Below are 53,734 nucleotides of genomic sequence, written 5' to 3' on the forward strand. Positions count from 1 at the left end.
GTAGTTTGTCTGACGCTTACGAACCTTCCAGGATTGACGAGGATCGTTAAGTGACTCGAGACACTCCAGAAGCTTGTTCAGGGACTTGGACATAGCGGGGCTCCGAAAAGCTTCCTTTATGCCTAATTTCCTTGGGTGGTTTCAAGCGATTGCCCTGGGAGATCGGCGATAAGTCCGGCGAAGGCACTACGCTCAATAATATCTCTCAGATATTCAAGGCTCGCGGCGACTATGAATCTGCACTGACTTACCTTCATCAGGCTCTCAACATAAGATTGGAGATTGGTGATAAGTCCGGCGAAGGTAATACTCTCAACAATATCTCTAAAATATTCGCTGCTCGCGGCGACTATAAAAGTGCATTGACATACCTACATCAATCTCTCGACATAAGACAGAAGATCGGTGATAAATCAGGTGAAGGTACGACACTTAACGATATAGCAACTATTGCTCATACTCACGGCGATTTTGGAACTGCACTGAGATACCTAAAACAGGCTCTCGACATAGCGCTGGAGATCGGCGATGCTGCTGGAACGTGTTTGACGACTATTAATATCGGTCATAGTCAGTGGCAAAGTAATCAAAACGATGAGGCGCATAAAAGTTGGGCTCATGCTTATCAAATCGCCAAGAAGATAGGGCACGCGCAAGCCCTAAAGACGCTGACCAGTATAGCTGAACAACTGAAATTACCTAATGGTGTAGAGAGCTGGAAAACAATTGGGAAAAGTAAATAGCTCCGGGAGGATAATTACCTCAAGGAGCAAACCTAATGCCTACTCCTTTGCTAGACTCAACACTTTACTAACAAGACCAGTAGACAAACGATAATTAGCTTTCTGCAACTGATAAATTAGTGGCTTTACACTTTCAATCAACCCCAATTGTTTTGCTTGAAGCAACACTCCAAGCATACCCACCACTGAAATTTCATAGTAGTCCGCAATCTTCCGACCACGCGCTTCATCCATTAGCACACCGCACTCCAAGCTCTGGGCGAGCGCTAAAGCTTGCACTTCACCATCGTCCAAAGACTGACTCAGTTCTTCAACAAAACTATTCTCTAAAACAGGATGCAGTTCCGCTGACGCTTTGATAAACGATGTTAGCAGTTGAGCATCATCTCTTGCTTGATGATGAGTGACTTCAAGGTAAACCGTTTCAGGCACATGCACTTCAGAAAATATCTCATGCAGTAGTTCAAGTTGCTCTAGTTTGGCAAGAGCAATCAACGGCCCTGCATCAGCGACAATAATCGAACGTTTCATGTATTGAAGTAGTCCAGCTCTGCATCTAGCTCTTCTGGGTCATAGTTTACAACCGAGATACCTAAGCGGCTTAAGTGCTCTGTAAAAGCAACAAGTGACATACCAGCAAGCTTAGCTGCTTTACCTATACTCATACCGCCCGACTGGAATAAATGCTCGGCTAACGCAATATAGACACCATGTTGAACGATCTTATCGTTAAAAGGAACACCCACAAATAACGGGTGGCCGTGCCGTGTCACTAGTGACAATTCGCCCTTCTCAGCCGCTTGGCTTAACTCACCGGTTCGTTCTCGTAAGTCTCGTATTGTGAAAGATTGCATAAGTAGCACCTTTAAAGTGTGTACTTAAATGGTAGCACAATAATGTCTATCAGATCTATCATGCTCACACTATGAAACAACGCTGACGAACCTAGCAGAACTACTTGAATTACCAAGTGATGCAGAGAATCAGGACAGGTAAATAGTTCAGGTGGCTCACATTCAATACCACCATCACCTCTGATCAAAATCCACCACCACCTCGTCCGACACCGGATGCGCCTGACAAGCTAATATATACCCCGCTTCCACCTCATGCGGTTCCAGCCCATGATTAATATCCATATCCACCTGCCCACTCACTAGCTTGGCTTTACAGGTAGAACACACTCCTGCCTTACAAGAATAAGGTAGCTCCATACCATGATGCATACCCGCATCCAGAATATTTTCACCCACCGTCGCCAGATCAAACATCAACGAGCGCCCATCCGCTACCACGGTTACCTTACTGGTTTTAGCCTCGCCATAGGTATCAATTCGCTGCTGTGCTTTTTCCAATATTTTCTCGCTATCTTCAGCCGAGTTAGCAAACAGCTCGTAATGAATCCGGTCATCACTAAAACCCACTCCACGAAAACCACGCGACACTTCCGACATCATACTCTCGGGCCCGCAGATAAACACCTCATCCGTGGTGAGCAGATTAGTCAGCTTGGCTTTGTGCAGCTGTGTGCCCTTTTCATTATCAATCCGGCCATTCAACACATCAGCCCCCTGATCTTCCTGATTCATAATATTGATCCAGTTAAATCGGGGGAGATACTGATTTTTAATAAAGCCCAGCTCCTCTTTAAACATCACAGAATTAGTTCTGCGGTTGCCATAAATCAAGGTCACACGACTCCCCGGCTCATCATGCAAGACGGTTTTGATAATCGACAGAATCGGCGTAATGCCGCTACCCACCGCAATACACATATAATTCTTCGCTTGCTGTGGATCTGTTTCGGTGTAAAAACTCCCTTGCGGTGGCATCACCTCAATGGTATTACCCACCTTGAAATGGTCGTTAGCATAATTAGAGAACGCCCCGCCTTTAACCCGTTTAATTCCCACCCGCATATGACCGTCTGACACTCCGGAACAAATCGAATAAGAACGACGTATATCCTTACCCTCAATCTCAGCCTTAAGCGTCAGGAATTGCCCCTGCTTAAAGCGAAACGTTTGTTTTAGCGCATCCGGCACCTCGAAGGTGACACGGATCGCGGTGTCAGTTTCAGGTTGCACATCTGAAATCGTTAAGGGATAAAAACGGGTATCCGACATGCTGTCGTCCTATAGGTTAAATTTGTTTAAAGTAATCAAACGCTTCGTGGCAATCATTGCACTGAAACAATGCTTTACAAGCGGTAGAGCCGAATTCGCTGAGCCGTTTGGTATCTGACGAACTACAGTGCGGACATTCGACCCCGAACTCTGGCGTTAAGCCTGATGCATTGCCACAAGCAGACTGCGTAGGCGGCGCAATACCATACTCGCGTAATTTGCGGCGACCCTCGGGAGACAACCAATCCGTCGTCCAGGCCGGCGCCAATTTTGTCTTCACTTCATAATCGTTAAAGCCCGCTCTGGCCAGCTCGGATTCAATATCATCCTGCATGGTGCTAATGGCTGGACAACCAGAATAAGTGGGAGTAATCCATACGGTGACTTTGCCATATTCATCTTTGTGTAAATCACATAGCACACCAAGATCCCAGAGACTCAGCGCCGGTACTTCAGGATCATTCACCACATCCAGCATGTCCCATAACTCGGGCACTTGCGATTGCTGGCGGTGCTGTAAACGCTCCGCCCATGCATTCGAAACAACTGGAATATCGCTAATCGATGACGTCACGCCGACCTACCAAGTCACGCCGGGGTGAGCGCGGTGTAAAAACTGCATTTCAGTTAATAAATGACCGAGGTTTTCCGTGTGATAACCGGTTCGGCCACCGCGTACCACCCAACTGTCTTCAGGCACAGTCAGTGTCGCTTCAGTTAAAATAGCAGTGACTTTTTCCAACCATTGTGGACGCAAGGCTGCACTGTCCACCGCAATACCGGCTTCAATTAGTTGCTGTTCCAAGGCATCGACATCGAACATTTCATGGGTGTAGCCCCATAAATTATCAACCGCATTTTGCATACGCTGGTGGCTTTCTGCGGTGCCATCCCCCAAACGCAGCGTCCATTCATGACTGCGACGCAAGTGATAACGGGTTTCCTTCACCGCTTTGGCGGCAACCGCGGCTAAGGTTTCATCCTTCGACTGCAGCTGCTGTTGCAAAAATAGCGTATTAAACACATCCACAAACAACTGGCGCGCCATGGTGTGAGCAAAATCCACACGCGGCAACTCGTTAATCAGCAGATTGGTGTATTGACGCTCATCACGAAGATAAGCAAAGTCATCTTCCGTACGGCCCTCACCTTCCAGCTCTGCCGCATACGTAAAATACATTCGCGCACGACCTAAAAAATCCAGCGCTACATTTTGCAAAGCCAGATCTTCTTCAAGAAATGGGCCGTTACTACACCACTCTGATATCCGGTGACTCAATATGATCGAGTCATCTCCCAGACGCGTCACGTACTGCATGGTTGCTTGTTTTAAATCTGTCTCAGTCATCTCACGCCTCACATATTGTCCACTGCTTTTGGCAGCTCGTAATACATAGCATGGCGATACGGCTTGTCATCTGACGGATCAAAAAAGCTATCGCTGTCATCTTCCTGAGAGGCGCAAATATCACTGGAGCGCACCACCCAAATACTCACCCCTTCACTCCTGCGCGTATAAACATCACGGGCATATTCCAGTGCTTGCTCATGGTCTTCGGCGTGCAAACTGCCAACATGCTTGTGGTCAAGGCCGCGACGTGAGCGGAGAAATACTTCATATAAATCTAATTCTTGTGTCGCCATGGTTGTCTCCTATGCGGCCTGTTGCTTGGCGGATCTTTTCTTATCACGATAGGCATGCATGGCTTCGCGCACCCACTCGCCTTCTTCATGTGCCCGAACATGGTGCTCAATGCGCTGGCGATTGGCATGACCATTACCATTAATCACGTTATAGAATTCATCCCAGTCGATTTCGCCAAAGTCATAATGACCGCGTTCCTCGTTCCATTTCAGGTCTTTATCCGGGTGTTCCAGCCCCAGCACTTCAATCTGTTTCACCGTTTGATCCACAAATTTCTGACGTAAGTCATCATTGGTTTCACGTTTAATTTTCCATTTCATAGAACGCGCCGAGTGTGCTGACTCCGAATCATGCGGGCCAAACATCATGAGTGCAGGCCAGTAAAAACGATTCAGAGAGTCCTGTGCCATTGCCTTTTGCGCTGCAGAACCTCGCGATAAGGTAACCATAATTTCGTAACCCTGACGCTGATGGAAACTCTCTTCCTTACAGATCCGAATCATGGCACGAGCATAAGGCCCATAAGATGTGCGCTGTAGTGACACCTGATTCACAATTGCCGCGCCATCAACCAGCCAGCCAATCGCGCCCATATCGCCCCAGGTCTGCGCGGGGTAATTAAAGATCGAGGCATACTTCGCTGTACCGGTTTGCAGTGCTTCGATTAACTCATTGCGACTAATGCCCAGCGTTTCCACCGCGCTGTACAAATACAATCCGTGCCCACCTTCATCCTGTACTTTTGATAGCAAAATCCCTTTGCGCCTCAAAGACGGTGCACGGGTAATCCAGTTACCCTCTGGTTGCATACCGATAATCTCAGAATGACCGTGTTGGGAGATCTGACGGATCAGATTTTTGCGATAGTCATCCGGCATCCAATCTTTCGGCTCGATTTTTTCCCCGGCCTCTATCTTGCGCATAAAATTTTCTTCAGGCGTCATATCTCTATCCTCATTTCACTGCATTGCCTTACGACTAAACACATTTATCTGCTAGCTGCACCTATCCGAAGCTAATCCGCTACCAACGTCAACACATCATAATTAGCCACCACATCACCATGCTGATTCACGATGGTGGTATCCCAGCGCACTTCGCCATATTCTTCTGTCTCACGATTCACTTTTTGTTTGCAGGTAAACTGTACCTGCAACTCATCACCGGCATACACGGGCGACGCAAACCGCAGATTATCCATGCCATAGTTGGCTAGTACCGGCCCTTCATCCGGCCAGACAAACAAACCTGCCGCCATCGATACCAAGAAATAACCATGTGCTACCCGATCTTCAAAAAACGGATTACGCCGGGCTGCATCTTTATCCATGTGGGCATAAAATTTATCGCCGGAAAGCTCGGCAAAGGCTTCAATATCGTCCAATGTGATGGTGCGTTTTTCGGTGATAATCGCATCACCAATTGCCAATTCATTAAAGGTTTTTCTGAACGGGTGAATGCCATCAGTATTGCGCTCAGCACCCTGCATCCATGCACTGGTAATCGCGGTCAACATGTCAGGAGAACCCTGAATCGCCGTGCGTTGCATATAGTGTTTCACTCCCCGGATACCGCCCATTTCCTCAGAGCCACCGGCACGACCGGGGCCACCGTGAATCAGGTGTGCCAAGGGTGAACCGTGACCGGTTGATTCTTTGGCGCACTTTTCATCCAGCACCACCATGCGACCATGATGTGGCGCAGCGCCCAATACTAAGATTCTGGCAATATCAGGGTCAGCGGTTATTACCGAACCCACCAAGCTCCCTTTGCCCATTGCCGCCAGCTCAATCGCCTCCTGATCATCCTCGTAAGGGACCAAGGTGCTAACCGGGCCAAAGGCTTCAATATCATGCACACAAGAACCGATTGGTTCGTGGCAGGCCATCAAAATCGGCGACATAAATGCACCGGTCTCGGCAGAAGCGCCAACTACATCAACCTCATCCATACTGCCGTAGACAATCTCGTTATCTGCGGCCAGTTTGCGTACCTGATCCAACACATCACTACGCTGATCCATGCCGGCAAGTGCGCCCATGCGTACCCCTTCCTGATCCGGGTCGCCCACCATGGTTTTCGCCAAGCGCGACGACAAGGCTTCAGCAACGGCTTCCATGCGGTCTTTTGGTACGATAGCGCGGCGAATCGCAGTACATTTCTGACCGGCTTTCACCGTCATTTCGCGCGCAACTTCTTTGATATATAAATCGAATTCCGCAGAGCCGGGCTGCACATCACGCCCCAGAATCGAGCAATTCAGTGAGTCAGCTTCCATGAAAAAGCGCGTGTTGTTTTGCACAATCGCTTCGGACTGTTTCAGCTTCAGCCCCGTCCACGCAGAACCAGTAAAACTCACTGCATCCTGATAAGTCATATGATCCAAGAGATCACCGGTAGCACCGCAAATTAACTGCAGCGCACCCTCTGGTAAAATACCGGACTCGATAATATGGCGAACCATCAATTCAGTGAGATAAGCGGTTTGGCTGGCGGGTTTTACAATCGTGGGAACACCGGCTAAGAAAGTCGGCGCTAATTTTTCTAGCATGCCCCAGCAAGGGAAATTAAAGGCATTGATCTGCACCGCAACACCTTCAATCGGCGTGTAAATGTGCTGTGCGGTAAAACTACCATTTCGTGAAATCTGTTCCTGCGCACCATCCAGCATTACATTGCTGTTCGGCATCTCGCGGCGGCCTTTGCCGGAGAAAATAAATAAGGTGCTGATCCCACCTTCGATATCTACCCATGAATCGGTTCGGGTTGCGCCAGTGGCTTTTGATAACTCGTAGAAAAGCTCTTTGCGCTCCATCAAATACTTGGCGAGCTCTTTAAGCATGAGCGCGCGCTGGTGGAAAGTGTATTTACGCATTGCGGGGCCACCAACTTTACGGGCGTAGTCCAGCATGCTTTTGAAATCCAAACCATCGCTGGTGATTTCGGCAACGTCAGCACCCGTGATTGCATGGCGCAGCATCAATCCTGATTGGGATGACTGATACCACTCGCCTTCAGCGTAGTTTTGTAATTTCAATGTTCGTTCCTCACAACAACATTATTATGATACACATTCTATAGAAAAAACTAAAAATCTGTATCTTATTAAAATAACACGCAGCAAGGCAGTCTGCTAGTCTTTGTGACTAGCCATACGTTAATTAATGTGTAGTGGGTCTGAGAATATAGGATTTGATCTACTACAAAACGATCAGCGAATACAAATAAGGAAAATTTAGAAGTGGGCTTATCCCAAATTGAGATCAATGATGTTTAACGTCATTGAGAGGTGATAAATCAATCATTAGTTTGGAAAAAATTAATGCTATCTCTTCCTTTGAAAAATCCCTCTCTAATAAGTTTTTCAACAAATCTTCCTGCCTTGGTTGCCCAAAGGAAAGTCTGTACAACGCAAGTAACTTAAGAGCATATTGTAGCCTCTCAACATCCTGGCTCAGAGGCATAAGAGGCACAAAACGTTCTATCTTTGCTTTTCCCTCAGGGTAATGCCAGTAAGGAATCAAATCGCTTTCACGTGAACTAGACGTTTGCTTGTCTGCCCAACGAAACAACTTATTCCACCGGTACCGTCTTCGTAATTTTCTTGTTGTCGTTTCTGGATGACTCGCTATGTATTGCTCCGCAATACGCCTTCGAACTAATAATGATTTGTAGCGGTTAACCCGCCCCTCGCGCTGTTCAATATCAATTGGGTTGCTAGGCAGATTCCAATGCACAATACGCAAGCAATACCAGTGGAAATCAAGACCCTCTTGACCTATCGAAGTAGAATTCAACACAAAAGGATAAAATGGAGAGTTAAAAGCATCGCGAACATTACTAATACGCTTTGTACCTTTTTCATCGGATAATTTTTGGTTCCCCAATGGTAGTGCATAGTGGCAACGCAGCTTAGAGCGCCGACCACTTGCTTCAACCTGCGAGCGTACCTCGCGGAACTGACAATCTATGGTTGTATCAGAAAGACTTAATACTTCACTTAACTGCCGTATTGCATCATCCATGCTCTGGCCAGAACCTTTTAATAAGTGTGCATATTCCTCAATAACCGCTTGAAAATCTCCGTCTGCGGCATAGCGAATAACCGACTTGAAATATTTTTTATTGTTATGCCGTTTAGTAATGACTAACTCAGTCATACGGTTATTAAACAAGGTAATTGCTGCTTCTCCTACCTCTCCAGCCGCTACTCTAATTTCTTCAATATCATTCTGATAAAGGCTCTTCAATGCTCTCACTGTGACAACAGACGGACTAGATATTGAAAGATAAGCAAGATAGCGGGCTAAATCTTTGGGCATTTTCCCTAAGCGAAGGAGATTATCGTTCCAGTTCCTCAAAAATTGCTCGTAGCTAGCCTGCTTGCCTTTACGCCCATCTTGTTTTCTTCGTTGTATCACTCGTCGGTAGTCATCGAGCCACTGACAGACTTCATTCTTATAGCCACATTCGTAGTCTAGGAGAAATGGAGCATAAGCATACCAACGCTCACTTTTCACATCAGAAGTTTCATACGCACTGAGGTGCTTGAGCTTATCTCTAAAAAAAGACTCCCTTTCATTTACCAGCTCATCCAAACTCGCCCACCTACCAGCCGAAGACAACTCACACATGACCCTGGATGGATAGATAAATGACCAACCGACCAGGCTTGAGTCGGCCGAAAAATTGAAACCAGGTGTATGTGATTTCTTGCTTTTATAATAGTCTTGCGATTGTTTGCTGTGCGCTACCAAACGCCTTTCAGCTTCATATGAAATTAAGCCGCTCAATGCCCTGGGTACAATAGCCCATGATGAAAATAACAGGGTTTTACTGAAATCTTCCTGCCCTTCAAAACTACCCTGTAATGGGTAATGCGGGAGGGATGGTGGCACCCAAAGCAACTCCTCGCTAGCCGTTTTAAATTTATTCTGGGGAAACAGTTTTTTGACTAACGAACGTGTTTTAGCATGAGGTGCTTCATCAAGTTTTAAACGATAACTACTGATAGCTTTTCTGGGCAGCCATCCTTGATGTGAACGCCGTATATCACCTCTTAGCTTACTGCGATGAACATCAAGTTGTCTTCTTAACTGATAACCCGTCAGGAATGATAAAGCCCAAGGTGCTGCTTTATGAAACTCCATCACTTGATGAGTGGAGCGAGAGCTACTTTCTTCAGCAAGTGACTTAGCTAGTTGCGCTAAGGCTTTAAACAGTGTGATTTCACCACTTGAAAACTCATCAATGCACTGATCTACTTGAGTGCTAAATACCTCCTCATAAGACCCACTAATCTGGCTGCGTTCTGTACGACTAATATATTGCCTTAGTACGCCCTCTACCTGTGCTTTTGACAGGTCACATAGGTCATCAAGCACCATATTGTTCTGTCGTAGTTTCAGTAACTGTTGCTGAAGTACTTTTCTATGCTGCTCATATTCTTGCAGGCTTTCTGCATTATCATGACTAAGAAACCTGAGTAACAAGTTCAATTCAGCCGCATGGGCTTCACCATTCTCATCATCTTGATTGTGTGAAAAAGCCTTAAAAGGTGTTGCTGAAAGTAATAACACCTTTGATGCCTGCTTATTCTTAAACACTTGCTGAGCAATCAGCGCTTCCTCAGCGCCACTTTGTGTAGCAAGCAAGGATTTAAAGCGTTGAAATTCATCCAGAATAAATAAGTCTGCCGATAAATGCTTTGCACATGCTCTGGCCATGAGTAAGCGTAAGTAGGTTTTGAAATGAGTAGAATTACTGATAGCAGACGAGCTCTGTGAGTAAGCTAACAGTGCTTCTAAAGCTGTTTTATAGCCATCGCCAATGCCGTATTTAGCTCTCTCAATGACATCCAGAGTTTTAGATAAGCGCTCATGAAATGCCGTTGCAACTTCAGGTAAAATTATTTTTGAATCAGGAAATGCAATGCGTTGCTCCTCCCAGTTTTTCACTCCATCGCTTAAAAAATCACTTAATGTTTCTGAGTACTCTGACAGCTTTGAATGATCAATTAGCGCAAAATAAATAATTAACCGTTCTCGCCAGTTTCCATAGCCTTGTGTTAAGTTGAACGATGTCGAAGGTGTTAATGAACATAGTTCTAAATATTTTCCATTCTTATCTGGCTGAACTTCGGCTACAGCAATCTCAAGTAAACGACTATAACGCGGCTCCAGAACATACTTCTCCTGCGCTTCATCTTTAAAAACAGCTAGTTTCTTGCGATTTTCATTGGCTAGCGTCAAGTTAGAGCAAATATAGGTGACTCTCAAAGGGCTGAATGGCGTATTCCCTGACTGACAAGAGTAACGCTCAATTCTCTCTTTCAATAGCTCGGCAATCACTCCTTTGGCGACAATCGTTTTTCCGAGCCCCACCTCATCTGCAACTAACATACGTTCATTATTTTCGCCAGACTGAAACCGAGTAAGCACACTTGCAACAGTAGCCCTCTGGAAATCTTTCAGACCCGCCAACACCTCATCTAAATGCTCAATAACCTCAGTTATTTCGTCTGTCATTTACTCGGCACCTCTTTCTCAAAATGAGACCAAAGTGTTGCAAAATCATCTGGGAGAGAAATGCCAGCTCGCCTGAACTCAGTCACCATTACCTGAATACGCTTTAACAAATATGGATGCTCGGCAGCGGCCCACAAAAGTTGCTCATAAACCGGACTATTACTAAAAAAGCTCCCATCAGTATTATTGTTTGAGAAATTCATCTTTTCGAAAGCAAGCCATTGAGATTTGTCAGGCTGACTTTGTAATAACAAACTAATATAGTTGAGAATTTTATCTTCACCATCGACTATCTTTTTTAGTACCTCTTGCTGACGGTTATCACCACCTTCTATATCGAGATCAGTTTCGATCATAACCATCTCAACCAGATCTTCCTCACCAGTAACTTGAACAGTCACCTTAACCGGTACAAAAGCAGATACTTCGGACACGGCAACGTCTGACCAGAACATTTTGTCGATTAGTGGCAGTGGTTTTCCAAAGGCTAGTTGTGAGACTTGAATCTCAACATTATGATGATCATGCAAAACAAAACCATCAACACTTAAGTGAAGATCATACTTGTCGTCTTCCGACCTTAGGATCGCCTCTTGTTGCCAATCAGAATTGATTAAGTCAAATACGATTTCACGCATTTGATTAGTGGCTGGGTGCCTTACATCAACAGCTTCAGACTGAGGTTTATATCTGACAAAAAGCCCGTTTTCATCCTCTTCAACACCCACCCATTGTTCCATTAGAACATCAGGGCCAACTTTGCGATTATCACCAGAAAGTCTCAGCATGGCCTCTGTGTTGAGCGGCATTTGATTATCGCACCCCAGTGCAGCATTTGTGGCATTTGCCGAACCAATGTGCCAACACACCCGTGATGCCTTGCGAGAAACAATCAACTTTGCATGTAAATTATAAGGCTTTCCCGCTACTGCTGAATCATCTGGTTCTAATTCACCAGCATCCGCATTAACCATGTTTTCATTAATCGCATAACACTTCCATCCTGAAAGCTCTTTATCACTAAGCGCATTCAGTTCTTCAGCACGACTAAATAAATATCGCTCTCCCTTAGGTGCATAACTTTGAAGATCATCCAATGCCGCTTTAGACAAGAAAGGTGAGGTAACCAGTAGCTGATCATTTGTATAGGAAGGAAACTTCAGAGGTGAATGTTCACTATCACCTATAAATATCTCAGGAGTACTATCAAATCCCGAGGGAGTTTCCCAGTGAATACGAGGTAACTCGCGAAGAAACTCACGTCGAGGTTCAAAGTCCGTACTCGACTCAAGTAAATTTTCAATCCAAGTTAACCAATATGTATTAGCGGCTTCCTGATTAGGCTTCTTTTTAAGCTCACCGGCCAAACTCACCGCAACATCCCAACTACGATCCATCGTCAGGTTTCTTGACAGAATAATAAAGCGGTACTTAACAGCAGGTTTAATATTTTTTTCCAGAGCTGTATATCTAATCAACCAAAGTTTGGGGTGGAATGAAGAGAATGCTTTGTCAGGAACAATTGGATATAAGCACGGCTCTAGTAAGGTGAATAACTGATTAAATGCAATGGGCTGAGCAATGTTACCTTTTTGATAAAACACCTTTAGCCGTTTATTTAATCTACTGATCGCCTCTAACAGTGCTAGCTTTTCACCTCTTAAATCTCCCTCCAATGTATTCCCGAAACACAAGGCAATTGGCACTGCCAACAGAGTATCTAAGTCCACGCTATAACTGGTTGCAATGGCTGCATCTAACTCGTACCCTTCAGGAGCTTGCAATTGTTCACCATAATCTAAGCGGTTCTTGTCAGGTGATAACATTAGCTAACCCCTCAGATAAATCTTTTAGGATTACTTTTGCAGTACTCCATCGAAAATCTAATCGCTCAACACCAATCCAATTCTCATAAGGTGCATTATTTTTCAATTTACTGAGCTTACCTTTGTTTTTATGAGATTGTTGGCTAACAATTTTTTGGATGTCTTCCGCTGCATGATGATTTGAAGAAGCCAGAAATGTAGCTGCAAATTCGCGGATAAATAACTGTGTATGTGGCTTTATATTACGAGGCTTTCCATCGACTCTTACCGTCAGCCAACCATTCACCGAATTAGTGTTAAAAACATCTCTGGCACGCGCTTTTTTTGCCCATCCCTTATATCCCTCTGATAAATCCATCACTTGTAATTCATCACCATTAGCCTGAGCAAGCAGGAGGTTAAGCACAATATGAGGACCTTCCATAGCTAAACTAAAGTCACTAGCCAGCTTGAGGTTATGTTTGCAGGCTTCAGAAACGGTCTGTTCATGAAGCATTTTTTCAACTAGTTCATCAAACTCCATTTCATACGGAGCTACATCACCATGTATGAGTTCACTAGCGAATATTTGTGCAAATATACTATCTTCTAAACCTATCGTTTCAGTCATTTTTGCGGTTAAGAATTTCGCCTCAACTGCACTTAATTGCATTTGTAATTTCGACTCATTCCGCCAAACAGGGTCGTTATCAGGCAGTTCAATCAAGGCACTTTCAGTGTGATCAGTAGCATCGTCCTGATGATCATAAGACAACCTTTCTTCATTACTTTGTAATGCACGCGCCACCTCAGCCAAGCTAGCGGTGGTATTAGCAATATGAAATTTTCTTAAGCCTCCCCAATAGATAGTTGAGGGTAATTGTTTAACACCACCTGATGCGATCGATGTTCGTCCGATGATGCCCAGTTCATCGATAGAACAACATTCAACAAGTTGGCGTGTTAGCTCATTCTCCTGCGTTTTAAGATACTGTTGTAATGGTTGCTTCTTGCGTTTGGCTGATGGGAGTTGTTGGTACTCTCTTAGTAAGCGCGGAACAAATATGAAATACTTTGCCCGTGTTTGGATTGTGGATATACCGGGGAAAAGCAAATCAGCAAATGCATCACGGATCTGACCAATGCCTAATTCATCAAGCGTGCCTTTGTCTGCCATCATCGCCAGAGCTTGTTTAACTTTACCTCTGTCTTCTGACGAAAAATCAATCCATCCGAGTTGACTAACCATTTACTTCCTTTTAAATGCAGTGGTCAAACTCTGGACATCATATCATTTCTTTCCCGTGATTCGACACGGAAATACTCTCTCTGTGATGTAGCCAAATAATGTGAAACATGTCACTAATATGGCGATACCGCCTAAGCAGTAAACGTGATTATGAAGTGAGTGAGCAGTAACTGAATCATCTACAATGGCGGTATATCTAATCCAACTTCGCGTCGGACTCGCCTGTAGATATCTGTCACGGGCAACTCTAAGTCGATAGACTCCAACAGAATATTATCCTCAGCACCAAAGATTTCAATCTGCCAATTGGTTCTTCGACGATACACTCGAACGAATGGAGTGTCTTGAGATACTACGACGTATTCTAAGAGAGATTTAATCTGGGTGTAGCTTGATAGCTTTTCATTCAAATCAATGCGATGCGTCGACTTTGAAAGCACTTCGGCAATCAGCAATGGGTTAGTGCGGTAATAAGCATTCTCATCATCGTCAGCATCACAGGCAGCCATAATATCGGGATAATAACTGAAAGGCTGCAAATCAAGCGTACTTCCAACAACCTTCATATCTGATTGCCAGACTCGGCAATGTGCCGGTAGGTGTATGTTGATACGGGCATAAAAATCACCCGCAATCGTGTTATGTGTCTCACTTGCACCTGCCATGGCGTAAATCTCACCACCTACATATTCACTGCGAAACTCTACATCCTGCTCTCCTTCAAGGTACTCTGTAAAAGAAGCGTTCAAATGTTGTAATACTGATACCATAACGTTCAGTCCTAGTTTGCTCTATTCACCCATCATAACCAAATAGGACATAAACACCAACAGCGGTAGGTGTGGGCAAATTAAGGAGTGTTCACCGTCAGGTTTTGCAAGAAAAACGCCGCCAACTCATCGGTTGCGGAAAATGGTAAAACCTGCGCCACATACTGATCCGGACGCACAATTACTACGGCTCCTCCAGTATCAATCTCACGCAGCGAAAAGATGTCGCTATCGGCCTGAGTCGCGTAAATTTTCTCGTAATCAACCAGACCAAATTTCCCCACTTTTGGCAGGAATACCTTGGGAATATCAGGGACTTCCACATCGTGATGGCCTTGCTGATAAATCACTTTCACATCAAACCGACTCGTAAAATGACTTCCTTTAGGAGTGTGCACATTTAGCGGTGAGGCAGGATCATTCGACAACCAATCCGCCCATGCATTGAGTGCCGTCCTATCTGTATCAGCAAAGGCATAGATACGCCAGCAACCATCGGCTTTCGCATGATGACCAAGGTGTGCTGGTACGGCATCAGCAATTCGCATCACCGGTGCTGATTTGAAGCGTTTACCGACAGTGAATCCCTTAGCTAAAGTTTGGTGAGCGTCATTGCCCGTAATCATGGACTCGGTATATTGCGTCATAAAACCTGCGGGGAACTCGGCAGTGCGCACATAAAAATCGCCTAAGTCCTCAGGGCTGTCGAACTCTTCCGGCTTCTTCGCCATCAGAGTCGACCACTCCTTGTCAAAATCAATCAGGTTCTGCGCAATCACCTGACGCTCGGCAGAGTAAGTGGCAAGTAATGATTCCGGACTACGACCTGTTAAGACCGAACCCAACTTCCAACCCAGATTAAAGCCATCCTGCATCGACACATTCATACCCTGACCGGCTTTGGCACTGTGTGTATGACAAGCGTCACCACAAATAAACACATGCGGCAGACGTTTATCCTCCTCGCCAATCGCCACATCATCAAACTTATCCGTTACCCGATGCCCAACTTCATAGACCGACCACCACGCCACATCTTTCACATCCAGAGTGTAGGGGTGAATAATGGCATTTGCCTGCGCGATGATGTCTTCTAAGGGTGTTTTGCGTACTTCGCCGTTGTCATCGGCTGCCACATCACCCAAATCAACATACATGCGGAAAAGGTAACCACCCTCTCGTGGAATCAGCAATATACTGCCGTGATCTTTTGACTGGATAGCACATTTGGTACGAATATCGGGGAAATCGGTGACTGCCAACGCATCCATCACGCCCCATGCATGCAGCGCCGGATCACCAATATGCTGACGCCCGATTGCTTTACGCACTCCACTGCGCGCACCGTCACAACCCACGGCGTACTTGGTACGGATGACACGTTCCTCACCTCTTCGCTCACCTGCGGTATAACGCACTGTGACTGAGACCGGATACTCGCCCTCACCAACTTCAAGATCAACAAAGGCAATGCCGTAGTCCGGAGTGATGCGCCCCGGTGAAATCGCTGCAACTTCGGCAAAATAATCAAGCACCCGCGCCTGGTTCACGATCAGGTGTGGAAACTCACTAATACCATGTGCATCATCCAAAGTACGCTGTGTGCGAACGATATTTTCCGGTTTATCTTTGGACGGTGTCCAAAAATTCATTTCACAGATTTGATACGCCTCAGCAGTAATGCGGTCAGCAAAACCAAACGCCTGAAATGTCTCGACACTGCGAGCCTGAATACCATCAGCCTGTCCGACTTCTAATCGCTTATCCCGACTCTCAATCAGGCGAGCATTCACACTTGGGTACTGTGACAACTGCGCTGCCAGCAACATGCCAGCAGGTCCGGAGCCCACGATCAGCACATCCATTTCATCCGGTAGTTCTTCCGCGCGATTTATCCCATACCCTTCTGCCGGAACGATACGGGGGTCAGTTGACACATATCCATTATGGTGAAATTGCACGATGAAATTCTCCTTCTTAAAGTCAGTTGATCAAGCAGCCATCGATCAGATTCTGTTAGCTCAAGACGATATTCGCCCTGAATAATCATCACAATATAATTAACAGGTTAAACTGTAAACTCTAAAAAGGGTCTTTTATATTAAAAATATACTTAACACGTTACACTAAAATACCAATATTTCTCTATAACTGTAGATCTGGCAGTACCCTCGCACTTTGACAACTGCCTCAAAAGATTAACCTTCAGAAGCGTCTGATGTCTTAGCCGCCTGAGCCATCGTTGAGCTCTGTGCAACGGTATCCAGAATTTGCGCGAACAACGCGGAGCGACGGGGCTGAGCACGCTCACTATGCGCTACCTGATAGCCCTGAGCGGTCTCCAGGATGTCCGCTTTCGTCATTTCCTGAGTGATTAGCTGCTGTTCTGTGTGGGGTGCTGTCGCCGCTTGACTATTCGCTAGTGCGGCCTGACCGAACATTAGAGGTGCAAGAATGATGATTGATGCAAAAAATGTGTTGTTCATGATATGACTCTTATTATTATGATTGAAGGCCTGTATGCCTTGGATGACGTCATATTAGGGATTTTTATTTGAATCGCTTCTGAATCTTTTCTGAACCAAACTGAACAAGCTTTCTGACGGATAAATGGCAATTTTACCAAGCTGAATAATGATTCAGCTATCAAAAAACGGTATGGCGTTAGCAGTCGCAAACGGTCGCTTTTTTTGCTGAAAATCATCCCACTAGTCAGGTCTGTTCAGCTTATTACCGTTCGTCAACTAGTGCTTCTGATTGCTATTTTCCTATTATTTCAAACTAATCCAGAACGCTAACGCTGACACATATACCTGCAATTCTGGTTTAGGCAGAACTGGAACACGGGGCATCACAACATATTCCTAGGTCGCTTCACAAATCTCTTTCAAATATTTCAGTGCCTGCGGCCACAAGTCCATCATTTCTTTAAACGACTCGTCTGCCACCATGACGACTTTCAGCGTCGTTTGCGAGTCAGTATCGGCGGTGAAGTAATACTCTTCAAGCGTGCCAATCCACTTTGCCATGGTCGCATCCATCTGCTCAACTTCCACATTGTCAGGCCCCACCATGGCAATGTGTCTGGCTTTTATCAGGACATTTGGCACTAATTCATCAATAATCACTTTTGTGCCACCCTGCTTACGGTCGAAGAAGGATACATGCGCACCTTGCGCCCATTCCCCCTCACAAACCATACCTTCACCCCAGGCTTTCACCCACTCAGGGAACACCGACTGATCGGTTAATGTGTTAAAGACGACCGCAACGGGCTGATCAATTTGGATGGTGAACGTATGTGGTTTCATGATATTGCCTCCTTGTGAAAAAGCTAATCCAGCCTTTTATCTTCAGAAATCTCAGGTGTAGGCAGGGTGCCTATGTGCCGGAAGTATTGGCCTTTTTGTATCACACCAACCTATAAACCACCAGCGCCTGTTACTGTCGCTAACCACACCTTCGCCAGACTTCAGCAATAAGCAGAACTCCCTATGCAGAGCCTACTGACACAACCCTGTCAGCAACTATCTGTCATAATTACGCCCTTAATTTCTAACGGAGGTTCACAATGTCAGCTTTAACGCTTTACACCAACCCACAATCTCGCGGCCTCATTGCCCATTGGATGCTGGAAGAACTAGGCGAACCCTATGACATCGTCACTCTGGATTATGAATCCTCCATGCAAGCGCCGGAATATCTGGCGATTAATCCAATGGGTAAGGTGCCTGCACTCAAGCACGGTGACACCGTGATTACGGAAACCGCTGCTATTTGCACGTATCTGGCTGCCCGTTTTCCGGAGAAAGGCTTGATTCCGGCAGTGGATGATCCGGCGCTCGGTACATTCTATCGTTGGTTATTTTTTGCAGCAGGCCCCGTGGAGCAAGCCATTACTGTCAAATCCCAAGGCTGGAATGTTAAACCAGAGCAGGAAATGACGGTCGGTTTCGGTAACTACACAATGACCATTGATGCGCTGGAAACCGCTCTGCAACCCGGCCCGTTTATTTGTGGAGAACAATTTACCGCAGCTGATGTTTATGTAGGTGCTCAGATTCGTTGGGGGCTGATGTTTGGCACGATTGACAAGCGACCACTATTTGAAGCTTATGCAGAGCGCATGTCTGCCCGTCCTGCGTTACAGCGCTCGGAGCAAATGAATCAGCCGGATCCATAAAATTTTTCTTACGATGATGTGTGCATGGATTGCGAATTGAATGACCAATCCATGCAGACTGCCCTGTAGTTACACGGACTACAAGTTACGCACGATAAACCGCTCATAATAATCTCGGGCCGTCATACTCTCCGCACAAGGATAGCAGATAAACTCTTCTAGCTCCTGAGGATTTCCAAAGATCCCGTCAGTACTATTCAGATCAAAGTAATCATTGCATGCCTCACACTTTCGGGCATCGCAACTGCCATCCTGAATACTGTTAATCCACTCTTTTGCCAGCTCTTTAAACGGCACATAACCATCAATCTCAATGGTGTTTTTGTCGCTGTCAAAACTGAGTTCAGGATAGTTAATCATCCTCACAATAAACGACCACATATTCGGCGTGAGCTCGACGTCCAGCGCTTGGTTTGCATCACTGATTGAGTAAGATTCTTGTTTTATATTTTGCATAGTGATTACCCTCAGAAAGTCATTTATTAAGTTTATAGTGCTGCCTTTATAGCGGCAACTGTTTCGATCAGTACTGTTTGCTCACCAATAGCGGCTAAAAAAGAAACTCAATAGATATTTGTATTTCAGGAATACATTCCTTATTATCAATAAAAATATAGGAATACATTCCCATGTTGAATCAACTACTAGCAACACATAAGCGTTTACTAGCTGCGACCAAGACGCAGCATCATCGGTATTTGTTTGACACCTTCAACACCAACAACAGACTGACTGGCTTAATTGGTGCGCGTGGTACAGGCAAGACCACGCTACTTCTGCAATATATAAAAGAGAAAATAAAGCGGCAAGATGAGGTCCTTTACGTATCACTGGATCACCTGTATTTCTCTGATCACTCGTTGCTGGATTTTGTGAATGAGATGATCGAGCTGCAAGGCATCCGTTATTTCTTTTTTGATGAAGTTCACAAGCACCCCAACTGGAATCAAATCTTAAAAAATATCTACGACTCTTATCCTGATATCACGGTTGTTTTTTCAGGAAGTTCAAGTATCGACCTAATCCAGGGTACGCATGATTTGTCTCGTCGCGGGGTTCTATATCATCTTAGCGGCATGTCGTTTCGTGAGTATTTGAGTTTTCAAAAGGTCGCGACCGTTGAAGCAATCACACTCGAGGCCTTGTTATATGACAGAAGTAGCATCGAGGGCCAAGTCGCTGAACTACCCAAATTGCGTGGCCATTTTCAGGATTATTTAGCCTATGGGTTTTACCCATTTTTTCTAGAAGGTACAGACACTTACCAAGAAAAGTTGCTACGAGTAGTCGATAAAACTATTTACGAAGACATTGCGAATCATTACCGCTTAAATACCGACAAGCTTCATTACTTTAAGCGTTTACTTTCTTATATGGCAACGATACCGCCGGGCGAGTTAAGCCGAAACAGCATCGCTAAACACATTGGTTTGGACAACAAAACCGTACAGCACTATTTACACATTTTGCAAGATACTGGCTTGGCAGAGCTGGTTAAAGATAACCGGGCAGGTAGCCAGTTGCTTAAGGCAAGTGAGAAAATATACCTCGCCAACCCCAATCTGTACCAAACCATAAGCACCGAGATTGGACAACCAAGTAAGATTGGATCAGTGCGAGAATTATTTTTTATCAAGATGCTAAAACATGCAAACCACCCACTGTATTACAGCAAAGTTGGTGATTTTGAAGTTAATGGCGTGATTTATGAAATTGGCGGAAAAAGTAAAACAACTAAGCAAATTCGCCATACAGACAGCCCTGCATTCTTAGTCAAAGACGATATTTTGTATGGCAATAAAAAAGAGATTCCTCTGCACTTATTTGGTTTTTTGTATTAAGAAATACCATCACACAAGCAAGAGATAACAGACCATGAGCAGCCACTTCGCTAACCTCACCGATCGCAATATGCTTCCCGGTGCGCCCAAATTCCTCAAGTCCGCCATCCAATACGAAGTCATTATGGGATCAATGGCTTATGGGGTCAGCAATGACAGTTCCGACATGGATGTTTACGGCTTTGCGATACCGCCCAAAGACTATGTATTCCCTCAGTTACGCGGCGAAATTCCGGGCTTCGATAGCTTCAGTCTGAAGTTCGAGCAATACCAACAACATCATATTGTTGATCCGGATGCATTAGGAGGCAAGGGTCGGGAGTATGACTTCACCATCTACTCCATTGTGAAGTACTTTCGCCTGCTGGCAGATAACAACCCCAACATTATCGACAGCTTATTTGTGCCGGATAATTGCGTGCTGCACAGTAGTGATATTGGTGACATGGTGCGGGATAATCGTCGGCTATTTCTGCACAAAGGTTGCTGGGCGAAGTTCAAAGGCTACGCTTATGGACAGATGCATAAGATCCGCACTAAGAAGCCCAAGGGCAAGCGTAAAGCAGGCGTTGAGGAATTCGGCTATGACCTGAAGTTTGCTTACCATGTAGTGCGCTTGCTGGATGAAGTTGAGCAGTTATTGGTAAGTCATGATATGGACTTGCGACGTAATGCGGCACAGCTCAAATCCATCCGGCGTGGCGAGTGGTCACTGTTGCAACTGGAAGATTATTTCAAGCAAAAGGAAGCTGATTTAGAAAAGGTGTATTTAGCCAGCACGTTACCGGATCACGCTGATACGGATGCAATTCGGCAGCTACTGATTGATTGTTTGGAGCAACATTTTGGTTCACTGGGTACGGTGGTTACACAGTCCAATGCGGCTGAGTTGGCGATGCGTGATATTCAGGCGATACTAACGCGTTATCAGGAAAAGCGCTGAAACACACGTTTAATCTCGCCAGTAACACCGCATTGAGTATCGCCTGACACGTGTGATCATCCACACTCAACGCGTGTTACTGTGCCATTTTCAACCACAAAGAATGCATCCTGCGGCAGATCTAACTGCCAGACATCGTCGTAACTCATGTCCAATAAAATCCCACGCAACACGATACCAGTTAAGCCGTGACTCACCACCACCAAATCATGTGAGTCCGGCGCATCTGACAACCAGTGTAATAGTCGGGATTTCACTGCATCATAAGACTCGGACTCCGGTGCTTTGAGTATCCAATCCCGCTCAGCCAGAAGATCAGGAAACGCTTCCTCCAGCTCCATAATGGTTTTTTCTTCCCAGTGCCCTAAGCCAAACTCTTGCAGCCTGGCATCTTCAATCAAATGCTCTTTAGCATGACCGATCTGCTCGCAAATGATATGCGCTGTTTGCACTGCACGCCCTAGCGAACTGGCATAGACCTTATAATCACGACCAACTAAATGCTCATTGAGCTTAAGCCCGACAAGTCGTGCCTGCTCTGCGCCCTTATCTGTTAATGCAGAATTACATTGACCCTGTAACTTTCTTTCAAAATTGAACTGGGTCTGACCATGTCTGACCACGTATATTTTTCTTGTCACAACTTAAGTTCCGAGTGAGGATTTATACCAGTGAATAACATATCAACTATCCGACAGCTTAACCAGATTTCTTATATTTCACATTGCCGACAAGGCAGCGATCACTTAATGTATAGGTATAATAGAGCGAGAGGAGCATTCGATGGGTATCATTCTAAAACAAAAAGTCACTGGGCCTGCGGCATGGCGTGGCTCAGACCTTCGGAACGATCAGTCATGGATCTTCCAACTATCAAAAGAAACGATCGACACACTGGACGGTGCATTGGCTGCGGTTAAAGATAAGGGATTATCCTTTCCACACTTTAGCCGTGACGACTTCCCTATCCACTCACTTAGTGAGGAGCTTCAGCGATACGCCGAGGAAATGGAGAATGGCAAAGGCTTCCTGCTGCTGAGTGGATTACCAATCGATCGTTACAGCGACGATGATATCAATATCATTTATTACGGCATCGGCCTGCACATGGGTACACCGGTTTGCCAAACACTTAAAGGCGATTTACTGGGTAATGTGATGAATGTTGGCGACATTACCAAGAAAGAAACCCGCGTCTATGAAACCAATGCATACCTGCCTTATCACACGGATTTGTCGGATGTATTCGGTTTGATTTGCGTGCGAAAAGCCAAGTCAGGTGGCATGACGAGTCTGGTCAGCAGTGGAGCGGTGTATAACGAGATTCTGGAACATTATCCGGAGTATCTGGGGATCTTCTACCGTCCCATGTACTACGCCCACCTCGGCACGGACTCATCCAACAAAGCACCGGTGTTTAGCTACCATGATGGCAAGCTGAGCTGCCGTTATCTTCGTCAATATATTGAACTGGGTGCTGAGCTACAGGAACGCCCATTATCGCGCGTAGAAGTCGAGGCGCTGGATGTATTTGATGGCATTATTCACGATGAGAGTATTCGTTTGGATATGATGCTGGAACCTGGCGATATGCTGTTTGCTAACAACTATTCGGTGATGCATTCACGAACTAGTTTTGAAGATTTTGAGGAACCGGAGAAGCGCAGAAAGCTTGTTCGGCTTTGGGTGAAAATGGCAAATGCACGGAAGCTCGCGCCAGACTTTCCGGGACAGAATGGGTTTCCGCCACCGGAGTAGATGCCACCTTATTAGAGTTTGGCTAGTCACAACAGACCCACATTGTGTAACCATTTTCAAGTCAAGAAAACCGGTTGACACTATCAATGGTCATTCATTTTGTGGAGTGTACATAAAGGGTTGAATGTCAATTTAACGTGAAAAAAACAAATATCACTGAAATATTAATTTTATTTAAGTTATTGATTTAAATAGATATTTTCCACTTAAAAAACTGAGTTTAATAGACTAGCGAGGATATGAGACCGTATTGTTTGTCCCACGGCAAAGATGTTTGTCGCCACTTAAAAGAGGATTTAAACAAATGAATACGAAGATTATGTCCGCGGTTGTTGCTAGTTTACTTTTAACTCCGGTATTGGCGACAGCAAGTGATTGTGGCTATGGAAATAAGGCAATGAAAACAGCGCATTCGCCAAGCAATCATCAAGGCAACTACATTCAAACGATGTCTCATGCTAAACCTGCCGCACAAGATATTGTTGATACCGCAGTTGGTGCAGGATTCAATACACTAGCCGCTGCATTGACTGCCGCTGACTTGGTAAACACCCTGAAAGGCGATGGCCCTTTTACTGTCTTTGCACCGACAGATGAGGCTTTCGCCAAAATACCGGCAGATACACTACAGGGCTTGCTCGCAGACAAAGAGGCACTGAGAAAAATACTGCTCTACCATGTGGTAGCAGGTAAGGTTGAGGCAAAAGATGTTGTGACACTGTCCTCAGCAACAACGGCTCAGGGCAGTAATGTGATGATTGATACGTCTAACGGCGTCAAGGTTAACGGTGCGAACGTCTTGAAAACTGACATCATGACAAGCAATGGAATCATTCATGTCATCGATACTGTGTTGATACCAAAGTAAGTGAATGCAGCGCTGTTCTAAGCGATGAAACAAAGAAGCCCTGACGGTAATGTCAGGGTTTCTTTAGTATTTACATGGCGTCGAATAAAAATTAACGTCCCATCCAACCGCCATCAACCGTCATTACCGTGCCGTGCACATAGTCAGACGCTGAGGAGGACAGAAACAATGCAGGGCCTGCAAAGTCTTCTGGCTTACCCCAACGACCTGCGGGTATACGCTCCAGAATCGACTTATAACGCACTGGATCATCTTGCAATGCTTGCGTGTTATCGGTCTCGATATAGCCCGGCGCGATAGCATTTACGTTAACGCCTTTAGACGCCCACTCATTCGCCAATGCTTTAGTCAGCTGACCAATACCACCTTTTGACGCAGCATAGCCCGGCACGGTAATACCACCCTGGAATGTCAACAATGACGCAGTAAACACAATCTTGCCGTGGCCTCGCTCGACCATGCCCTTACCTATTTCACGACTCAGTACAAACTGCGATGACAAATTAACCTCGATCACCTCATCCCACAGCTCATCCTCATGTTCTGCCGCTGGGGCGCGCTTGATGGTGCCCGCGTTATTGATCAAGATATCCGGCTTGTGCCCATCGGCTTCCAACTGAGCAGTAAACGCTAACAATGCTGCACGATCAGAAAAGTCACAGCGGTAAGCCGTAAACTGCCTGCCAGTGGCAAGCACAGCTTTTTCAATATCACTGCCTTCAGCTTCCAGTGTGGCACTAACGCCAATAATATCCGCACCTGCCTCGGCCAAGGCTACTGCCATCGCTTTACCAATCCCTCGTTTGCAGCCGGTTACCAATGCCGTTTGGCTGCTCAGATCATAAGTTGTGCTCATTCATTTAGTCCGCTTGTAGTTTAATAAGACTCTTCATTGCCGTTGGATTATTTTCCAAGGCTTCAAAAGATGATTGGATAGTGTCCAGTGAGCCGATATCAGTAATCATCGTCTCGGCATCAATACCGCCGGATGACACCAGCTCAATGGCTTTTTCGTAATCTTCCGGGGCGTATACCCGCGCGCCCAGCAGCTCCAGCTCACGCCAGAAGAATCGAAACATATCGACTTCCGGTTTTGTTGCATGAATCGCAACCATCACGATACGACCACGACACGCTGCCGCTTCGGTCATGACGTTAACACCCGCCTGTGTACCGGAGACTTCAAAGACCACATCAGCGCCTTTGGTTCCGGTCATTTCCATCACGCACGCCGGTACATCATCATTCAGGGGGTTCAGGGTTGAGAACCCCAGTTTTTCTGCAATTGCCAGCCGTGCCTCACTAACTTCTGAGATGGTGACATTACCACCAGCCTGCTTAGCGACCATGCCGACCAACATACCGATTGGGCCACCACCAATGACCAACACATCTTCGCCGGGTTGAACATTGGCACGACGCACATCGTGACAAGCCACTGATACCGGCTCAACCAGTGCAGCGTGAGCCAGCGACAAGTCGTCTGGCAAGACGTGTACCGTGTGTGCCGGTACGCTCCATAACTGCTGGAATGCGCCATCGGTATCCAAACCTAAGAATTTTAGGTTGTGGCAAATGTGTATATGGCCTGCTTCACACGCCGGACAGTCACCACAATGGTCCAGAGGTCGCACCACCACATGTTGGCCAGCCTTGAGGTTGCTGACACCCTCGCCCACTGCGGCAATCACCCCAGACATTTCATGCCCGATAATACGGTGATGCCCGATGCGCGCATCCATACTACCGTGGAAGGCGTGTAAATCGGTTCCGCAGATTCCGCAGTACGCCACTTCAATTTGCACTTCGTCAGCCTTTGGTGCCGCTGCCATGATTTTTTCAATCGCGAATTCTTTATTACCTTTGTAATAAGCCGCTGAGATTTCTGTTGTACTCATAAGATTTCTTCCAATTACAGGTGCTTGCACCTTGGGTTTACCTACTTGGGTGTGCCTACTAGTTTTAGCGACAGACTATTTTTATTGCTTAATTCGATTGCGTTACCTGTTAGCTGTTACACCACATGATGTGAGTCGAGCTTGTTCCAATCAAAACTAACCCCTATACCCGGTGTCGATGGCGCAACCGCCAAATGATCACTCACCACTAAAGGACGCAAGGTGTATTCATCGATTGGGAAACTGTGCACCTCAATCCAGCCAGCGTTCTCCTGTCCGGCCACCAAACTCACATGCAGCTCCTGCATGCCGTGACTGCATACCGGAATATTGTGTTGCTGTGACAGCTTAGCGACTTCCAACCAACCCGTAATACCGCCGCAATTAGACGCATCAGGTTGGATAAAGGACAGACCAGCATCATCAAAGGCATAGCCGAATTCGTGGATGGTGTGAAGGTTTTCCCCCATCGCCAGAGGCATGCCAGTGGCATCAGCGATCTGCTTAAAACCGTGATAATCATCCGGCAAGGTGGGCTCTTCAAACCACAGCAAGTTGTACGGTTTAAATGCATGGGCAGCCTCAATAGCTTGCGCCACACTCATGGAATAATTAGCGTCAACCATAAACGCAATATTATCGCCAATCAGTTCCCGCACTGCTTTTAACCGCTGCACATCCTCTTGCAGCGAGGGTTGACCGACTTTGATTTTTACACCATTAAAACCACGGTCTAAATAGGACTGAACGCTCTCCAGCAGTTTGGGTAACGGAAAGTTCAGATCAATTCCACCGCAATAAGCTTTACAACGATCACTCGCGCCACCTGCCATTTGCCACAAGGCTTGTTGCTGACGTTTGCCTCGCAAATCCCATAACGCAATATCCACCGCAGAGATCGCAAACGATGCGATACCACCCCGCCCGACATAGTGAATACGCCATTGCATTGCCTCATACAAGGCTTCGACATCATCCGCGTCTTTACCCATCAAAAATGGTGTGAGATCGTGTTCGATCATGGCTTTAATGGCATAACCACCTCGCCCACCGGTATAGCTATAGCCTGTTCCGGTCGTACCATCTTCCAAGGTAATAGTCGCGGTAATCAGCTCAAAATGCGTATGATTGCCATGCTTAGCATCAGTCAGTACTTCGGCCAATGGCAAATTATAGCGACGTGTCACGATCTGCTGTATTCGCACTCACTTCCTCCTCTGATTATTTGGTACGACCAAATAATATTGAATATAAAACTATCTGTTATCCCAAGTCAATTAAAAAGCACTGTCTCTTAATAGTGATTGCCAAACACTTGTCAGTTTGATTAACTTCCCAGATGAGCACTAAACAATCCGCACTATCAAACACTCCTACCCCTGATGCTGACTCCAAAAAGTCAGGCCGTGCTGCCGACTTTATGGTTAGTCAAATTGAGGGGCGCATTCTCTCTGGCGACCTAAAAGACGGTGAAAATCTGCCTGCTGAGCGAGATATGATGGTGCAATATGGTATGAGCAGAACGGTGGTACGTGAAGCGGTAGCCATGCTTGCCAGCAAAGGTTTAGTCGAAGCCAAACCACGCTTCAGACCCGTAGTGAAAAAGCCCAATTATGAGTCGGTTGTGGGCGTATTAGACGGTATTGTCAGCCACTTATTAAACCAGCAAGACGGCGTCAAAAATCTACACGACACACGCATTTTTCTGGAAATCGCACTGGTGCGTGAAGCAGCACTGAATGCCAGCAAAGATGATATCAGCGCGCTACGCGAAGCACTGCAGGCCAATAAAGACGCGATCAATGACTGGGAGCTGTTTTACTCCACAGACGTCGCATTTCATGCCGTGCTGTATAACATTTCCGGCAACCCCATCTTTCCGGCAGTGCACAAAGCCTTTACTACCTGGTTAGCCGAGCGCTGGCGTAAAATGCCACGCAAGCCCGAGCGGAATCAGCAAAGTTATGCTGCACATGAAGCCGTGTTTAATGCCATCCTAAACCGCGATCCGGATGAGGCTGAGGCCAAAATGCGCGAGCACCTCGAGACGTCCTGGCATAATGTGAAATTTACCTTTGAATCGCAATAAGTCAGACCAAAACAAAGCATGAACCATCTGTTGCATCATCTTTTCTGATACATATGCAAGATTAATACTATTTTAAAAATCCAGCGGTTTTCCATAGTCTAAACAAGCGCTATAAATGAAAATTCTTTCGCTTATCTGCGGCAGCTAAATCACAACATGGAGAACTCAAAGATGGCAACTGAAACGATTGATACGTTAGTTATAGGTGGCGGCCAAGCAGGTATCGCAATGAGCGAACACCTTAGTAATCTTGATGTACCCCACCTCGTTTTAGAACGTCATCGTATTGCCGAACAGTGGCGCACGGGCCGCTGGGACTCTCTGGTTGCTAATGGGCCGGCCTGGCATGACCGCTTTCCGGGCTTAGAGTTTGATGATATTGAGCCCGATGCCTTCCCGTCAAAAGAGCGTGTGGCTGACTACTTTGTGAGTTATGCCGACAAAATAAATGCTCCCATTCGCACCGGTGTTGAAGTCACTAATGTGGTTCGCAATGTGGGACGTACCGGTTTTACCGTCACAACGTCAGATGGCGTGATAGAGGCTAACCGAGTCGTTGCGGCTACAGGCCCATTCCATCACGCGGTTATCCCCCCGATCGCTCCGGAATCAGACAGCATTCTTCAAATACATTCCTCACAATACCGTAATCCTGAGCAACTGCCTGAAGGCGGTGTTTTAGTGGTTGGCGCGGGCTCCTCAGGCACACAAATAGCAGATGAACTTAATCGTGCAGGCAAGCAGGTTTATTTGTCTATTGGCAGCCACGACCGCCCCCCACGCACATACCGTAACCGGGACTTTGTCTGGTGGTTAGGTGTGCTCGGCCTATGGGATCTGGAGTCCTCAAAGCCGGGAACGGAGCACGTCACCATTGCAGTAAGTGGCGCTTATGGTGGACAAACCATCGACTTCAGAAAACTGGCAGCACAGGGCATTACATTAGTTGGTCTAACCAAAGCTTTTGACAATGGCAAAGTCTCATTTCAGACAGACCTCGTTGATAATATCGCTAAAGGTGATGCGAGTTATCTGGAGTTACTGGACGCAGCAGATGCCTATGTCGAACAAAATGGCCTAGACCTTCCTGAAGAGCCGGAAGCACGTCAAATGTTGCCAGATCCTGGGTGCCTGACCCATCCAATTCTTGAAATGGATCTTGCCGAAGCGGGTATCACTTCTATTATTTGGGCGACGGGTTTTGGTGTTGATTACAGCTGGTTAAACGTCAATGCATTCGATGAAAAAGGCATGCCAGCTCATCAACGTGGCGTTTCAACGGAGCCCGGGGTTTATTTTATTGGACTACCTTGGCTATCTCGTCGCGGCTCAACGTTTATCTGGGGTGTTTGGCATGATGCTAAACATGTCGCAGGTCATATTGCGACACAACGTACTTACAGTGCTTATCAGAGATAGTAGACAAGTAAAACAGGGAAACAGATATGCCAACACACACACGAATCCGTATGTTCAACACCAAAGACACCTACCCAAACCAGTCTTTGGATAATGATTTATGCCAAGCGGTCGTAGCGGGTAATACCGTTTACGTTCGGGGGCAAATAGGTACCGACTTCGAGGGTAACTTAGTCGGACTAGGTGACCCAGGCGCGCAAGCTCATCAGGCCATGAAAAATGTGAAGCAATTATTAGAAGAAGCAGGTTCTGAGTTAAGTCACGTGGTTAAAACCACCACTTACATCACTGACCCGCGTTATCGTGAAGCGGTTTATCAGGAAACCGGAAAATGGTTTAAGGGGGTCTTCCCCATCTCCACCGGCTTGGTGGTTGCAGGACTGGGGCAGGCCGAATGGTTAATGGAAATCGATGTGATCGCCGTCATTCCGGATGGCTACAAGAAAAAGTAGCCATCTCCGCTCCCGGACCCTCCTCTACCGGTTTTGTGTCAGTGGAGGAAACACTGTCTTAGGTAGCTCTGCGGCATGCTGCTTTAATATTTCAATAAATGCCTGAGAAAGTGGCGTCGGTTTCATTTGAGCCACTCTAGCCACACCCATACGAAGCGGGCGAAGTTTATTGCTAAGAGGAAGCGCGACCAAATCATTACCATCGAGCGATTTTTGATTCACCAGCGGGGTATTAAATAAGGTGTAGCCAAAATTATTACTCACCAGACCTCTCACCATTCCCAACGTTTGTACCCGATACTTAAAATCAGGATCAATATCCTGACTGAGAAATAGAGAAAAGAAATACTCCCTGGTCATCGGCCAATCCAACAACACCATGGGATACTTTGCCAACTCTCTCAAATCAAGACTACTGCGTTGTGCAAGTGGGTGACTTTTTGATAGCACCGCATAAACCGGAAACTCCATCACCGGATCAAAGTCGATATCAGCGGGTATTTGCAGATCATAAGTCATTGCCAGTTCATATCGGCCACCCGTAAGGCTTTGGATGATATCTTTCTGGTGACTCTCGTCGCACAGGATATCGGCCTCAGGATAAGTCTCAATAAACTTCCTCATCAGCGACGGCAACAGCATTGGTGTAAAGGTTGGAAACCCGACGATGCGTAGAGTACCTGCCACCTCTTCCCCTAAGGTATTGGCGTACTGTCCTAATCCTTCGGCATCAGCCAGTAATTGTTTCGCCTTGCGGATAAACTTTCGACCCGCCGGAGACAAGGACAAACCTTGTGCGTGATGGCGCACAAAGAGCTGCAGACCAGTCACCTCTTCCAGATGCAGGATGGCCGATGATATTGATGGTTGTGATACAAACAAGGCTTCTGCCGCCCGCGTCACACTCCCCAACTCGCCTGCTTTGACAAAATAGCGTAACTGCTTGAGCGTAAAGTTCATCGTCATTTCCTGCTGTAGAAACCGGTCTGATACGTAGAGCTTATAGACAGTACAGAGATTTTCCAGCAGTTCCGATCATTGCCTGAATATCGGCAATGATGGGAGTGATCGACCGTGATTCAGATCGAACCACGGACATCAATTCAACTCAATGGGCGATTAAGCTTCAGTTGCCGCCAGCAAGGAGGCATTACCACCTGCCGCCGTGGTATCAATACACACATGGCGCTCCAGGGTACAACGGCTCGGTAGTTCCTGCTCACTCACCACCAATGGCACTAGAGCACCATCACGTGCAGCCAAGGCTTCTCTTGCTGCGCGTAAACTGCCACTATCCGCCGACAGTGCAACCACATCAATGCCCTGCAAGCGACTAAGATCCTGAAGATTTAGCTTGCCGCTAAGCACTTTCACTTCGCCGCTCCCTAGTGCAGACTCACCACCAGCAAGCGCTGATAAATCCTGTGAAATCGCTTCATGAACCAGCAACACAGAACAACCCAGCTGACTAGCGATGTAGGCCTGAGACAAAGCGGCTTCACGACTCTCACCCAAGCACAAAACAGTGCCTCGGGCATAGGTTGACCAACGATTTGATTCACCGGTTGGGCCAGGTAAGTCCAATGCACTGAGTACCGCTTTGCTGGCGGGTTTGAGCGCATCTAATGCCGCCTGCACAGCCTCTAAAGACAGCTCCCCTGCAGTTTCAGCGGATGCTACCTGCTCAGGCATTGACTCAATCACTGAGGACACCATCGCTTGGATATCGGCAGCCCCTGACTTGTTGCTATGCTCATCTGAACGCAAGAAACGAGCGACATACTCCGGCCCGCCTGCTTTAGGACCAGTCCCCGACAGCCCTTCGCCACCAAATGGCTGTGATCCAACTACTGCACCAATCTGATTACGGTTGATGTACATATTACCCACCTTTAACTGCGTGGTAATATCTTCTACACGGTCATCGATACGCGTGTGTAAACCAAAGGTCAGACCGTAACCACTGCCATTGATATCAGCAACAACCTGATCCAACTCTTCCGCTTTAAAGGTTGCGACATGCAGCACAGGGCCGAACACCTCACGCTCAAGATCATTAATGCCGCTCACTTTGATCACCGTAGGTGGAATGAAGTGGCCATTTGCCGGTACATCCAGCATTTTTAGCACACGCCCGTCAGCCTGTGCCGACGCAATATAATCACCGATCTGTTGTTTAGCATCCGCATCAATCACCGGTCCGACATCCGTGGCAAAATTCCACGGAGCACCTACTACTAATTCATCCATCGCGCCATACAGCATGTTCAGAATGATGTCTGCTGTGTCTTCCTGCACGTATAACACGCGCAACGCAGAGCAACGCTGACCAGCGGACTGGAATGAGGAATTCACAATGTCACGAACCGCTTGTTCCGGCAGTGCGGTACTGTCTACGATCATGGCATTGAGGCCACCCGTTTCTGCAATCAAGATAGCGCTTGGATCAAGGTTTTTCGCCATTGAGCGATTGATCAGCTGTGCCGTATCGGTCGAACCGGTAAAGCACACGCCGTTGATTCTTGGGTCAGCACTGAGCCTGGCTCCCACTACCGAACCTGCGCCCGGCAATAATTGCAAAGAGGCAATTGGAACCCCTGCTTCATGCAGTAATTTCACCGCGATATAAGCAGTAATTGGTGCTTGCTCAGCCGGTTTAGCCAATACCGCATTACCCGCTGCTAAGGCTGCAGACAGTTGACCAGTGAAAATTGCCAGAGGGAAATTCCAGGGTGAGATACAAGCGATAATGCCGCGTGCTTGTTTACCTGATGTATTCGCATCGCTGGCAGCTTCAACTGCGTAATAACGTAGGAAATCCACTGCTTCACGTAGCTCAGCGATCGCGTCCATAGGCGTCTTACCCGCTTCCCGTGATAACACGGCAAACAGTTCGCCAAAATTGGCCTCGTATAAATCTGCTGCCCGACGCAGAATATCACCACGCGCAGTGGCATCAATCTGCGCCCATGGCGTGGCTACGTTGAGGGCGACTTCTACTAACTCTGCGGAGGTATCCACAACGGTCCCAACCAGCTCTGTCGGATCGGCTGGGTTGGTCACTGTTTTGATCAGGGATTTATCCAGCGAAGCCATATCTGCATTCGCTGCATCTAAAACACTATCGCCCGCAATCAGATAACCCGCTTTCCAGGTCGAGTTGATATAAGGCATTCGGGCGACTTCAATTTCCTCTAAATCATCCAATGAACGCAAGTCCCAGCCTCGTGAATTCACACGACTCGGCTGATAGATATCAGCTGGCTTGGCAATCTGTCCATCGCTTGTCACACCCGTAATAGCATCTGGTTCAAGCTCTGCGTTTTTATCATCACCCGATAGGCCAGTAGAGGTCATAGCTTGCGGCTTAATCAATACTTTTGAGAAAGGATCAGCTGCCACATCGGAAGCCGCAATATCAGTATCCACGATCTGATTAACGAAGGAGCTGTTCGCACCATTCTCTAATAAACGACGAACCAGGTACGCCAATAGATCACGATGCGCGCCCACTGGTGCATAGATGCGGCAACGTGTTTTGCTCTGTTTAAGTACCGTCAGGTGTAGCGACTCGCCCATACCATGTAAACGCTGGAACTCATAGGCGGCAGGGTCATCAGCCATTTCAAGAACGGCAGCGACGGTGTGTGCATTATGCGTCGCAAACTGTGGGTAGATACGATCTGTCAGATCTAACAGTTTTTTTGCACAGCTAATGTATGCGGCATCCGTTACGGCCTTTTGTGTATAAACTGGAAAACCTTTCAGACCTTCAGTTTGTGCTAATTTGATTTCAGTATCCCAATACGCGCCTTTTACCAAGCGCACCATGATTTTGCGATCCAGCGCTGTCGCCAGCTCATATAACCAATCAATCACCTGCGGACAACGCTTGCCATAGGCTTGAACCACGACACCAAAACCATCCCAACCGGCTAACAACGGATTCTTTAAAACGGCTTCAATCACATCCAAAGACAAGTCCAGACGATCCGCTTCTTCGGCGTCAATATTAAAGCCCATACCCGCGTTTTTCGCCTGTAGCGCCAGCATCAATGTGCTCTCAACCAGCTCAGTCATCACCCGCTCACGCTGACTGACTTCGTAGCGTGGGTGCAAGGCAGACAACTTGATAGAGATACCCGGATTTTCACGGATATCAGGAGAATCACAATGCTCGGCTAACTCACTAATCGCCCGCTCATAAGCATCAAAGAATTTCTTGGCATCCTTACTGGTTAAGGCCGCCTCACCCAGCATGTCATAGGAATAAGTAAATCCAACGGCTTGTTGTTTCTTACCACGCTCAACTGCTTCTTTGATGGTGCGCCCTAGCACAAACTCGCTACCCAGTTCCTTCATAGCCTGCTTAACCGCAGTACGAATCACTGGCTCACCCAGGCGCTTAACCGCGCCCATCAATACACTGGCAATGCCTTCCTGCTCGTCTTCTTTAAGGATTTTTCCGGTAATCATTAATGCCCAAGTGGACGCATTGACCAGAGACGAACTGGATTTACCCAAGTGTTCTCCCCATGATGACGGCGCAATCTTATCTTCGATCAGGGCATCCATGGTTTCCGCATCCGGTACCCGTAACAGCGCCTCTGCCAAACACATCAAGGCCACACCTTCATCGGTTGATAAGCCGTACTCTGCCAGAAATGCTTCCATCAAACCCGGCTTGTCAGAAGCACGAATGTCTTCCACCAACTGTGTCGCCCTGCTGACAATCTTATCGCGTGTGATTTGGTCGATCGGTGCAGATTGCATCAAGTCGTTTAGTACCTGTTGCTCATCGGCTAACTCATTATCACGCATTTGCTGGCGGATCGTATCTAATATGCTCATAGCAGACTCCACAGTGGGTTATGTATAAATCTCACTTTATCAGTTGATCTAAAATCAAATTTCCTTTATTTTTCATAAAAACAGGAAAAACAACCTTAAATTTAAACCCTAGATATCAAAATGAGCAAAAACAGCAAGACAGACAGGCAATTAGATCAGTATGACCATAATATGCTGGCCATTTTATCGCAGTACGGTCGAATCTCTGTCACAGACTTAGCCGACAAGGTTGGGCTGAGCAAAAGCCCCTGTCAGGTGAGACTAAAACGTTTGCAGCAGGATGGCTATATCAAAGGCTTTAGAGCGGAGTTGAATGCCGAGTTACTGGGGCTGGAGCATGTTGCTTTTGCTGAAGTAAAACTAAAAAACACCTCAGAGAGTAGCCTTGAAGCGTTTAATGAGGCTGCCCGCAAAATTACAGAAATTGAGCAGTGCCATATGATTGCAGGCGCATTTGATTATCTGTTAAAGGTACGAACGCGTGATATTCAGGCTTATCGGCGAGTGCTAGGCGAGAAAATTTCCACGCTGCCAAACGTGCAGAGCACATCGACCTATGTGTGTATGCAGGCGGTGAAGGAGAATGGGGTGTTGGAAGTTTAGCAACTCCCCAGTTCTATTGTGATGCTGGTTGCATTACTGATACCGACATGGCTATATCCAAACTGAGACCCGGCCATCACATCTCATCATCTGCCCTCACTGTCACGCGCATTTCTCCCATTTCATCTTCAGTAATCATGAAGTTAATCGGACGGCAACACACCTGACAGTCCTCGATATATTCCTGACCCACGTCCTGCGGATCAATCAACACATCCAGTGGCTCACCACAATAAGGACAACTAATCTCTTCCTCTTGCAATAAATCCATCGCTTTCCCTCTGCCTAAACCTGAGCCGTTAGTAGCAGCACAGGGTAATCTTTGCCCGGTTTACTAATCACACTAGCTTGCGAGACGTTGGCTTTTTTAAACCCCGCGTCAGTCGCAAAACGGATTAGGTCATCTGCTGAAAAGCCGTAGTGAAACACACCCGTGTCTTCGGTGTGAAAACTGCCATCTTCTGTTTCCAGGTCAGCCAGCGCGATAAATCCGCCCGGCTTCATCATCAGATGCATTTTTGTAAACATATCAGGCACGTCATCAATATGATGCATGGTCATTGAGGAGATAATGCCATCAAAGGTTTGCGGAAGTTCCTGTGTGCACAGATCCATTTGCAGAATCTCCAGCTCACAGGCGATATCGTCTTGTTTACTGCGCAGTTGTTCATTCATTGAAGCAGAAATATCAACCGCAGTGATCTTTGCGACCTGTGGCGCGATGCGCTCCAATAACATGCCCGTGCCAGACCCAAAGTCCATCAGGTGCATGTCTTTAGTGAGTTTGATTTTGTCACTTATGGCGTCAGCAATTTCATGGCGGGTGGCCACTCGGTTACTGTCGTTCTCATAATCTGCCGCTTTATTTTCGAAGTAGTCTTTGTTCGTCGCGTCGCTCATCACATCTGACTCTTACTAATGAATTAATGGCTAAGTAAATCAGATTAAATAGGCGTATGCACCCAAAGCTTCTTTAAATTGTTGTAATTAATTCTGCTGATTAGAATTGAACTTACTTGACATAAACTTGTTATAACATATATTGTTTAAACAAAACACTAGGAAACAACCTACCTGCATGACAGATCCATTGAGTCGGAGGACACAAATGCCGAAGAAAACCAACCCTATTACACGCCGCACCTTCTTGAAAGGGACGGCTGCCGTTTCCGCCTTATCAATCGGTGGTATTTCCAGCTTGGCACTAGCAGGTAAAGCAGCAGTTACAGACCCACTACTTTTTGATGAGGTTGCAGGTAACCGAATTCTAGGTAATGGTGATATTAAAATCATTCAGGAAACGTTGTTTGGTCGCGAGAAAGTCACGCTTATCAATGAAAGTGGCAAGCTGCAAATGCTGGACGTTCGCGAGCCTATCTCACTGTATCAAGTCGATGACACTCTGGTTGTTACTGTCAATCAGGATGACAAAAAAGCAGTCAATGGCATGATGGTGATGTCAGACGGTGATCGTTTAACGTTTGATGTGAAAGCGATCGGCATTGAGATGGCGGATGAGGCAAATCTGGCAGGTGTTGAGCTACCCGCTCTGACTAATATTGCTGAAAACCAACTTCAAATCAGCAGTGCACATCCTGTGTTTAACAGAACAGTAGACGTTCAGGTCGTTTGATTCAGGCCGCGCTAGCAACAAAAGGCAGTATCACGCTGTCACCATGGCAAAGTCATGAGTTTGTTGTGTCGACCAACAGCGGTGATTACCGGGGAATCAAGCCGTTGAGCACCGAGCTTCCGGTGACGATATTTGACTCACAAGCGTCATAATTACTCCATTCAAGCTTCCCCCCTGCGCCTGAGAGCTCTGGATAAACTGCACTAACACTAATGTAGCTATCTTGTTGTTCTCGGGCGTATTTTATTTGTGTGTACTATTTATCTTGGTAGTCATTCTCTTCGCTGGTAGTCTCAATAAGCAAACGAAGAGTTGTTTCACACGACTCATTTCAGCTTATGCAAACTCAACCGGAGAAACTCATGATCACCAATACTCACGTCGCACAGTGTTCTGCAGCCCCCATTGCCGAAGTAAAATCGTGGGTTAAAGATCCGGACTCTCCCAAGCTAATCGACATGTGTCAGGCAGTTCCTGCGCATCTTCCGGCACAAGCGTTACTTGATTATCTAGCTGAAGTGGTGCGTAATGGTGATGGAGCTGGTTACACCTCATGGGAAGGCATCGAGCCACTTCGTAGTGCGCTTGCAGATGATATTAACCAGCGCTATCAAGCCTCGATTACTGCCGATGATGCGGTTATAACGGCAGGCTGCAATCAGGCATTTTCCGCTGTCATCGACGCTTTGTGCGAGGAAGCTGATGAGGTGATTGTTGCCCTCCCCTGCTACTTCAACCATCAGATGTGGTTAAACATTCGTGGCATCGTTCCTCGCTACCTCACGCTCAATACCGATACCGCTATTCCGGACCCTGCTGAGGTGAATGATCTGATCAGTGAACGGACCAAAGCAATCGTGTTGGTGACGCCTAATAATCCTACTGGCGCAACCTATAGTCCGGAATGTATCGAGCAATTTTACCAACTAGCCAAAGCGAATAATGTGGCACTAATCGTTGATGAAACCTACCGTGATTTTATTGATTTAGACAAACCACCACATCACCTCTTCCAGCATCAGGATTGGTCGGATACCTTTATCCATCTCTATAGCTTTTCAAAAGTCTTTGCACTAACCGGTGAGCGAGTCGGTGCCATTGTCTGCTCACAATCTCTGCTTAAACAGCTGGAGAAAATACAGGACTGTGCCGTGATATGCGCGCCTCACAGTGGACAGCTTGCAGCGACTTATGGGATTAAACATCTGGCGGATTGGAAGCGTGAAAAATTCGAATCCATACAGCAGCGTGGTGAGGCGCTTAAACAAGCATTTAACCACTCTGATTTGAAATACAAACTGCTGAGCGTGGGCGCTTATTTTGCCTACGTGAAACACCCGTTTGCAGAAGACTCAATGACTGTCTCCCGACGCTTAGTGGAGGAGTTTGAGGTGCTTTCTATACCGGGAGAATCGTTTGGTGAAGATCAGGAGCAGTACATTCGTTTTGCTTTCGCCAATGTGGATGAGTCGCGTTTTCCTGACTTAGTAGAGCGCTTAATTGCGAGCCAGAAATCGCTGTAAGTTCGGGAAGAGAAGCTTTAACCAGAGCTAATTGCGAAGTTGCCAATGGTGCCGGCGATCATCATGGCGATGATAATTTCTAACGTCGGCTTAGTGTTGTTGCTAGTCGTCATCGCAGACTCTTAAAGTACGCCTGACTAAAGCCGATATATCCATCGGATGTTTAAACATGCATGATAATCGTAAAATTATAACTGCTACTTCAAGTCTCCAGCTGTCCCTACTGCTTCAGCAATCGAGTAAAATCCAAGCTTCGACACGCAGCAATTCTCCAGCGCTGAGGCATGCTCTCTCAGCATTAAAGTGATGTCATCCAAACTGATCTTATTACCTGTATTCTTGGGTGACGCTACACCATCAGAACCCTCTTCTAAACTGTAAATAACTCCAACTGAGTCAATCAGCTGATCAGCCTCGCTGTAACGAAATTCACTAAAATCCGGATCAGTCTCCCACTCAAGCTGAGATGCTACATACCCCAATTCATTATCACCATCGTATTTAATGACTGCTGGCCATGTGATCATTGCTCACTCCACTGATGTGAAAATAAATTAAAAAAAGTGAATCCACTTAGAATTTTGTCTGCGTAAACCCAAGCACAGATGATTATAAACAAGGACAAAAGGTGACGACCATGAAAAAGACATTCGTAAAACTTCAGGGACCTATTGCAATCACGACCGCATTAGCTCTGAGCACCGTCCTGACCGCTTGTATGTATGGCAGCTCTGGCTCTAATGAGACTAACAACACTTATCAACAAAACGGCATGATGAAAATGCAGGATAAGCAAGATGGCGATACCGCTGTCCCTGCTGATTATCGTAGCTGGCCTAAGTTTGTGAAGACGGTCGATAAAGTAAAGACCGCTCAGGTGCGTGAGTTGTATATCAATCAAGCTGGAATGAAAACACAGCGTGGTGATGATTTTCCATCAGGCACAATTTCTGTCATGGAATTATACGATGCGCAAAAGACGGCAGACGGTAAAGCAGTCATGGATAAAAACGGACGCCTGATCAAAAGTAAGTTATCGAAAATTTTCATTATGGAAAAGGGCGAAGGCTGGAAAAGTAAGCAGCCTGCCGGAACGATTGATAATGGAGACTGGATTTATTCTGCTTATCTGGCTGACGGAAAAACTCCGGCAACGTCTGACTTCGCAGCATGCAGAACCTGTCATTTACCATTAGCCGATGACGACTATGTCGCGCGTTATGATGAGCATTTCGATGTATACAAGCGTTAATCCATCTACACAAAAGTACTCTATATAAAAATAATAAACTCTCCCGGTGCGAACCATTTGGGTCAGTAACATCTTTGACTCCCTACAGAGATGAATGTTACTGGCCCAACGTTTTGCAGACCTGATCAGATAGCGATTTGACTCACATCATTAGCTATCAGGAATGAGGCTGTCGGGTGTTTTTCCAATAATCACGATTAAACCGCATATAACCATCAGACGTGACGGCCAAATATTGTTTGCTTAACTCATGCACCTCCGCCAGTTTATAAAATGGCACAGCTGGATAGACATGATGCTCCGCATGGTAAGGCATATTCCACGCTAGCCAACGCACCAGCTTATTCGTGTAAGTGGTTCGGGTGTTTTCAAAAAGATTGGATGTATGCGGACAGCCGGCATGTTCTGCCAACAAATACAAACGCAGAAACGGTTGGCCAAGTAATACCGGAACAATCCACACGCTCAACAACACGGTATTTCCTAATAAAATGGCAATAGCAGCTGCCACATATAAGGCCAGATAAATACGTGCCTCTCGCTGGATTCCTGCTGATTTACCTTCCGGGATATATACCTCATCAATAGTATTGGTGGCATTGCTCCATAATGACTTAGCGGAACCCCACCAAACCGTTAAACCACTGATATGTAATAAATATTGACGGTGCGTTTGTGGTTTATCACTCGCCAGTTCAGGGTCTTTTTCCGGATCATTCGTATGTCTGTGATGTTCCAGGTGAAACAATCGAAACCACTCTGGTGGCAGCAGCAAAATAAACCCACATAGATTACCCACTGCATCATTGATGTGTCGGCTTTTGAATGGTGTGCGGTGGCTGGTTTCGTGCAATAAAGTGAACTGGAAGACCAGCAAAATTCCAAGAGGTAACATGAAAACCAATTTGAGCAATAATGACTGACTCAGCAACACGAGTGCCATCAACACGGCAATCAATAACCACTGTTGCAACAGACGCTTCAGCCCTTCTACATCTGACTTTTGCGCAAAGTAGACTCGTTGTTGCTTAGTGAGTGATGCCATAAATTGACGTTGATTCATTACTATTCCATTTTAGTCAGAATTAAAAACAGGTAAAATCTAAGCACAAGCATCTCATTCGTTCGAAAACATCCAATTCAGGAGCATTCTACGTGACCGAGCTTAAACCGGCAGTACAAAAACGTATCCGTGACCGACTGACTAAGCTTTACACCCCGGAGCAGTCAGATGAACTACTCGCCAGCCTTCAGGAACGCATTCAACACTATAGTGACGACTTAGCCAACACCAACTTCAAACCCATCTGGGATGAAAAAGATGTCGTGTTAATCAGCTACGGCGATAGCATCACAAAAAAAGATGAGAAGTCTTCGCTACGCTGCTTAAAAACATTTGCTGATGAGCGTTTAACGGACTTATTCAGTGTGATTCATTTGTTACCCATTTTCCCCTACACCTCAGATGATGGCTTCTCGGTCGCAGATTATCGCTCGATTCGCTCTGATCTCGGGGGCTGGGGTGAAGTGAATGCACTGGGTGACAAGTTCGAGCTGATGTTCGACTTTGTACTCAACCACTGCTCACGCGTTAGCCTCTACTTTGCTGACTTTCGTGGTGACCGTGATCCTTACCGCGACTTCTTTATTTACGAAGATCCTGACGGTGACTGGTCGCAAGTAGTTCGTCCGCGTAGTACGCCTTTGCTTACCGAAATCCCAACCCACGATGGTTTGCGCCACGTGTGGACGACCTTTAGTGCTGATCAGGTTGATCTTAATTATCGCAATCCAAAAGTGCTGCTAGAGATGCTCGACATTCTGCTGTTCTATCTCACTCAGGGATCACGGATCACGCGATTAGATGCGATTGCTTTCTTGTGGAAGGAAGAAGGCACCAATTGCTTGCACTTGCCGCAAACTCACGAAGTTGTCAAACTGATGCGAGACCTGACTGAGGCTGTATGCCCTGGCTCGATCATCCTCACGGAAACCAATGTACCGCATGAGGAAAACATCAGTTATTTTGGGGACGGTGACGAAGCACAAATGGTCTATCAGTTCAGTTTGCCACCGCTGTTGCTTCACGCTATTCATAGCAGCAACACACTGTATTTATACGACTGGCTCAAGCACCTCACGCCCCCACCGGAAGGCTGCACCTACTTCAACTTTACCGCATCCCATGATGGTATTGGGGTGCGTCCATTGGAAGGTTTGCTACCGGATGAAGAGCTGAAACAACTGCTGGATGATATGCGTGCTGGTGGTGCTTACGTATCTACACGTCGCAATACTGACGGTGTGGATGTGCCTTATGAAATCAATGTCACCTACTATGATTCTTTCCGTAATGCAGGCCATCAGTCAGCACCCTGGCAGGTTGCACGCTTCTTATTATCACAGACGGTAGCCTTGTCATTGCGCGGTGTTCCGGGGATTTATTTACACTCCTTACTCGGCACTCCAAACGACCATAAGCGTGTTGAAGTCACCGGCATGACTCGCGCGATTAACCGTCATCAGTGGGATATGGATGAGCTATCTGCCCTGCTGGAAGTGCCGGAAAGCAGCACCTCGATCCTGATGGAAGAGTACTCACGACGTATCAAAATTCGTCGTGAACAAGCAGCGTTTCATCCGGATGCTGAGCAGTTGGTACTGGATCTCGACAATCAGTTATTAGGTATTATGCGCGTCGCGGAAAATGGTCAGAAAATTGTTGCGCTGTACAACTTTACTAAGACGTTCAAGAGTGTGAATGATGGTTTCTTGAGAGCCTTACTTGGTAGTGACCTTAGCAAGTGGCGGGATTTATTGAGTGATCAGGCTTTGACTCATGAGAATGGGGAGTTGAAGCTAAAGCCTTATGCTTGTCATTGGTTGACGGTTGAGTAATCACTGCTAGCTATTTAAATAAGCCGGTTTGGGACAACTCAAACCGGCTAGTGTTTTCCAGATGACACTATTACCTACACTGCCTAATCAGCATTATCCAACTCAACCGCCTGCAAAATTCGCTCCGATAAATCAGGCTCAGCACTCAACACCCGCATCCAGTTCGGGATAAACGGGGTCTCTCGCGGGCTTTCCATATAAGTATCGCCAGCATCCAGAATACTATTGGCAAAGCCTTCCACCGCGCGCTCTTCCGAGTGGATATCCACCGTCAATCCATTAATATGAGCATCCGCATCGTAACGCTCCAACATATCCAATGCTTCGCGAAGATACACTGCTTTTAGTGCGCGGAAGAATGCCTGATTCATAATCGTGCCTTCTGTGCCCAGCTTGCGGAACATCGCTTTGGCAATCTCATGTGCCATGCGCGATAAACCATCAGTGTAGTCGCCCTTACCCATTTCCTGATGTTTGTGGTCATAGTTATCAGCAATATCCACCTGACATACTCGTCGTGTTGTGGTGTTGCGGTATGCCTCAGAAAGAATACCGACCTCCAATCCCCAGTCACTCGGGATACGCATCGCTGCCAGCAAGTCAGTACTCAAAGAGAATTCGCCCGATAAGGGATAACGGAAAGCATCCATAAACTCCAGATAATCCGTGTGTCCAAGTATTTTCTTTAGTGAGGTAATCAGCGGCTGAACGAATAAACGCGTGACACGACCACTGAGCTGGCCTTTGCTGTTGACGCGGGTGTAGTAACCCTTACAAAACTCAAAATCCAATGCCGGATTAACAATGGGATAAAACAGTCGCGCCGGAATATCGCGTGTATAAGTGAGGATATCGCAGTCGTGCAGCGCCACAGCTTTACTGTTATTCGCCGCCAGAATATAGCCAATGCAATACCACACATTGCGACCTTTACCCGGTTGATCCGGTGCTAAACCGCGCGCTTCCAGTTCTCCGGCAATCTCCCGCAGTCGTGGACCATCATTCCACAAAATGCTCTTTTTCTGAGGTAGATCGCTAAAGAAGGATTTCGCAAACTCAAATTGTTCAGCATCCGCCTGATCCAGCCCAATCACAATCTCATTGATATAATCCGCCTGACTCAATTCCTTTAATATCCCCGCCAACGCCGGCCCTTCTAACTCAGAAAACAGAGAAGGCAGAATCAACGTCATGGGGTGGCGTTTTGAAAACTTACGCAGCTGATTTTCGATATGTTCCAGGTTGTAACCGGGCAGCTTATGGAGTGTTGTAATGGCACCGTTCTGTTTGAAATCAGACATACTTGTTCCTTGTATTGAATTAATTTTTATTCGTCTAGTAGTGCATTGATCGTTGCGCCCCAGCCTTGAGGTCCGGGCAGTTCTGTGCGAATAACACGTTGATCTTCTCTGTCGGGAATATCGATGTTAACGCCATCCGGATTGTAAACAATGATCGCAATATCAGCCGCAGCCAGCATGTCACGGTCATTTGGTCCATCCCCTAAGGCAATCACAACAGGCGTGTCGTCGCCTTTGCTATATTCCTGTTTGAGGTAATTCATGGCATGCACTTTGTCGGCATTACCCATCACATGCCAGAAGCGACCACCACGCTTTAAGCTTAAACCGGCACTCGCAAGTTGTTCACGGAACGGTTTGAGTAATGCTTCGTCATCTTGCCAAAGTAACGGCTCGCTAGCTAGCCTCGAGCCCGCGCGTTCGGCAGCCTCTACAGATAAGCCGGTAATCTCGGCTATCTGTTGAGCGCTCCAATCACTAAAACCTTTGAAGCAATAATCATGCCGCTCACGTAAATCAACGAGTTGCTGGCATATCTGCGAATAGTCCGCACCAAAAACGTGCATTTTTCCGGTATCCGGATAAGCAACTAAACTGCCATTTTCAGCAATTCGGGGAGAGTTGAGATTAAGATCTCTTGCAATGAATTCCAACTCACTGAGGGTTTTACTAGAGTTGAGAATAACAGGGATATCGAGCAATGAAAGCCTGTCTAAGGCGGTTTGAGCGGCAGCATGACTGTAATCGTGATGATCTAATAGTGTGCCGTCTAAATCGGTAAAAACTATATAGTTTTTACGCATGCGCTTACTCCTTTGTCGGTGAGATGAACCGAGTATAACAAGCATTTGAACGGCAAAAATTTAGATTTAGTTAGAATTATTCCTCTTTCACTGAAGATTTAATCAACTGCCAAACCGCGGCAGTTACAGGTGTTAATTCCAGATGCTTATTTCTGACCAGTACAATATCCTGAGTAGGCAATGACTCAACCAAGGGCCGGAACACCAAGTCTTTACCATCATAGCTTTTGGTACACAAAGGCTGTGTATACACCAACGACACACCTAGTCGGTTCGCCACCATGCCCCTTTGCAATTCGAAGTTTTGAGCGTTGTGTGCAATCTTCGGAATCCAGCCCAAACCACTCAGCGCCATCATCAGATAATCACTGGCATAAGGTGCATCAGACAGTACAAAAGGATGCTCTAATAATTTAACTAACGGCACTTGCTCCAGTGATGCTAATGGATGCTCTGCAGCCAACATCGCATGGGGCGACACGGTTTTCAGGCGCTCATAAACAAGCCCATCTTCCGGTAAAACTCCGTAGGTAATGGCAAGGTCAAGACCCCCACGCTTGAGTGCCGTTGGAATTTCATTGAGTCCCGCGTTCACGATACGTGCCTCGATGTCAGGATAAGCCTGTTGCATTTCGCGCAAAATTTCCGGAATATAATAGGGACTGATGTCCGTAAAACTTCCCAATGATACCGAACCAGCCATTTCCGTCGTGCAGTCGGAATACAGATTGCTGGCCATATTCAACAACTGTTTTGAGCGAATCATTAACTGCTGACCGTATGGCGTAGGCGTTACACCCTGCCCTTTAAGCCGGATGACCAACGTCTGCCCGAAGCTTTCTTCCAGCTGCTTAATCGCACCGGAAATAGAGGGCTGAGAAACGTGTAAAACGCGTGCTGCAGCGCTGGTGGAACGCAGCTCGGCAGCAGCGACGAAGTAACTAAGTTGTTTTAGGGAGTAACGTATCATCACCGCAATATATCACGAGGATTTTAGAGAGTGAGCAAGCAAGCCAGTTTACCGATGTATGACTTTCCGGAAGTGCGTGCAGCCACCGATGCATGGTGGGCTGGTGTACACAAACATATGCAGCGGGCCGGGGTTAGCGATGCACCGGCAGACTTGCTGCACGATCTACCGGTTAAATCACTGTGGCAGCACAAGGAGCTATTTCTCAGCCAATGCTGCGGCTTTGATGTGGTCTATGGGTTTAAACACTCACTGGACGTGTTATTGATTACCGACTGGGCAGTGGAAGGTTGTCACGATGGCTATTACAGCAGTTGGATTGTGGTGCACGAAGACAGTCCATACCAACACATTTCTGAGCTCTATAATAGCGAGGCTGTGATTAATGGCAGGGAGTCGCATTCTGGTATGCAAGGGTTGCTGGCAATGATTCAGCCATTCAGTAAGGATGGATTTTTCTTCCGGAAAATCACTGAAAGTGGCACGCATGCTGATAGCTTAGTAGCCATTCAAGGCAAAGCAGCGGATATTGCAGCCATTGACTGTGTGACTTATCAGTTACTGAAAACGCATCGCCCTTCGGCTATCCATGGCACAAAGATTATTGGTCAAACGGATGCAGCTCCAGCGCATCCTTACGTCACTAGTTGCAATACACCAAAAGACACCCAACATCGTATGCGAGATGCACTGGACGCTGCATTTAATGATGCATCACTCGATAGTGCACGTGAGACAATGCTGTTAAAGCAAGGCATCTTTGATCGTCAGAATGATTATCAAAAGATCGCCGATGAGTTTAGTTATGATCCGCGGCTCTTGGATGTGATATCGACTCAATAAGGCTCCTTGGCTTCAATTCGCCGAATATGGCTGTGCGGCTAGGCTGCCACCTCCATCATAGTCTGAGCATTCGCCAGAGACATTGGCTTGCCAAAATAGTAGCCCTGTAACTGATCACAACCCATGCCCGTTAAAATATCGACATGTTTATTACTTTCGACACCCTCCATCGTTACATACATATCAATACCATGACCTAAATCAACTACGGAACCAATCACCTTACCCAGCTTTTTTGGGTTCTGATCGTAGCCCACCAAGAACGAGCGATCGATCTTGAGCTTATCAAACTCATATTTCCAAAGATAAGCCAGGCTGGAGTAGCCAGTACCAAAGTCATCCATGGCCATTGACACACCTAGACTCTTGATGGCTGCAAGCTGTTTGTGGGTAGAGCCATCGTCGCCAATAAGCAGACTTTCAGTGACCTCCACTTCCAACCTATGGGGTGGAAAATCATGCTCATGAAGCAAATCTTTAATAAACACAGGCAAATCACCTTGCTCAAATTGAACCGCGGACAGATTGACTGATATAAATATATCCTTCGGCCAATCCTTAGCCACCTTCACCGACTCGCTCAATACCCACTTCCCGATGTCTCTAATCAAGCCTAAACGTTCAGCTGTTGGAATAAATTCATCCGGAGGAATGATCGCTCCTTGTTCATCCCTGAGTCGTAGCAACGCCTCGAAGCCGAGAATCTTTTTTGTCTCTGGCTGATTAATGGATTGGAAAAATAACTCAAGCCCAGTCTCGTCCACAGCTTTATTGAGTAATTTCTCCAGTTTTTGCTGATGTTTAAACTCGTCATTCAAATCATCAGAGAAGAACGTAATCGTATTCTTACCTCCATTTTTAGATTTATATAATGCGATATCAGCGGCATGTAACATATCTGACAGAGACTGGTCCTTGCTGGCAACATTCAATCCAATGCTGACATGACCGCGGATGGCCTGCCCCCGGTGAGACATGCCCTTGGCAACACTCGCCAAAACGTCCTGAGCAATCGATTGCAATTCTTCTTGCGACACGTCACCAATACAAGCCACAAATTCATCACCACCAAACCGGGCGAAAATCGCGTTTTCACCTAGCCTACTTTTTAAGGTATGCGCAACACTACGTAAAAAAGCATCGCCAGCATCATGACCGTACTCATCATTGATCTTCTTAAAATCATCAATATCAATGAAGAATGTTCCAATCGAATTGAAATCTTCAAAGTAAGTCTTGGCTGTTTCAGTAAATGAGCGGCGATTATACAAACCCGTCAGCGCATCAAAATTAGCGAGCTTTTCAGCTTCAGCTTTAGCCTTTTTAGCAGTGGCGCTTTCTTTGAGCAATCCAAGCGCCGGTAGCAAGAAGATGAATGCGCTAAATATTGGTAAAAACAGCGCGATCCAACTAAAACCATCCTTGAGTGACGCTGTCATCTCAGTTTGATCAATGTACACTTCCGCTACACCTACGTGCTTTCCCTGCTTATCTATGATTGGTACATAAGCCTCCACATAGACATCTGGTCTACCGGGCGTTTGTCGACCATCAAGCGTTGCCACATTATTGATGCCAGTCTCAAAAACTACGCGCGCTTTTTCATTATGACTATCACGGATGAGAGGTGCAGTGACTTGTGCGGTTTTATATTCATCTGAGCTAAATGCTGTAGAACCATCAGGGCGGAAAATTTTAAACAGAAATATCTCACTGTCTTCAACCGCAATATCGATAGTTTCCGACTGCTTTTGATCCGGCACCCCGCTTGAAACCAGCGTTTCGATACTGTCAAGATGAGCCACAAAGTGCTCTATCCAATGTACCGCTTCAGACTCGGCTTCTTTTTCAATGACATTCTCTATGGTTTTGGTGAGCATAAACCATATACCAAGCATTAACACACAGGTTGTTACGACCACTATGAGTAATGATGTGAGTGAATTTCTGTTTCTAATCATGGGGTAAACCTTTTCTGGTGACAGCTCATAACTGCAAATACATCATGAGACTCATGAGGAATCATTACACAGTTTTTGCTGTTTAAGGTGCTTACCCGATAAGGTGGCATATTAATGATGGATTTCACTTTCGATCTGCAGAAGTAATCAGCTTTTCTGATTTACAAGATCATTATTTGATAGTTCCTTTGCAATCAGAGTGACTGCTAGAGTGACCTGCACGATCATTGCGAGGTCACTGGATTGAAAACACAACACAATAGAGCGGAGAATAAGACGAGCCCTCAGTCGAGCTCGGTAAACCAATCCAAACACTTTCTTCCTGCCTCAACAGAGTGGCCAACGGTATGGGTAATTGTCGCACACTGGCTCAGTTTTACACTCCTCACCTATTGCTACCAACAACTACCACTCTGGCTAATCATCACGCTGGCTGCCTACACACTGGCATTGTTTAGTTCCTTGCAGCATGAGGTTTTACATGGCCACCCAACGCGCTGGGAATGGTTAAATCAGGCCTTGGTGTTTCCGGCGATTACCTTGTGGATTCCCTTTTCGTTATATAAAGAAACCCACCTGATTCACCACAATAATGATGACCTGACTGATCCTAAGCGTGACCCGGAAAGTTATTATGTCAGCCCTGAACGATGGAAGAACTTCCCTTACTGGGTAAAGCAATATTTTCGCTTTTACAACACCTTAAGCGGGCGCTTTTTCTGGGGACCTGTGCACATTGCTGTCGTGCTGTTTTACAGTGAATTACGCTTGATAATCAGTGGTAACCTGATCGCTCTTAAGCGTTGGTTAGTGCATGGCACCGCCTGTTTAATGGCGCTGTATTGGGTCATGGTCATCTGTGATATCCCATTCTGGGATTATCTATTGTTTTTTGTATATCCGGGACTCGCCTTATCACTGGTTCGTTCATTCTTAGAACATCGCATCGCGCATGACCCGAAACATCGCACGGTGATCGTGGAAGCCTGCCCGATTCTTAGTCTGGCATTCTTAAATAATAATTTACATGCAGTGCATCATGATCATCCGGGCTTGGCATGGTACAAATTACCTAAGGTCTGGAAAGCAGAACGAATGCAAATACTTGAAGCAAATGACCAGTACTACTTTTCGGGGTATTTGGAAGTAATTAGACGGTACTGGGGGCGTCCTAAAGAAGAACCCGTTTATTCCTCTACTGGCCGATTATAGTTGACAAAATAAATGATTCCCTCATAGTTAGTAACAACACGGCCCCTTTCAGTGATGTCATTATTGAATGATCTGCTTAGGGGTTTTTATTGCCCGCTATTCTGTGGTCAATGCCAACTAACTATCATCATCACCCTGCTCTTTATCCTGCAACGCTTTATAAACCTTATTCAGCAAATGCTCTGATGCCAGACTTCTAAACTCCGCATCCCCCATCAGCTTCTTAAAAATATCCTCATTGCCTTCCATTCTGTCAATCACAAGCCCTTCAAACGCCTTGTTAAACACATAACGAAAATCATCTTTCGAATTAGCGGACGCTGCTTCTTTTAAATCGCTATTAGTCACCGCTTCTTCTTGAATCTGGTCAAAGAATAGTTGATCAGCTTGCGTAAAGTCCGTGCCGAACCGCTCATTGAGAATATCAATCAGCTCGGAAAGTCGAATGTCTTCATCTCCAGCCTGACCAGTACCTACATCAGACGGCCCCTTCAAAGGATCAGCCTGACCGCCTTTTAAATCAATCTGCCCCTCACTGATTTTCTGCAGCCGGTAATACTCCAACTCAACATCATCCTCCAAATGGTAAGCGGGCCCTGATGCTCTTCGCGGCAATTTGGTTAGCAGAAAACGTAAATACGTATACAACTGCTCCAGATCAGAGTCCTGATAAGGAATCACCTGAGATAAGAATCCATACATATTACGGAAACTGACACACAACCCTTTAAGACTCTCCTGCTCGTCCTCCGGTAACGCCTTAAAACGCTCAACCGCTTTATCCAGCACACCATTCATTTTGCCATGATCAAGCACCGTCTCCTTTCGCCGAGGTTTAAAATAAACCCCGCAAAACTCCACAACCTCCTCCTCAAAGATCACACCCGCCTCATCGATCTGATGCTGAAGTCGATAAAGGTGCTGAGCATCCGTCAACTCCTCAGCAGGCGTTTGCACATAGAAAGGCTTGAACGCTTCAAAAATTTCATCCTGCTTGTTTCTGAAATCGAGTACAAACGTATCTTCTTTACCAGCGCAAGTACGGTTCAACCGTGACAGTGTTTGCACAGCCTGAATGCCTGCTAATTTTTTATCAACATACATGGTGTGTAACAAAGGCTGATCAAAACCCGTCTGATACTTCTCTGCAACCAACAAGACCTGATACTCATCAGAATCAAACTTCTCAGGAAGCTCGCTCTCCTTAATCCCGCCATTCATAGCCACTTCAGTCCAGCTTTTATCTGGCATATCCGGGTCAGGTAACACACCAGAGAAAGCCACTAAAGACTTAACATCCTTATAACCATTGGACTTGATATAAGCATCAAATGCCTGCTTGTAACGTACTGCATGCAAGCGGGACTCCGTCACCACCATCGCCTTAGCCCGGCCGCCAATTTTGTGACGGACATGCGTACGGAAATGCTCCACCATCACCTCCGTTTTTTGCGCCAGATTATGCGGGTGCAGCGTCAGAAAACGCGCTAAGGCACGCGCAGCCTTTTTACGCTCAACGTGCGGGTCTTCTTCAGCCGATTGAGTAACGCGAAAATAAGCCTCATAAGTCGTATAGTTTTTCAGTACATCAAGAATAAATTTCTCTTCAATGGCCTGCTTCATCGTGTAACCGTGAAAAGGAGATGTACCACTCGGGCCGGGCTCATCAAACACCTTCAACGTTTTATATTTCGGCGTTGCGGTAAAGGCAAAAAAGCTAATATTCGGCTGCTTACCACGCTTCAGCATCTCCCTCACAACCTGATCCATTTGATCCTGCTCGTCTTCACTCAGGTTTTCAAGATCCAGCCCATTGTCTTTCACATAAGTCGCCGAGGCATCTGCTATACCATCCTTATTCAATACCCCCTTCAACTCCATTGCACTTTCGCCGGACTGTGAGCTATGTGCCTCATCCACAATCACCGCAAAGCGCTTACCTTCCGTGCTTAATGCAATCGCTTCATCACCCGCACGATCTTTATTCAGCTTCTCCAACGTTTCAGCAATAAACGGAAACTTCTGTAAGGTACTAATGATAATCGGCGTGCCGCCCGTCAACGCCTGCACTAACTGGCGAGTGTCCTCATCAATCTTCTGAACAACACCCTGTTTATGATCAAACTGATAAATAGTTTTTTGCAATTGCTGATCCAGTACTCTGCGATCCGTAATCACCACCACTGAATCAAAGATCTTCTCATCCTGAGCATCATGCAAACTACTTAAACGGTGTGCCAACCACGCAATAGAATTTGACTTACCTGAACCCGCGGAATGTTGAATTAAATAATTATGCCCAGAGCCTTTAGCCCTGGTGTGTGAAATCAACTTTCTTACCGCGTCCATCTGATGATAGCGCGGGAAGATCATCGTCTCCTTAGTGATTTTCTTAATGCCCTTGTCCGTGAGAATCCGTTTATCCTCCACTTGCAAATGCATAAAACGCCCGAGAATATCCAACAGACTGTCACGCGCAAAAACCTCTCGCCACAAATACGCCGTTTTATAACCACCATCCGCCGCTAAAGGGTTTCCCGCTCCATCATCACAGCCCAGATTAAACGGCAGGAAAAAGGTTTTAGCACCACTTAAACGCGTACTCATAAACACCAGATTTTCATCCACTGCAAAATGAACTAGCGCCCTCTTTTTGAACTGAAACAACAGCTCGTTGTGATCTCTGTCTTTTTTATACTGTTTCTTTGCCGCCTCAACATTCTGATTACCAGGCAACTCGCTTTTTAGCTCGATAGTGATAATGGGCAAGCCATTCAGAAACAGCACCATATCCAAGGATTTACCGTGCTTCTCACCATAGTAAAGCTGGCGCGTTACACTCAGCACATTCTCAGCATAAAGCGCCCAGCTCTCAGGATTTTTATTATTATTCGGCGCGAAGCTGGCTACTTTAAATCGCTTGCCATACACCTTAAAGCCGTTACGCAAGATATTCAGCATTCCCTTGGTACTTAGCTCTTTAATCAACCCATCCAGTAAAATACCCTCAGAAGCAGCACCATGTACCGCGACTAAACCCGACCACACCTTTTGCTGAGTAGCTTTGATAAAGTCAATAACTCGCTGTGGCTCCATCGCCTTCTCAGCATCATAATCACCGGACTGACCTTTTTCATACCCATGGACATTTAGCAAACAGTCTTCGATCGCTGTTTCGAGCTTTTCCTCGGTGTGCCGTTTACTCATCGCTTTCCTTCCTTGTTAGCAACGCTTTAACTTCCCGGTCAAAATCTGATTCAATCTTTTGTTGCTTATTGAATTTGTCATATTCCGCAAAGGCTTTCTCTTTTGCCTGAGCGCGCGACACCTTGCCGTAACCTTCCAAAATCTCGTACTCATTAAACGCCAGAAACTTATTCACACTCTCAGCAAAGCCTTCCATCGTAAACGAACTACGCCGCTCAATAATGCCTTCGATGTAATCGAAAAAACCCGACACTGTGCGCTCTAGTTGTTTTATTTCAGGCTCAGACAGATAGTTTTTGCCAATAGTGGTATCCGATTTTAAAACACGCCCATCCGGTGCATTTGAGTTATGATTGAAAGT

At 46.3% G+C, this 53,734-nt stretch carries 48 protein-coding genes; 16 read left to right on the forward strand and 32 right to left on the reverse strand.

Annotation, left to right across the window (positions count from 1 at the left end; translation table 11 throughout):
- Positions 1 to 149 precede the first annotated feature (149 nt).
- Positions 150 to 743, forward strand: coding sequence for a tetratricopeptide repeat protein (locus DKW60_RS14705; protein WP_219988770.1), 594 nt, complete (start codon positions 150 to 152; stop codon positions 741 to 743).
- A 39-nt stretch (positions 744 to 782) separates the two neighbouring features.
- Here the strand turns inward: DKW60_RS14705 and DKW60_RS14710 are convergent, their stop codons facing one another.
- From DKW60_RS14710 to DKW60_RS14780, 15 genes are all read right to left on the reverse strand, one after another.
- The gene (locus DKW60_RS14710; protein ID WP_109838420.1) at positions 783 to 1,274 is read right to left on the reverse strand and encodes a PIN domain-containing protein; all 492 of its coding nucleotides are present in this window, start codon (positions 1,272 to 1,274) and stop codon (positions 783 to 785) included.
- The gene (locus tag DKW60_RS14715; RefSeq protein ID WP_109838421.1) at positions 1,271 to 1,597 is read right to left on the reverse strand and encodes a UPF0175 family protein; all 327 of its coding nucleotides are present in this window, start codon (positions 1,595 to 1,597) and stop codon (positions 1,271 to 1,273) included. The genes DKW60_RS14710 and DKW60_RS14715 overlap by 4 nt, the downstream gene beginning before the upstream one ends.
- A 174-nt stretch (positions 1,598 to 1,771) precedes the next feature.
- A complete protein-coding gene (gene paaE, locus DKW60_RS14720) occupies positions 1,772 to 2,869 on the reverse strand; it encodes a 1,2-phenylacetyl-CoA epoxidase subunit PaaE (protein ID WP_109838422.1) in 1,098 nt (365 codons plus the stop codon).
- A gap of 16 nt (positions 2,870 to 2,885) precedes the next feature.
- Complete coding sequence (gene paaD / locus DKW60_RS14725) at positions 2,886 to 3,443, reverse strand: 1,2-phenylacetyl-CoA epoxidase subunit PaaD (RefSeq protein ID WP_245929717.1); 558 nt, start codon at positions 3,441 to 3,443, stop codon at positions 2,886 to 2,888.
- Between the two features lie 6 nt (positions 3,444 to 3,449).
- Entirely contained in the window at positions 3,450 to 4,217 is a 768-nt protein-coding gene (gene paaC / locus DKW60_RS14730; RefSeq protein ID WP_109838423.1) for a 1,2-phenylacetyl-CoA epoxidase subunit PaaC, read from the reverse strand.
- A gap of 8 nt (positions 4,218 to 4,225) precedes the next feature.
- On the reverse strand, positions 4,226 to 4,513 hold the full coding sequence (gene paaB, locus DKW60_RS14735; RefSeq protein ID WP_109838424.1) for a 1,2-phenylacetyl-CoA epoxidase subunit PaaB: 288 nt from the start codon (positions 4,511 to 4,513) through the stop codon (positions 4,226 to 4,228).
- Between the two features lie 9 nt (positions 4,514 to 4,522).
- The gene (gene paaA / locus DKW60_RS14740; protein ID WP_109838425.1) at positions 4,523 to 5,458 is read right to left on the reverse strand and encodes a 1,2-phenylacetyl-CoA epoxidase subunit PaaA; all 936 of its coding nucleotides are present in this window, start codon (positions 5,456 to 5,458) and stop codon (positions 4,523 to 4,525) included.
- Positions 5,459 to 5,529: 71 nt separating this feature from the next.
- Entirely contained in the window at positions 5,530 to 7,551 is a 2,022-nt protein-coding gene (gene paaZ, locus DKW60_RS14745; protein ID WP_109838426.1) for a phenylacetic acid degradation bifunctional protein PaaZ, read from the reverse strand.
- A 226-nt stretch (positions 7,552 to 7,777) separates the two neighbouring features.
- Entirely contained in the window at positions 7,778 to 11,041 is a 3,264-nt protein-coding gene (locus DKW60_RS14750) for a DEAD/DEAH box helicase (RefSeq protein WP_109838427.1), read from the reverse strand.
- The gene (locus tag DKW60_RS14755; RefSeq protein WP_109838428.1) at positions 11,038 to 12,867 is read right to left on the reverse strand and encodes a phospholipase D family protein; all 1,830 of its coding nucleotides are present in this window, start codon (positions 12,865 to 12,867) and stop codon (positions 11,038 to 11,040) included. Before DKW60_RS14755 ends, DKW60_RS14750 begins: the two co-directional genes overlap by 4 nt.
- Positions 12,854 to 14,095, reverse strand: coding sequence for a DUF6361 family protein (locus DKW60_RS14760; RefSeq protein ID WP_109838429.1), 1,242 nt, complete (start codon positions 14,093 to 14,095; stop codon positions 12,854 to 12,856). The genes DKW60_RS14755 and DKW60_RS14760 overlap by 14 nt, the downstream gene beginning before the upstream one ends.
- Before the next feature lie 179 nt (positions 14,096 to 14,274).
- Positions 14,275 to 14,865 (reverse strand): Uma2 family endonuclease, encoded by a 591-nt coding sequence (locus DKW60_RS14765; RefSeq protein WP_109838430.1) that lies wholly within the window; start codon positions 14,863 to 14,865, stop codon positions 14,275 to 14,277.
- A gap of 80 nt (positions 14,866 to 14,945) precedes the next feature.
- Positions 14,946 to 16,826 (reverse strand): FAD-binding monooxygenase, encoded by a 1,881-nt coding sequence (locus DKW60_RS14770; protein ID WP_109838431.1) that lies wholly within the window; start codon positions 16,824 to 16,826, stop codon positions 14,946 to 14,948.
- A 237-nt stretch (positions 16,827 to 17,063) separates the two neighbouring features.
- On the reverse strand, positions 17,064 to 17,351 hold the full coding sequence (locus tag DKW60_RS14775) for a hypothetical protein (protein ID WP_109838432.1): 288 nt from the start codon (positions 17,349 to 17,351) through the stop codon (positions 17,064 to 17,066).
- Between the two features lie 378 nt (positions 17,352 to 17,729).
- Positions 17,730 to 18,176: an SRPBCC domain-containing protein gene (locus DKW60_RS14780; RefSeq protein WP_109838433.1), complete on the reverse strand. Its 447-nt coding sequence runs from the start codon at positions 18,174 to 18,176 to the stop codon at positions 17,730 to 17,732.
- 260 nt (positions 18,177 to 18,436) lie between these two features.
- On the opposite strand from DKW60_RS14780, the gene DKW60_RS14785 reads away from it, so the two are divergent.
- The gene (locus DKW60_RS14785; protein ID WP_109838434.1) at positions 18,437 to 19,048 is read left to right on the forward strand and encodes a glutathione S-transferase family protein; all 612 of its coding nucleotides are present in this window, start codon (positions 18,437 to 18,439) and stop codon (positions 19,046 to 19,048) included.
- Positions 19,049 to 19,126: 78 nt separating this feature from the next.
- Here the strand turns inward: DKW60_RS14785 and DKW60_RS14790 are convergent, their stop codons facing one another.
- Positions 19,127 to 19,504 carry a hypothetical protein gene (locus DKW60_RS14790; protein WP_109838435.1) on the reverse strand — a complete coding sequence of 126 codons (378 nt, stop codon included), beginning with the start codon at positions 19,502 to 19,504 and terminating at the stop codon, positions 19,127 to 19,129.
- 173 nt (positions 19,505 to 19,677) lie between these two features.
- On the opposite strand from DKW60_RS14790, the gene DKW60_RS14795 reads away from it, so the two are divergent.
- Together DKW60_RS14795 and DKW60_RS14800 are read left to right on the forward strand one after the other, a co-directional pair.
- Complete coding sequence (locus DKW60_RS14795; RefSeq protein WP_109838436.1) at positions 19,678 to 20,889, forward strand: ATP-binding protein; 1,212 nt, start codon at positions 19,678 to 19,680, stop codon at positions 20,887 to 20,889.
- A 34-nt stretch (positions 20,890 to 20,923) separates the two neighbouring features.
- The gene (locus tag DKW60_RS14800; protein ID WP_219988771.1) at positions 20,924 to 21,832 is read left to right on the forward strand and encodes a nucleotidyltransferase domain-containing protein; all 909 of its coding nucleotides are present in this window, start codon (positions 20,924 to 20,926) and stop codon (positions 21,830 to 21,832) included.
- A gap of 56 nt (positions 21,833 to 21,888) precedes the next feature.
- Here DKW60_RS14800 and DKW60_RS14805 read toward each other — a convergent pair whose 3' ends face one another.
- Positions 21,889 to 22,473: a histidine phosphatase family protein gene (locus DKW60_RS14805; protein WP_109838437.1), complete on the reverse strand. Its 585-nt coding sequence runs from the start codon at positions 22,471 to 22,473 to the stop codon at positions 21,889 to 21,891.
- 142 nt (positions 22,474 to 22,615) lie between these two features.
- Between DKW60_RS14805 and DKW60_RS14810 the strand changes: the two genes are divergently transcribed.
- Together DKW60_RS14810 and DKW60_RS14815 are read left to right on the forward strand one after the other, a co-directional pair.
- Complete coding sequence (locus tag DKW60_RS14810; protein WP_109838438.1) at positions 22,616 to 23,590, forward strand: TauD/TfdA family dioxygenase; 975 nt, start codon at positions 22,616 to 22,618, stop codon at positions 23,588 to 23,590.
- A gap of 304 nt (positions 23,591 to 23,894) precedes the next feature.
- Positions 23,895 to 24,458 (forward strand): fasciclin domain-containing protein, encoded by a 564-nt coding sequence (locus DKW60_RS14815; protein WP_219988772.1) that lies wholly within the window; start codon positions 23,895 to 23,897, stop codon positions 24,456 to 24,458.
- Between the two features lie 91 nt (positions 24,459 to 24,549).
- Here DKW60_RS14815 and DKW60_RS14820 read toward each other — a convergent pair whose 3' ends face one another.
- The 3 genes from DKW60_RS14820 to DKW60_RS14830 form a co-directional block, all read right to left on the reverse strand.
- Positions 24,550 to 25,314: an SDR family oxidoreductase gene (locus tag DKW60_RS14820; RefSeq protein WP_109838439.1), complete on the reverse strand. Its 765-nt coding sequence runs from the start codon at positions 25,312 to 25,314 to the stop codon at positions 24,550 to 24,552.
- 4 nt (positions 25,315 to 25,318) lie between these two features.
- Positions 25,319 to 26,356: a zinc-dependent alcohol dehydrogenase gene (locus DKW60_RS14825; RefSeq protein ID WP_109838440.1), complete on the reverse strand. Its 1,038-nt coding sequence runs from the start codon at positions 26,354 to 26,356 to the stop codon at positions 25,319 to 25,321.
- A 116-nt stretch (positions 26,357 to 26,472) separates the two neighbouring features.
- The gene (locus tag DKW60_RS14830; protein ID WP_109838441.1) at positions 26,473 to 27,561 is read right to left on the reverse strand and encodes a mandelate racemase/muconate lactonizing enzyme family protein; all 1,089 of its coding nucleotides are present in this window, start codon (positions 27,559 to 27,561) and stop codon (positions 26,473 to 26,475) included.
- A gap of 134 nt (positions 27,562 to 27,695) precedes the next feature.
- Here DKW60_RS14830 and DKW60_RS14835 point away from each other — a divergent pair, with 134 nt between their 5' ends.
- The 3 genes from DKW60_RS14835 to DKW60_RS14845 all read left to right on the forward strand — a co-directional run bounded on the left by DKW60_RS14835 (position 27,696) and on the right by DKW60_RS14845 (position 30,316).
- Complete coding sequence (locus DKW60_RS14835) at positions 27,696 to 28,445, forward strand: FCD domain-containing protein (RefSeq protein WP_109838442.1); 750 nt, start codon at positions 27,696 to 27,698, stop codon at positions 28,443 to 28,445.
- Positions 28,446 to 28,616: 171 nt separating this feature from the next.
- On the forward strand, positions 28,617 to 29,864 hold the full coding sequence (locus DKW60_RS14840; RefSeq protein WP_109838443.1) for a flavin-containing monooxygenase: 1,248 nt from the start codon (positions 28,617 to 28,619) through the stop codon (positions 29,862 to 29,864).
- A gap of 26 nt (positions 29,865 to 29,890) precedes the next feature.
- Positions 29,891 to 30,316, forward strand: coding sequence for a RidA family protein (locus DKW60_RS14845; RefSeq protein ID WP_109838444.1), 426 nt, complete (start codon positions 29,891 to 29,893; stop codon positions 30,314 to 30,316).
- A gap of 24 nt (positions 30,317 to 30,340) precedes the next feature.
- On the opposite strand, the gene DKW60_RS14850 is transcribed toward DKW60_RS14845, so the two are convergent.
- Both DKW60_RS14850 and DKW60_RS14855 read right to left on the reverse strand, forming a co-directional pair.
- Complete coding sequence (locus DKW60_RS14850; protein ID WP_109838445.1) at positions 30,341 to 31,276, reverse strand: LysR family transcriptional regulator; 936 nt, start codon at positions 31,274 to 31,276, stop codon at positions 30,341 to 30,343.
- A gap of 159 nt (positions 31,277 to 31,435) precedes the next feature.
- Entirely contained in the window at positions 31,436 to 35,167 is a 3,732-nt protein-coding gene (locus tag DKW60_RS14855) for an L-glutamate gamma-semialdehyde dehydrogenase (protein WP_109838446.1), read from the reverse strand.
- 120 nt (positions 35,168 to 35,287) lie between these two features.
- Here DKW60_RS14855 and DKW60_RS14860 point away from each other — a divergent pair, with 120 nt between their 5' ends.
- The gene (locus DKW60_RS14860; protein ID WP_109838447.1) at positions 35,288 to 35,770 is read left to right on the forward strand and encodes an Lrp/AsnC family transcriptional regulator; all 483 of its coding nucleotides are present in this window, start codon (positions 35,288 to 35,290) and stop codon (positions 35,768 to 35,770) included.
- A gap of 76 nt (positions 35,771 to 35,846) precedes the next feature.
- Here the strand turns inward: DKW60_RS14860 and DKW60_RS14865 are convergent, their stop codons facing one another.
- Both DKW60_RS14865 and DKW60_RS14870 read right to left on the reverse strand, forming a co-directional pair.
- On the reverse strand, positions 35,847 to 36,041 hold the full coding sequence (locus DKW60_RS14865; RefSeq protein ID WP_109838448.1) for a CPXCG motif-containing cysteine-rich protein: 195 nt from the start codon (positions 36,039 to 36,041) through the stop codon (positions 35,847 to 35,849).
- A gap of 14 nt (positions 36,042 to 36,055) precedes the next feature.
- Positions 36,056 to 36,670, reverse strand: coding sequence for a class I SAM-dependent DNA methyltransferase (locus tag DKW60_RS14870; protein WP_109838449.1), 615 nt, complete (start codon positions 36,668 to 36,670; stop codon positions 36,056 to 36,058).
- A gap of 208 nt (positions 36,671 to 36,878) precedes the next feature.
- On the opposite strand from DKW60_RS14870, the gene DKW60_RS14875 reads away from it, so the two are divergent.
- Positions 36,879 to 37,403: a twin-arginine translocation signal domain-containing protein gene (locus tag DKW60_RS14875; RefSeq protein ID WP_109838450.1), complete on the forward strand. Its 525-nt coding sequence runs from the start codon at positions 36,879 to 36,881 to the stop codon at positions 37,401 to 37,403.
- A gap of 362 nt (positions 37,404 to 37,765) precedes the next feature.
- Complete coding sequence (locus DKW60_RS14880) at positions 37,766 to 38,926, forward strand: aminotransferase (RefSeq protein WP_181389717.1); 1,161 nt, start codon at positions 37,766 to 37,768, stop codon at positions 38,924 to 38,926.
- 197 nt (positions 38,927 to 39,123) lie between these two features.
- Here the strand turns inward: DKW60_RS14880 and DKW60_RS14885 are convergent, their stop codons facing one another.
- Positions 39,124 to 39,453 carry a DUF4144 family protein gene (locus DKW60_RS14885; RefSeq protein ID WP_109838452.1) on the reverse strand — a complete coding sequence of 110 codons (330 nt, stop codon included), beginning with the start codon at positions 39,451 to 39,453 and terminating at the stop codon, positions 39,124 to 39,126.
- Between the two features lie 110 nt (positions 39,454 to 39,563).
- Here DKW60_RS14885 and DKW60_RS14890 point away from each other — a divergent pair, with 110 nt between their 5' ends.
- A complete protein-coding gene (locus tag DKW60_RS14890) occupies positions 39,564 to 40,178 on the forward strand; it encodes a cytochrome P460 family protein (RefSeq protein WP_109838453.1) in 615 nt (204 codons plus the stop codon).
- A gap of 157 nt (positions 40,179 to 40,335) precedes the next feature.
- Here the strand turns inward: DKW60_RS14890 and DKW60_RS14895 are convergent, their stop codons facing one another.
- On the reverse strand, positions 40,336 to 41,241 hold the full coding sequence (locus DKW60_RS14895; RefSeq protein ID WP_109838454.1) for a fatty acid desaturase: 906 nt from the start codon (positions 41,239 to 41,241) through the stop codon (positions 40,336 to 40,338).
- Positions 41,242 to 41,333: 92 nt separating this feature from the next.
- On the opposite strand from DKW60_RS14895, the gene DKW60_RS14900 reads away from it, so the two are divergent.
- Positions 41,334 to 43,076, forward strand: a complete 1,743-nt coding sequence (locus DKW60_RS14900) for a sugar phosphorylase (protein WP_109838455.1) — start codon at positions 41,334 to 41,336, stop codon at positions 43,074 to 43,076.
- A gap of 83 nt (positions 43,077 to 43,159) precedes the next feature.
- Here the strand turns inward: DKW60_RS14900 and DKW60_RS14905 are convergent, their stop codons facing one another.
- The 3 genes from DKW60_RS14905 to DKW60_RS14915 form a co-directional block, all read right to left on the reverse strand.
- Complete coding sequence (locus DKW60_RS14905) at positions 43,160 to 44,377, reverse strand: glycosyltransferase family protein (protein WP_109838456.1); 1,218 nt, start codon at positions 44,375 to 44,377, stop codon at positions 43,160 to 43,162.
- Positions 44,378 to 44,403: 26 nt separating this feature from the next.
- On the reverse strand, positions 44,404 to 45,180 hold the full coding sequence (locus DKW60_RS14910; protein ID WP_181389718.1) for an HAD-IIB family hydrolase: 777 nt from the start codon (positions 45,178 to 45,180) through the stop codon (positions 44,404 to 44,406).
- A gap of 76 nt (positions 45,181 to 45,256) precedes the next feature.
- Positions 45,257 to 46,150: a LysR family transcriptional regulator gene (locus tag DKW60_RS14915; protein ID WP_109838458.1), complete on the reverse strand. Its 894-nt coding sequence runs from the start codon at positions 46,148 to 46,150 to the stop codon at positions 45,257 to 45,259.
- Positions 46,151 to 46,180: 30 nt separating this feature from the next.
- Here DKW60_RS14915 and DKW60_RS14920 point away from each other — a divergent pair, with 30 nt between their 5' ends.
- Positions 46,181 to 46,993 carry a phosphate/phosphite/phosphonate ABC transporter substrate-binding protein gene (locus DKW60_RS14920; RefSeq protein ID WP_109838459.1) on the forward strand — a complete coding sequence of 271 codons (813 nt, stop codon included), beginning with the start codon at positions 46,181 to 46,183 and terminating at the stop codon, positions 46,991 to 46,993.
- Positions 46,994 to 47,031: 38 nt separating this feature from the next.
- On the opposite strand, the gene DKW60_RS14925 is transcribed toward DKW60_RS14920, so the two are convergent.
- Positions 47,032 to 48,954 (reverse strand): putative bifunctional diguanylate cyclase/phosphodiesterase, encoded by a 1,923-nt coding sequence (locus tag DKW60_RS14925; RefSeq protein WP_109838460.1) that lies wholly within the window; start codon positions 48,952 to 48,954, stop codon positions 47,032 to 47,034.
- Between the two features lie 243 nt (positions 48,955 to 49,197).
- On the opposite strand from DKW60_RS14925, the gene DKW60_RS14930 reads away from it, so the two are divergent.
- A complete protein-coding gene (locus DKW60_RS14930; RefSeq protein WP_181389719.1) occupies positions 49,198 to 50,166 on the forward strand; it encodes a fatty acid desaturase in 969 nt (322 codons plus the stop codon).
- Positions 50,167 to 50,283: 117 nt separating this feature from the next.
- On the opposite strand, the gene DKW60_RS14935 is transcribed toward DKW60_RS14930, so the two are convergent.
- Both DKW60_RS14935 and rhuM read right to left on the reverse strand, forming a co-directional pair.
- Positions 50,284 to 53,373: a type I restriction endonuclease subunit R gene (locus tag DKW60_RS14935; RefSeq protein WP_109838462.1), complete on the reverse strand. Its 3,090-nt coding sequence runs from the start codon at positions 53,371 to 53,373 to the stop codon at positions 50,284 to 50,286.
- Positions 53,366 to 53,734 (reverse strand): RhuM family protein (rhuM, locus tag DKW60_RS14940; RefSeq protein ID WP_146203493.1); only part of this gene is annotated, 369 nt, incomplete at its 5' end. The genes rhuM and DKW60_RS14935, both read right to left, overlap by 8 nt.

Source organism: Leucothrix pacifica (genome assembly GCF_003172875.1).
Classification (GTDB): Bacteria; Pseudomonadota; Gammaproteobacteria; order Thiotrichales; family Thiotrichaceae; genus Leucothrix; species Leucothrix pacifica.

Coding starts and splice junctions, on each gene's coding strand:
- DKW60_RS14835 (WP_109838442.1), top strand. CDS start 27,696: ATGAGCACTAAACAATCCGCACTATCAAACACTCCTACCCCTGATGCT.
- DKW60_RS14755 (WP_109838428.1), bottom strand. CDS start 12,867: ATGTTATCACCTGACAAGAACCGCTTAGATTATGGTGAACAATTGCAA.
- DKW60_RS14870 (WP_109838449.1), bottom strand. CDS start 36,670: ATGAGCGACGCGACGAACAAAGACTACTTCGAAAATAAAGCGGCAGAT.
- DKW60_RS14915 (WP_109838458.1), bottom strand. CDS start 46,150: ATGATACGTTACTCCCTAAAACAACTTAGTTACTTCGTCGCTGCTGCC.
- DKW60_RS14875 (WP_109838450.1), top strand. CDS start 36,879: ATGCCGAAGAAAACCAACCCTATTACACGCCGCACCTTCTTGAAAGGG.
- DKW60_RS14765 (WP_109838430.1), bottom strand. CDS start 14,865: ATGGTATCAGTATTACAACATTTGAACGCTTCTTTTACAGAGTACCTT.
- DKW60_RS14845 (WP_109838444.1), top strand. CDS start 29,891: ATGCCAACACACACACGAATCCGTATGTTCAACACCAAAGACACCTAC.
- DKW60_RS14880 (WP_181389717.1), top strand. CDS start 37,766: ATGATCACCAATACTCACGTCGCACAGTGTTCTGCAGCCCCCATTGCC.
- DKW60_RS14790 (WP_109838435.1), bottom strand. CDS start 19,504: ATGCAAAATATAAAACAAGAATCTTACTCAATCAGTGATGCAAACCAA.
- paaB (WP_109838424.1), bottom strand. CDS start 4,513: ATGGCGACACAAGAATTAGATTTATATGAAGTATTTCTCCGCTCACGT.
- DKW60_RS14775 (WP_109838432.1), bottom strand. CDS start 17,351: ATGAACAACACATTTTTTGCATCAATCATCATTCTTGCACCTCTAATG.
- paaC (WP_109838423.1), bottom strand. CDS start 4,217: ATGACTGAGACAGATTTAAAACAAGCAACCATGCAGTACGTGACGCGT.
- DKW60_RS14885 (WP_109838452.1), bottom strand. CDS start 39,453: ATGATCACATGGCCAGCAGTCATTAAATACGATGGTGATAATGAATTG.
- DKW60_RS14820 (WP_109838439.1), bottom strand. CDS start 25,314: ATGAGCACAACTTATGATCTGAGCAGCCAAACGGCATTGGTAACCGGC.
- DKW60_RS14850 (WP_109838445.1), bottom strand. CDS start 31,276: ATGAACTTTACGCTCAAGCAGTTACGCTATTTTGTCAAAGCAGGCGAG.
- DKW60_RS14935 (WP_109838462.1), bottom strand. CDS start 53,373: ATGAGTAAACGGCACACCGAGGAAAAGCTCGAAACAGCGATCGAAGAC.
- DKW60_RS14785 (WP_109838434.1), top strand. CDS start 18,437: ATGTCAGCTTTAACGCTTTACACCAACCCACAATCTCGCGGCCTCATT.
- DKW60_RS14710 (WP_109838420.1), bottom strand. CDS start 1,274: ATGAAACGTTCGATTATTGTCGCTGATGCAGGGCCGTTGATTGCTCTT.
- DKW60_RS14895 (WP_109838454.1), bottom strand. CDS start 41,241: ATGAATCAACGTCAATTTATGGCATCACTCACTAAGCAACAACGAGTC.
- DKW60_RS14780 (WP_109838433.1), bottom strand. CDS start 18,176: ATGAAACCACATACGTTCACCATCCAAATTGATCAGCCCGTTGCGGTC.
- DKW60_RS14840 (WP_109838443.1), top strand. CDS start 28,617: ATGGCAACTGAAACGATTGATACGTTAGTTATAGGTGGCGGCCAAGCA.
- DKW60_RS14715 (WP_109838421.1), bottom strand. CDS start 1,597: ATGCAATCTTTCACAATACGAGACTTACGAGAACGAACCGGTGAGTTA.
- paaE (WP_109838422.1), bottom strand. CDS start 2,869: ATGTCGGATACCCGTTTTTATCCCTTAACGATTTCAGATGTGCAACCT.
- DKW60_RS14910 (WP_181389718.1), bottom strand. CDS start 45,180: ATGCGTAAAAACTATATAGTTTTTACCGATTTAGACGGCACACTATTA.
- DKW60_RS14810 (WP_109838438.1), top strand. CDS start 22,616: ATGGGTATCATTCTAAAACAAAAAGTCACTGGGCCTGCGGCATGGCGT.
- DKW60_RS14795 (WP_109838436.1), top strand. CDS start 19,678: ATGTTGAATCAACTACTAGCAACACATAAGCGTTTACTAGCTGCGACC.
- DKW60_RS14750 (WP_109838427.1), bottom strand. CDS start 11,041: ATGACAGACGAAATAACTGAGGTTATTGAGCATTTAGATGAGGTGTTG.
- DKW60_RS14760 (WP_109838429.1), bottom strand. CDS start 14,095: ATGGTTAGTCAACTCGGATGGATTGATTTTTCGTCAGAAGACAGAGGT.
- DKW60_RS14925 (WP_109838460.1), bottom strand. CDS start 48,954: ATGATTAGAAACAGAAATTCACTCACATCATTACTCATAGTGGTCGTA.
- DKW60_RS14860 (WP_109838447.1), top strand. CDS start 35,288: ATGAGCAAAAACAGCAAGACAGACAGGCAATTAGATCAGTATGACCAT.
- DKW60_RS14905 (WP_109838456.1), bottom strand. CDS start 44,377: ATGTCTGATTTCAAACAGAACGGTGCCATTACAACACTCCATAAGCTG.
- DKW60_RS14855 (WP_109838446.1), bottom strand. CDS start 35,167: ATGAGCATATTAGATACGATCCGCCAGCAAATGCGTGATAATGAGTTA.
- DKW60_RS14815 (WP_219988772.1), top strand. CDS start 23,895: ATGAATACGAAGATTATGTCCGCGGTTGTTGCTAGTTTACTTTTAACT.
- paaA (WP_109838425.1), bottom strand. CDS start 5,458: ATGACGCCTGAAGAAAATTTTATGCGCAAGATAGAGGCCGGGGAAAAA.
- DKW60_RS14890 (WP_109838453.1), top strand. CDS start 39,564: ATGAAAAAGACATTCGTAAAACTTCAGGGACCTATTGCAATCACGACC.
- DKW60_RS14865 (WP_109838448.1), bottom strand. CDS start 36,041: ATGGATTTATTGCAAGAGGAAGAGATTAGTTGTCCTTATTGTGGTGAG.
- DKW60_RS14825 (WP_109838440.1), bottom strand. CDS start 26,356: ATGAGTACAACAGAAATCTCAGCGGCTTATTACAAAGGTAATAAAGAA.
- DKW60_RS14800 (WP_219988771.1), top strand. CDS start 20,924: ATGAGCAGCCACTTCGCTAACCTCACCGATCGCAATATGCTTCCCGGT.